Origin of the sequence: Corynebacterium sp. HMSC06G04, from assembly GCF_001807365.1 — a bacterium.
Lineage (GTDB): Bacteria > Actinomycetota > Actinomycetes > Mycobacteriales > Mycobacteriaceae > Corynebacterium > Corynebacterium simulans.
The window spans coordinates 1-54,109 of record NZ_KV788611.1 but is presented as its reverse complement, the minus strand read 5'-3'; the positions used below and the strand labels follow the sequence as shown (position 1 = coordinate 54,109).

The following is a 54,109-nucleotide window of genomic DNA, read 5'->3' as shown; positions in this document are numbered from 1 at the left end:
CGTCGGACATGGAGCTTTCCTTTACCCCTGCAGCCGATATCGTAGCGCTCATCCCGGAGATTTTGGGCTCTGAAATAGCGCAGGCGGCCTAGCGCGGGCGCGGCCAAAAGCGGACAAAGCTAGCGGCTAGGGTAGTAGGCATGGCAACCCCTGAATACATCCTCAACCTCCGTGAGAAGGTGGGCCACCAGCAGCTATTCCTGCCGGCGTGCACCGCAGTTATTGTCCGCGATGTTCCCATGAACGCGGCGCTATGGGAAGTCCCATCGGTGCTGCTGGTGCAACGCGCCGACAATGAGACCTGGGCGCCCGTCGAGGGCATCTGCGAGCCTGGCGAGGAAATCACCACCACAGCCATCCGTGAGGTCAAGGAAGAAGTCGGACTCGATGCCACCGCGGAAGCGCTGCTTGGCGTGGGGCAGGTAGGCCCTGTCACCTACGACAATGGCGACGAGTGCATGTTCATGTCCACCGCACTGCGGCTTTCGGTTCCAGAAGGCGCGGAGCCGGTGGTCTCTGACGAGGAAAACCTCGCGGCGCAGTGGTTCTCCGTGGCCCAAATGCCGGCTTCGGTAAGCGCCCGTAACCGTATGCTGATCGGTGATGCCGTGGCACAAATGAAGCACCCGAAGGGCTTTCGCCCCCGCATGGGATTTGTAAAACGCAACTAGCAATCGCGTATGCCTAAAACCACCGCCAACCTGGATTTCTGTCAGCTCATTGTTTCTATTTGATGGCTGGTGATAGTCTGAAGATCCGTAGGTCGCCGCGCGAGGCGTCCCGCGGATTTTTTGATCTTCAAGGGGTGTCTCGTTGCGCTGAGCTTGCCGCATCAGCAATCAAATTCCTCGAAAGGTGCATGCCATGCCACCTCGTTCCAACCAGAACACCAAATTCATTTTCGTCACCGGAGGAGTTGTCTCCTCCCTGGGCAAAGGCTTAACAGCGGCATCGCTGGGGCAGCTGCTTTCTGCCCGCGGACTCTCGGTGACCATGCAGAAGCTCGACCCATATCTCAACGTCGACCCAGGCACCATGAACCCGTTCGAGCACGGCGAGGTCTTTGTCACCGAAGACGGTGCCGAGACCGACCTCGACCTGGGCCACTACGAGCGCTTCTTGGACCGCAACCTCACGAAGAACGCGAATGTGACCACGGGCAAGGTGTACTCCTCGGTCATCGCGAAGGAGCGCCGTGGCGAGTACTTGGGCAAGACCGTGCAGGTCATCCCGCACATCACCGATGAGATCAAGGATCGCGTGCTCGCGATGGCCGCGCCCGATGCCTCCGGCAATGTGCCGGACGTGGTCATCTCCGAAATCGGCGGCACCGTGGGCGATATCGAATCGCAGCCCTTCCTGGAGGCCGCACGGCAGGTACGTCATGCCGTCGGCCGCGAGAATATCTTCTTCATCCACTGCTCGTTGGTGCCATACCTCGGCACTTCGGGGGAGCTGAAGACGAAGCCGACCCAGCACTCCGTGGCGGAGCTGCGCTCCATCGGCATCGTGCCGGACGCAGTGGTGCTGCGGTGTGACCGCGACGTTCCGGATGGCTTAAAACACAAGATTGCGCTGATGACCGACGTCGAGGAAGAAGGCGTGGTGTCCTGCCCTGATTCGCCGTCCATCTATGACATCCCGGAGGTGCTCTACCGCGAGCACCTGGACACCTTCGTCATCCGCAAACTAGGCCTGCCTTTCCGCGATGTGGATTGGACCCAATGGGGCGAGCTACTGGATCGCGTCCGCAACCCGCGTCATGAGGTCACCGTGGGCATCGTGGGCAAGTACATCGACCTCCAGGATGCGTACCTTTCCGTGGCAGAGGCAATCCGGCATGCGGCCTTTGCTCACCACGCGAAGGCGAAAATCAAGTGGATCACCTCGGATGACTGCGAAGCAGACTCAGCCACTCCGCTGGGCGATCTCGACGCCATCGTGGTGCCAGGCGGCTTCGGAGTGCGCGGCATCGAGGGCAAGATCGCCGCGGTGAGCTACGCCCGAGAGAACAAGATTCCTTTCCTGGGCCTGTGCCTGGGTCTGCAGTGCACCGTGCTGGAGGCGGCCCGCCAGGCAGGCATTGCCGACGCCTCCTCGACAGAGTTTGACCCCGAGACCTCTGCGCCAGTCATCGCCACGATGGAGGAGCAGCAGGCGGCCGTCTCCGGCGAGGCGGATCTCGGCGGCACCATGCGCCTGGGCGCTTATCCAGCTGTGCTCGCTGAAGACTCCGTCGTGGCGAAGGCATACGGCACCACTGAGGTCTCTGAGCGCCACCGCCACCGCTACGAGGTCAACAACGCCTACCGTGCGCAGATCGAGCAAGGCTCCGGCCTGGTCTTCTCCGGCACCTCGCCCGACGGCAACCTGGTCGAATTCGTGGAGTACCCCGAGCACCCATTCATGGTGGCCACCCAAGCCCACCCCGAGTACAAGTCGCGCCCGACTAACCCGCACCCGCTCTTTGACGGGCTGATTGCAGCGGCGCTGAGCTAAGGGCCGCTGGCCGCTAAGCAAGCGGCCTAAAACGCGTAAAATCCCTGCGGAGAGCTTGTGCTTCCGCAGGGATTTTCTTTGCTCCCTAATTAGCAGTCCTAATTAGCAGTCGTAGTACACCCCAAACCTCACACTAACCCGCACTACCAGCACAAACCTCGTCAGAAGACCCCTCACCATCGTCAGAAATCCCGCAGAAATCCCGCACTTGAGGCACCATCCCGCGCAGCCCCTCACCAGCACCAGGAAACAGGTGCGAATACACATCCAACGTCATCGACGCCGACGCGTGCCCTAACGCCCGTTGCACCATCACCACCGACGCCCCAGCCCCAATCAGCGACGACGCATAAAAGTGCCGCAGACCATGAAACGTCGTCCCCACCCCAGCAGCACGCGCCAACTTACGAAACTGCGCCGACACACTCGACGACGACAGGGCCTTACCCGCCTTGGTGCAAAACACCGTCTCCTCCGGGCCACGCGGCACTCGCTGTAGCTGCTCCTCAATCACCGCCACCGTGGCAGGCCCAATCGGCACCACACGCCTCGATGCCTCCGTCTTAAGCGGCGCAAAATCCCCCGTGCGCTGATTAATCTGCTCCACCACATGCACCTCACCACGCAGAAAATTCACGTTCCGCACCCGCAGCCCACACAACTCCCCGGCACGCAGGCCAGTTTCCGCCGCGACCTGCACCATCGCCGCCAACGTCAGGTTAGGGGCACGCCCCACACCTGTGCCCCGCGCTGCACGAATCAGCGCCTGAACATCCTCGACCGTGGGGATGTCCGCACGCTCAGCCCCAACCTCCTTGCGTGGAATCTTCACCCCACGCATCGGATGCCTACCCACCACATCATCAAGAACCGCCTGAGAAAACACCCCGTGAAGAATCGCCGCCAGCATGTTGATAGTTGAGGTGGCCAGCGGCCTATCATCAGCCCACGGCCTGCCCTTCTCCAACACGCTCATCCACTCCCGCACGTGCGACGGCTTCACCGACAGTACTGGCATGTCTTCCAAATCTCCCAAGTTGGCCAGCAGCATACGGCGCCCGTTCCGAGTGGACTTATTCACCGCCTGCTGCATCCGCTCCTGCACTAGTTCCTTGACGGTCACACCAGTGTCCGCGATGTACTCACCGCGACGCACCGCACGCTCCATATCCTGTAAATGCGCTTTCGCCTGTCGTGCGCGAGGAAAACTCTTCGACCGTTCCTTACCGGACGGGTCACGCCACCGGGCAATAAAAACCTCTTTACCCGCCTTATTGAGGCGCTTCTGAACAGCCATTAGAATGACTCCTTGTCAGCTACTTTGTTGGTCTGATGTCACCGGTCCTTGGTGCTCGCGACTTCCACATGTTGAGCGCCAGGGGCCGGATTGCTTTATGCTGAGGTTGGCCCACATCCCCCCGGTTGGGCCTAGGGTGCCTTCGCGTATTGAGCTCAGCTCCGCGAAGGCATACCTACGTTTACAGGCCTAGCGCCTTAGCCTTTGCCGCCGCAAACTCCTCATCGGTGAGCACGCCGGCCGCATGCAGCTCGGCCAACTTAGTTAACTGGTCAAGATTGTCAGAGGTCGCCGGTGAAGCGTTCACAGGCTCAGGGGCAGAATCGAGCCGGGCACGCAATTCACGAACAAACCCGTCAGCCTCATTGTTAGCGACTTTCTCCACCTTGATTTCCTCATTAGAAGTCGTTAGCACAATCGAAGCAAAAGCCAGGCCCCGAGACGTGGAGACCGAAGAAATTCTCTCCAGCGATATTGACCTATCGCCGGAGTCAAATCCAAAAGTATCAGCCTTCACAAGTAGAACCCGGCGATCAGTCGCGGCGATAATACTCGTCTTACTTAGAGCAAGTCCTTGAGTAGCGGCGATGACCGTCTCATCGGGGTGGAGGAGAGCCAGGATACGGTCACGCGTAGCAGGAGACTTCACTGAGTTTGCGCCCGTCTTCCTAATCGCCTCATTCCAACCTTGATCGTCAAGGAGGGAGTCGATGGCCTGGATGACTTTGACCGAGCGCCCCATAGCCTCGATGGTATTGTGCGAGGCCGTGAGTACGCCATTTTCCACCACAATGGACGTATCTTGGCTTTGCCAAAGGAATTTGTTGTGGATGGTGAGTTCGTTTCCAGTGAGGTTGACACTGGATTTCTTGAATTTTGCCAGGGCGAATTGGTGGGCGGCGTTAAGCACTTCTTGCTCGTTAGCGATAACGCTCCGGGTGATTGAATCCATTAGGCTACGTTCCTTTCGTAGAGAGTTTGCCAAGTTTTGAGGACTTTGACCGTCACGCCTAGTTCGTGGGCGATGAGTGAGGGCTGTGGTCCAAAGATGGTTTCTGCTGCGGCGTATTCGGTGGGGCTGACGAGGATGCGGGCGGCGAATCGGTCGGCGCGTAGCTCGTGTGCCCCGTGGTGGCCGGGCGGGTCACCGTAGTGTGCGTGGCCTAGCTCGTGGGCGAGGGAGCACAGTGTGGTGGCGTCATCCATTCCTACGCGCAGGGTGATGGCGTGTTTGTGGGGGAGCCATGCGGCTTTTGGCCCGCCGCGGTGCCACCGGATGCGGTAGCCCCGGGCCTGCGCCACATCAATCAGGGCGTCAACGTTAATCAATCAAGTCTTCACCTCGTTTCTCGCGCTCTGCCTGCTCATCGGGGGAGGAGTCAGCAGCGTGCGGGATGCTGTCATCCCACTCCATGACGGTGCCGTCATCCTCATCCGGTAGTGAAGCATGCGCATCGGACACGGGGGTAAGACGCGGGGTGGCTTCACGTTCGAGAAGGGCGCGTGCTGCTGCACCGAGTTCGATTTTGTCGAGGTTGCTGAGGGTGTCTTCGGCTAGTCGGTAGACGAGTTCTTCGATGCTGGCGGTGGCGAGAAGTTTGGCTCCGCCTTCGATGAAGTCGAATACTTCGGCGCGGCTTAGCTTCTTGAGTTCGACGAGGGCATCGACGGGGTTGATGTGGAGGCCACGTGCGGTGGCGATGATGTCTTCGGAGTCGAGGCCGTTCTTTAATCGCAGGTTCACGGTGTTGCGTGAGGTTTCGAGTATGTCAGCGATGTCTTGGGCGGTTACGCGTCGCCCGGCGAGGCTGGCGAATACGTCTTTGATGTCTGCTGGGGTTGTCATGCACCTAACCTTAGTGCACAAAAAAGTTGTCAGCAAGTGGGGGTTATGCAGCAGAAAGACATTTTGGGTACCCCCATGTGAATTACATGCTTGTCAATTTTGGATAGGTAGACATAGAATGTTGTCAGTCCCGTTAATCGAGAGAAGGAAAAGACAATGTTTCTTATCAGTCTTGACGAACTCGACCGGGTAAAGCGACTTAATCATCTGTCTACGGCGGTAGACCTAGCAAACCGAACGGGGCTATCCCGAAACACCTGGAATGCCGCAATCAAGAAACGCCGCCCAACCCCACAGGTGCTTGACGCTTTATCCGAGTTGGGAGCGCAACCAGACCGAATCCTCATCAAGCACGACCCCAATCAAGTCGTCGCATAAGAAAAGCCCCGCTAGGCGGGGATTGAGCAAGAAGGAGTTGAAAGCATGACCCGCAACGAAAAGGAAACCTCCGGCGCTGCAACGCCAGAGGCGACCGTGCACCTTAGTGAAGGCCCAATCTTCAACAAGGAAGAAGTGCTAGGTCTCGTGGCCGGATTCAAGGTCGATGATTCGCTTCTCCAAAAGCGACATCTTCAACGCGACCGAAGCAATAGCCCGCTTCGCAAACTGCGTGTACTCCGTGACCGCTTCCTCAATGGGGACTTCACCAGTCGGAAGATTATCGGAAAGAGCCGCAAGTTCCGCCATTAAGTCAGGGGTTATGGAAAGACCCACTTCGCGGAGTCTCCATTCCACATCCTCATACCCGAACCATTGACTCGAAGAATCTGAATTTTCCATTACTTTCACCTCACTTTCCAGGGCAGACCGCCCTGAACCAAGTGAAGCACATAGAAAAACCCCGCCGAAGCGGGGGTCATAGAACTACTTAAGGAGTTTACATCATGGGTGAACTAATTCCCATTCAAGACCAAGACGGCATTCAGGCAGTCATGGGCCGAGACCTCTATGACTTCCTCGAAGTTGAGACGGAGTACCGGCACTGGTTCCCGCGCATGGTCGAATACGGCTTTGAAAAGGGTAAAGACTACGTGGTCAAAAATGACCGGGTACAAGATTCCCTCGGACGCAGCCGGGAGCGAACCAACCATGCCGTGACTCTGGACATGGCGAAAGAGATTTCCATGATTCAGCGCACGGACAAAGGTAAGCAGGCCCGCCAGTACTTCATCGAATGCGAACGCAGGGCTAAGGAACCAGCGCAGCTGTCACCAGAAGAGCTTATGGCCCGCGCTATCAAGGTCGCAGACAGCACCATCAAGGAGCTTGAAGCAAAGACCGCAGACCAAGCCCTTGCACTCGAAGCTGCAAAGCCAAAAGTGGAGTACTACGACCACTGCGTGTCCATCGAGTCTGACGTCATGACTGTCAAGGACTGGGGTGCGCACTTCGGGCTTACGGAGCCGCAAGCTCGCCAGAAGCTCCTGGACGCGAAGATGATTTACCGCAAGGTACAGACTCGCGAATGGTCATCCCGCAAGGGTGACGTGGTTGACCGTAATGAGTACCGCGCCTATTCCCCGTATCGCAACCTGTTTGACCTGCGCGCCCAGCACAATGCCCCGCGCTACCACAACGGGCAGGTGCGTCAAACGCTGTACGTGCGGGCTGGGTGGGCAATCACCGTAGCCAAGAATGCCGGTATTGAGGTGGACCGCTCTATTTATGACATCTTGCCGGAGTCTGTCTGACGGGCATACCAGGTAGACGCTACCGGATAGCCCGACTTAGCAGGCGGGGGAGTGCAAGCCTCCCCACGGGCACGGGGGCTAGTGTGCCCTAATTATTCGTCACAGTGACATAAACCCCAAGGGGTAAAGCAAGGGCGAAAACGCTGTATAGAGAACTGAATAGTGAAGAGCGCCGGAGGATACCGGCCCCGTGAGCATGGTTCTTAGATTGCGATGACCGGGGCACGCAGTAATGCAGGCACCCCAACGTGGTTGGGAGGGAACGAGCGGCGCTGATATAAATACTTTGCTTCGCTGGCGGAATCGGCAGACGCACCGCACTCAAAATGCGGCACCCACACGGGTATCCGGGTTCGACCCCCGGGCGAAGCACAGCGGCCACACAACGCCGCAAGAATGGAGAAATCATGGCAAACAAGTACGTTCCTGAAGACCTCAGTCTCATGGAATCAGCCTGCGTCAACTGGGTACTTTCGGTCATTAAAGCCGATATTCTCTCCGGCACGCCGAGCGGCAAAGCCATAGACCAGGCGCTGGAAGAAACTATTCCTAACTATTACAACCCATCTACCGCAGACTGACCGATTTCGAGGGCTCTTTGGCCACCCGCCTTTAGTGCACGCACTGTGACCTGAGTGAGCTGGTTCATAGCCTCGTCATAGACAGCTGAACCGAAATTCTTGGCCTTAGTTGCGACAAAAGTAGCCGCAGCGTGTCTGCCCCAATCACCGGGATTGGTAACGAAGTTTCCATTAGCCATCATGAAAACTGCTGCACGATAATGCTCAGCAGCTTCTTGGAGGTCGAAACTATTCGTTACTTCGTAATTATCAATGCAGTACTTCAGATGAAGCTTCACTCTAGTGAAGTAGTCGTAAAGCTCTTTAGGGAAAACACCGGGAGGAACAACTAAACTCGGTTCATTTTCAAGAAGCTCACGTAGCTCGTGAACAACATTATTTGAGAGCTCCGGGACAAATCTTCTAGCTGAATTTCGGAACATACCTAGCGTCTGAAACGCTTCATCGCTTACTTCACTACCGCTTACTTCGAAGCCTCTCGGGTAGGCGTAAACCGCATCGCGCCATCTTCCGAAGTATTGCTTTTCGCTCGTGACGTCGTCGCCGGCTTGCTCCATTTCGCTGATAATTCGGGCTATAGCTTCCAGACAGCGTGCCGCGCGCCTTTGTTCGGGCCATCCGCCCATTGAGACTCCGTCCCGACTTCCAAGTCGGCGACTCTCATACACCGATTTAGTTTGCTGGCCGTTTGATTTTTCGGCGCTTTCTTCTCGCCACTTCTTAAAGATTTCGTAAAGGTCGTCTGCTGGGTTTGCCATGAGTTCTATTTAACCAGCATGCGCAAATGTTTCTTGGTGGGGTGCGCACACCACAAAACCACGCACACTCCTCACATAACAAAGACCCCCGCGTAGTTAGCAGCAGTCGCGGGGGTTTGTCGTCTGGAAAGGACAACACAATGCAGTCTACAAGGACTTACACAGCGCAGGAGGTGGCGGACATGCTCGGCGTCGCGCTGAGCACCCTGCTGCGCCATACCCGCGCCGGGAAACTTCAGGAACTCCACCCGATACAGGTCGGGAACCGAATCGTGTTCCCCCGAACCATCGTTGACCAACGTTTAGGAGACGCAGCATGAAACGCCTGTTAACCCACTTTTTCCACCGTCGGCACCGCGCCTATACTCCGCGCTTCTACATGATGCGGAGGGGCTAATGCCGAAGTTTGAAATCCCACTCGACCAGGCGGCGAAAGAATTCGCCGAGATTGAAGGCCGCTACCGCGCCATCTACCAACTCGCACGCCTCCCCGGCCCCACCCGCCGCCGCGTCAAAGACGCCGCCGCACAAGCCCATCACCTTGCGCTCATCGCACAGAAGGAAGCAGAAAAACATGGATACTAAACGACCACCCCGCACGTCGCCGGATGCCCGCCGCATTGCCTATTGGCAGGACATCGCCGCAAAGCGCACAAGGCTTGCTTGGGCTACCGGAATCCTCGGAATGCTCATCGGCTTCATCCTCCACGCTTTCCTGTCAATGCCGCCAGTGTGGATGTGAACGATGCCCCTATTCGGATACGACGCTACACGCCCATCCCGCGAAGCCCGCAAAGTCGCACTCGCCCGACTGGAAGGCGAAATCATCGACATGGAGCGCGCCGCACTATGAGAGAAGACCCGTTACCGAAACCAGAATTTGCCCACAAACGCTGGTGGGCAGCAATCCCAACACCTAAGGCGTTCAGGACACGGAAAGAAGCCTGCGCAGCCCTGTTGAAATTCCGACAGGAAAAAGGCTGCTTGTACGCCGGGTGCTGGGCCGAAGGCACCGACGACCTCGGATGGGGCACAGGGTTTCGTTTCTGCCCCCGGCACGCCTACCACGCCCGCCAAACACTTCAAAGGACAGCATGAACACCCCAAACAAAATGCCACCACATTTGACCAGCATCACCCCACACTTCCTCTACCTCGAACCGTTGATTGAAGAAGCCGACGACGTAATGAACGCCTTCATGGATAGGGGCTATGACCCTGACGTGGCGTGCTCCCTGACGGATATGACCCTGGCCCGCTATGACGAGAGGCGGGCCAAGTGAGACGCTACGAACCCGCTGATAATGAGGACTGGGCCAAGTTTCGTCAAGGAAAGCTGACATCGACGGATCTAGCCCGCCTGCATTGTAGTAGGAATGCGGCGACGTGGCATGAGGTACGCGACGCCAAAGAACACGGCTCGAAGTTCCACGGCAACCAGTACACAGAGTGGGGCAGCGCCCGCGAACCGCTGCTAGCCCAGGTGCTGATAGACGAAGTGGATTCACGCCTCGTCTACAACGCCGAACCCCAAACCATCTTCCTCCCCGATGATGAACGCCTATCCTGCACCCCAGACCTCTACAGCCATGACCTAGAAGTCATTGGGGAGATTAAGACCAGCACTGAGCCGTTTCAAGGTGGCCGCTGGCATGACTGGTGCCCTAATCAGTACTACGCGCAGATTCAGGCGAACATGCACTACACCGGGGCCGAAGCATGCGCCCTGTTGGTGGAGGTGCACGACGATTTTGTGCCGGTCGCGCTAGACCATCGCACCATCACCTATGACCCGAAGTTCGCCGCTGAGCTCATGGACACCGCCGCTGAGTGGTTCGCCTGGCTGGACGGCGAAACACCCGACTGGATGGGAGAAATCACCAGCCTCGACCAGGTGGACAACGTCACCGATCTCGTCGCCCAATACGCCATGCTCACCGCTGAGGTAGACGACCTCAAGAAGCGCATCAACGCGTTGAAGGCAGAAATCCTAGAACTAACCGGTGATTCCCACACCGGTGATTACGGCGGCTACCACGTGACTGTGTCCACCACACAACCCTCCAAGGTGTTTGATTCTGCCGCGTTCCGCAAGGCACACGCAGACCTCTACACCAAGTTCAAGACCAAGACCCGCGCAGGGTCAACCCGACTCACAATCAAGGAGAAGTAATGCCCATCTGGGGAAAGCAACTACCAGAAGCAGACAGCGACACCCGACAAATGGCCGGAAACATGGCCTCCATGGTCTCCGCCTACATCGACGCCGGATTCACCCGCGAAGAAGCAATCCAAATCGTCACCACCATCGTGACCGCACACATCAAAAAGGAGCAGTAACTATGAGCAACGAACTCGCAACCATCAACACCTCTGAGGACGGCCTCGACCTCCTCACCCGCCAAGCCGAAGCCATGGGCGCAGCCCACAAACTCGCCACCGTCCTCTGCAACACCCAGATGGTTCCGCAAACCTTCCGTGGCAAGCCCGATGATGGTGCCGCCGCCATCCTCTACGGCGCAGAACTTGGGCTGAAGCCCCAGCAGGCATTGCAGCAGGTATTCGTGGTGCATGGCCAGCCCGCTATCTACGCCCGCACCATGGTCGCGTTGTTGAAGGCGAAGGGCTATAAGTTCCAGACCGTAGAGACCAGTGACGAGAAGGTCACTGTGCGCGGCACCTCACCCGCAGGTGAGACTGAGGAATCCACCTGGACTATTGAGCGCGCCAAGAAGGCGGGCTATGTGAGCAACAAGAAGTATCAGACCGACCCGCAGGCCATGTTGTACGCCAAGGCCGCATCTGAGGTATCTCGCAAGCTCGCCCCGGATGTGCTGCTGGGTATCAAGTACGCCGCCGAAGACCTGGAACTGGAACCGGTCAAGATGACTGCCACTCGTGAGGATGTGCGTGCGAAGGCTGAGGCTGCGCCGGTGCCGGCGTTGACGAAGAAGGAGCCGGTGCCGGAGGTTGTTGATGATGACCTCATCGCAGATGTGAAGGAAACCCTGGAGAGTTTCACCACCTCGGAGCAGGTCAATGACTTCGCCGCGAATCTGAAGCAATCAGGTGAAGTGCCAGACGCTGTGCTCGACCTGTGCCGCACCCGATGGCAAGAGCTGGAAGGGGAAAAGTAAATGGTCAACCACATCACTATTAGCGGCAACCTGACGAAGGAGCCAGTGCAGCGCTTCACGCCTAACGGTAAGTCTGTTGTGGAGTTCACGGTGGCGCACAACACGAGGCAGTACAACCAGCAATCCCAGCAGTGGGAGGACGGCGAACCAACATTCATCGACGTTGTCTTTTGGGGCAAGAAGGGAGAGAACTTCCTCGCTGACTACACCCAAAACGGTAAACGCCCCATCATCGTCCTTGGCTCCCTGAAGCAGGACAGGTGGCAGGACAAGGACACCGGCGACAAGCGCAGCAAGCACAAGATTAACGCCGATGACGTCACCTTCATCCCACGCGGCCAGGGTGGCGGACAGCAGAATCAGGCCGCACAGTCCGGGGCGTGGGGTGACCCCGCACCCGTAGGCCAACAAGGCGAACCGCCGTTCTAGGTGACTGGTATGGATGCCTCCTACTACGAGGAGAAACTGAAACAGCTCGAAGACAGGCTTCTCGCCTACGCCTACGACATCGACCACCTCAAGCACTACAGCAACGATGATCCAACCCCCGCAGAATTGCAAGACCTCGGGGCAGCAGACCTAGCCAAAGCCGCCGCACACGTCATAACCCTCATCAGACGAGGCGAATACTAATGCCTTACCAGCAGATGACAGCGGCAGACCTCCCGAATTACAAGGTTTGCCGCGTCGTCCTCAACCCCGATTCTTATGACCCGCGCCTTGTGCCCGACCGCCTGGTGTACGCCACCCAAGAAGGTGCCCGAGTGTACGGCGCAACCCGTGACGGGCGCTTCACCCTCCCCGCAGACGCACCAGTCCTTATTGACCCCGAATCCTAAAAACCATGAACGTTAACTATTCACTCGACCATGACGCTTACCCGCCTCGCCGCGCCTACACCGACGACGCTGGCACTGACCTGGCGCTGAATCATCCGGCGATTATCCCAGCCGGGCAGCACCGCGTATGCCACACAGGTGTGCACGTAGCAATCCCTCGTGGCCATGTCGGCATGGTGTTTGTTCGCAGCTCAACGGGGATTAAGAAGAACCTCGTTCTGAGCAATGGCACCGGCATCATCGACAGCGGCTACACGGGGGAAGTCATGTTGTCCCTGCACAACACCGGACGCCACATGCAAACCATCCCCGAAGGGTATTACATCGCCCAGTTGGTCATCCTCCCCACACCAGAAATCAGACTCAACCAAGTGGACGTCCTCGACGACACAGAACGAGGCACCAACGGTATCGGGAGCACAGGGCAATGACCACCCACCAGCAGCGTGAGGACATGCAAGCGTGGCTGGAATCCCAAGACGTGTACTGCGCACAGCCCGCATTCCTCGACGCGCTAATCAAGTTGTTCCAAAGCATAGAGAAAGGAGGAAAAGACGATGGTAACCAAAGCACTCCGCTTTGAAATCCTGCGCCGTGACCAATTCACATGCCGCTACTGCGGCTCCAAAGCCCCCGACGTACAACTCCACGTTGACCACGTAGTCCCCACATCACTCGGAGGTACCGACCAGCCCGAAAACCTGGTTACCGCCTGCGCTGAATGCAATTCTGGTAAAGCGAACCGCAGCCTCGACGACGACACCGTGACCGAAATCGTGGAAGACGCTGAGCAATGGCGAGACAACATCGAACGAGCAGCCCAAAAGCGCTACAACACCATCCAAAACATTGAGGCAGTAGGCGACTTCTTCCTATCAGTATGGCCGCAGCACCTGGACTACAGCCTCCCCTTCAACTACGCGAAAATTGTCTACAACTACATCGCGAAGGGGATAAGCCAAGACGAGATTGAACACCTCGTACAAGTCGCCCTGAACTCGCCCGCCACCGCTGGGAGGAAGTTCCAGTACTTCTGTGGCTGTTGCCGGAACGTCATCCGCGAGATTGAGGAATCGGCCCGCGAACTAGAAGGAGGCGACGATGAGGGATTTTGCTCAGATTAAGTTGTCTATCTGGAATGATGACGCTTTCCTCGACCTGAGTAACAATGCTCAACTGCTGTATTTTGTGCTCATCTCGCACCCCACGATGAACCGCGCCGGCGTGGGAACGTGGCATGCGGGCCGCTTGTCTGGGATGTGCTCAACCTGGACTCGGCAGGATGTTGAGCGTGCCGCGTGTGAGCTTATTGACGGTCGTTTCATCGTGGTTGATGAGGACACTGATGAGTTCCTGGTGCGTACTTTTGTGCGGCATGACGGGTTGATGAAGCAGCGGAATTTGGCGACGACTATGGCGCGTGAGTTTGCTGCTGTGGGGTCGCGGGCGATTAAGGGTGTTGTGGTTTGGGAGCTTCGGAGGCTGCATGAGGAGCATCCGGAGTTTAAGGGTTGGGGGTCTGATGAGGCGTTGGCGTTGTTGAAGAAACGGGCGATTGACCCTTCCAGTGACCCCTCGGTTGACCCTTCCATTGACCCTAGCGTTGACCCCTCGGTTTACCCTTCCATTCACCCCTCCATTGACCCTAGGGTTAAGGGTGCCGTTGACCCCTGGGTTGACCCTTCCATTGACCCTAGCGTTGACCCCTCGGTTGACCCTAGGGTTAAGGGTGAACCGAAGGGTTCGGTTGACCCTAGCGTTGACCCTAGCCCTACAACCGCAACCACAACCACAACCTTTTCTAGACGTTCGCAGAGGGTGGAAACGTGGGATGGGGTTGAGGGGGTTCGGGGGAGAAGGGGAAACCAAACCACCGCCAACGACACCACAGGGTCGGACGCATCGAACCCCCCTCCTGAAAGTCTCGACGAGTTAGCGGCGGCTTACGCCGCACGCACTCGTTGCCCGAAGCATCGACACATCCCGGATGGGGAGTGGGTGGATGAGCCGTGCCGTGAATGCCAAAAGTTGCGTGAGGGCTCTGAGGCGGAGGATGCCCGGGCCGCTGAGGCTGAGAAGGAAGCTCGCCGCGCCGCGATTGATGCTTGCGACCTGTGTGACGGGAATGGGATGCGCTACGAGGGTGGGGAAGCGTGGCGCTGCGACCACAACCTTGAAACACACTCAATTCATGGCCCAGCAGCCCCGCAGAGCGACAAACAGCACGCCGATGGGCAATCACCCCAAACCGACACCCCAACCCCGCAGAAACGAAAGCAGGCACCATTTTGAGCAGAACACGAAAAACCGCCAAACAAGCCGGAGCACGCTTTGAACGAATCATCGCCGACTACCTCGCCGCCAACCTTGATGACCGCATAGACCGCCGCGTCAAAACCGGGGCGAAAGATTGCGGCGACATTGCCAACGTCAGAGACAGCCACGGCGCACGCATCGTCATCGAATGCAAAGACTACGGCGGACGTCTCCAACCAGCCCAATGGCTACGCGAAGCCCACCAAGAAGCGCTGAATGACAACGCCTACGCCGGAATCGTCATCGCCAAACGCAAAGGCACCACCAACCCCGCCGACCAATACGTACTCACCGACCTAGCCACACTCATCCGACTACTCAAAGGACCAGGACAATGACCGCTGATGACTACAACGAATTGCGCCGCGACATGCGCAAAGATGACGCCATCCTGCACACCCCGAACCCCGGCAGGCCCATCACGCTTACCCCACAAGACCAGCACATGATTGTCGGCGCAATGCGGAACGCCCAAGGCCGCAGCGACTACGTTGTGCGGCGCACCACACGCTTCGTCATCGACCACTGGGAAGAGTTGAGCGAACACACCCGCTACATCCTCACCCGCGACGCGGGCCTCGACCTCCACATGCGCCAAGAAGAAACCCCAGACCAGGCCGCCCACTACCCGAAAGGATGGACACAAGCATGACCCCTGAGACGGCACGCTACTGGCTAGGGGACGGTACACGCCCGCCACTCATCCCGCCCTATGTGGCGCAGCAAGCCCTGGAGACCATCGCCGCAATGCACTGGCAAGAGGCGGATTACCGCCCGCCGCGCTTCTACACCGTGGACGAACCCATAGAAAAAGGCCCAGATTTGGGAGACCACGCGACCCGCGCACGCAGACTAGTAGGCGAATGGGAGAAGGCATGAGCATCAGCTATAGCGGCGGCACGATAGACGAATTCAAAGCCACCGACTCCGATATCCACATCGAAATGCTGCAAGACCAGCTGTATCACGTCAGCATCACCGGCTACCACGAAGCCGAATTCATCATCCACGGCACCATCCAGGAGACAGACGTATGACCACCCTCGCAGACCTCACACCCGAAGAACGCGCCGATTGCCGAGGAATGTGGTGCCAAGACGGACTCGGCAATTTATGTATCTACATGGGGGAGTACACAGGCCGCGACTGGCTAGCCGTATGCGCCTACCCCGAATCCGAATGCACACTCACCGAACATATAGAAGACCTAACCCCGCTCTATGACCTCCCCAGCGCCTGGACACCAGACGGACAACCACCAGCAGGACAGTGGGAGCACATCAGTGAGCCACGTTTCCAGAATCATAAGCGCCGCTGGGTAGGTGGCTGGGAGCAAGCATGAGCCGCTATCGAATCTTCAAAGCGTACTGCGCATGGCACGTGTACGAACACGGGATGAAGCGCTATGAATCCTTCCCCACCTGGGGGCAGGCTATGGCATACGCAGACCGTAAATCTCGACTAGCCCCGGACATCACCATTGAAGACCCAAGCGGCCAATTCTGTGACCTCACCGCCACCAACAAGCGAGAGTATATTCACCTCAAATCAGGCGGCGACACCTTCAACATCGCACCGCATGAATGGAAACCGCTAGCGCTCTTCCTACTCGACGTAGACAACCAGGAGGGGGAAGCATGAGCCGGTGGAAAGTCTACAAAGACCATGAAGATAGATGGCTGCGCTGGATAGCCCAGCCTATAAACGCACGCTGGTGGGAAGAAGCCCAAGGGCGCCGCTTCCCACAATGGGACATGGCACTACGCTACGCAGCCCGCATGGCCCACCACCCACTACCCAGACCCGCCTGGAACGGCAAAGCAGTAGCGGAGGCGCTGCAAGCCCTCGGCTTTACGCAGGAGGAACAAGCATGAGTGTTGATGAGCAGCAGTTCCGTGACACAGCACGACGCCTAGGAAGACTCTATGAGCAGTTGCACGAGCTGAAACACGCCCGCCCTAAACCACCAGAAGTACGGGTGATGAAACCCGCGCCTGGCCCACAGTCCCCGGGTAACTGGTTATTCGTCGCAACGTACATCGACCAAGAACAAAAGCTAAGGGAAGTCGCGTTCAACGCCCTTGGTGACATTGGTGTACGCATCCACGACAACGATGCAGCAGCCCCACGACTCTGCCAACTCTTGGCGTTCCACGCACAAGCAGCCAGCGAACTCAACTGGGCCAACGACCTACACGACGAACTCCTAAACCAAGTTCGCATCATCGACAGGAGATGCAACCCACCACAACCCAACATCATCGCCAAACAACCCGAACCACGACACGGCGCAGAACACACCGCACGCCAACTCAGAGCACGCGGCATCCCCACAACCGCCGACACAATCCGAGGATGGGCACGCTCCGGACACATCACCCGAGCAACCATGCCCAACGGACGCAGCGGCTACCTACTCACCGAAGCCCTCAACCACGCCAAGAAAGGACAATCATGACGCAGAGAAAGACATTCTCAGATCACTTCAAAACCATCGACTTCATACCTCTCCCAGGCGCATTCTGGCTTGAATACCTAGAGAAAGACGGAACCACTGTTCGCAGCGAGATGCCGGGGCTACTCAAGGAAGAATTCCTAGGTATCAACATCACATATTGGGGAGAGGACGGAAAGCCGCTCCGAGCGGAGTTCCAAGAAGGGACAAAGGATATCGAATTCCACGCGGCAGACATTGTCGATGGCGAAGTGGTCCGAGCTGATATAGCTGACAACTTCCTAGGCTGCACCCCGATGCGGCAAGACCGAATTTAGCTTCTACGCTGACAATTCCCCACTTCCGGTGTACAATCGACGCGACGACTTCTTATGCCCCGGAAACCCCGGGGTTTTCGTCGTTTTACGCCCCTGGCACACCCTGTACCCCAACAGTTATTTTGAGTCTAACCGCCAGGGGCACCAAGCCCTACCGCCTACCTCTCATCCGTCCATGCTGCGTGGGTTTTCGAAGTCAGCACACCAGAGAGGTGAGGCTGTCAGTTCGCGACTGAAGTAGGGCACAAGCATGAGGGAGGTGGCCGTGTCGCTCATCGTTGTGACCGGCCCGCCAGCGGCAGGAAAGACCACCTACATCCGAGAGCATGCGAAGCCTGGCGACATTCGCATCGACCTCGACCACCTGGCCAACACACTCGCCGGCGAGGACGTAGGCAACCATGAGCACGCGGCGCACATCCTCACCGTCGCCAAGGCAGCACGACAAGCCGCCATTGACACCGCCATCACCCAGGACTGCACAGTGTGGCTTATTCACACCAAGCCCACGCCTAAGCAACTCAACGAGTACCAAGCCCTGGGAGCGACCATCCACGAGATTGATCCAGGCAAAGACGTCGTGATGAAACGCTGCAAAGCAGAGCGGCCCAAAGAGTCACTGTTTGCAGCCGCTAAGTGGTACGACAACAAACCAACAGCGAAGAAAAGCACGCATGAGCGCGGCTACGGCACCCAACACCAAAGACAACGCCGCATACTCCTCGCACGGCACACCGACGGCGCACCATGCCCAGAATGCGGCAAACCAATGTTTAAGACCGCTTCCAAGAATTTCGACGGAGCTGCCCTGGAGGCCGACCACGGACCAGGTAGCGCCTTGAAATACGCGCAGGACAAACAGCGAACGAAAGCCACGCGGCTCCTGCACCGCACCTGTAACCGCAGCGGCGGAGCATGGGACCGGCCAAAGAAGGAGAGGCCAGCCGGTGGAGAACCCCCAGGTCAAGGCTTCATCTGGGCATGACCAACTTAATGAAACCCGCCACCAATAATCTTAGGCGGGTTGGTCGCCTGACTCCGCCCCGTCTGCCCTTGAGTCAGCCCGTCTCTCTCCCCACGTAACGCCGGATTTTTCGGGCCTGTGCGCGTGTCTGACGACCTAACAGAGAGTGAGGTAAGGAATGACCCTTGAGGATTTAGAGAAGGGCTTAGCGGACGGCAGGGAACTGTCGGAGTTCGACGCTCGTGCGGTCGCCGTTGTGGCCCAGTTGATTGGCCGTGTACGCGAGGCCCGTGAGATTATCGCTGCTGAGGGGCCTTTAGCAGCGAAGGAGTCAGGGGAGCCCATCGAGCACCCGGCGGTGAAGGTGGAGCGCATGGCCTCAGCTGAGATTCGGGGTTGGGTGAAGGAGCGCCCTGACCTGTTTGGGCAGCGCTCTGGTTCGTCGGCGGCTGATTCAGCCTCGAAGGTGGATAAGTTCGGTGGTTTCAAGCTCGTGAAGTAGTTAGTGGAGGTGTCTGGTGGCTAAGCCTGCGTGGTTGATTGGGTGTCAGACGCCGACTCGTCAGCATGTGCCGGTTGGTGATGCTGAGTTTGCCGATAAGGCTTGCGAGTTTGTCCGCTGGGCGGGATTGAGCTTGTACCCGTGGCAGGAAGACCTACTCCGTGATGCTTTGCTCCAGACTGACGAGGGGATGTGGGCTTCGCGTGAGGTCGTGGTGTCCCTAGCCCGCCAGAATGGCAAAGGCGAGGTGCTTGTAGCCCTAGAGCTGGTGGCTATCTACCTATGCGGTGCGGAGCGCATCATGCACTCGGCGCACTTTTTGGACACTGCGATGGATGCGCGTGACCGCCTGTGGGATGTCATCGAAGCAAACCCTGTGCTCATGGAGTGGTGGGAGGATGAGCACCCGGGCGAATATCCGAAGCCGGTGCTTGGTAATGGTAAGGACGCTATCAAGTTCCCGAATAAGGCGAAGATTTATTATCGCACGCGTACTAAGAAGACCGGTCGTGGTTTGTCGTTTGACTGGCTGATTTTTGATGAGTGCTTTGACCTCCCGAATGAGGTTTATGCGGCGATGAATAACACGACGAAGGCGCGCCCTAATGCTCAGAAGGTGTTTATTTCGTCGCCGGTGAATACTCGCGAGCACTTTCATGGGGCTATCTTCTCTGCGAAGCGTTGGGCCGCGTTGGATGGTGTGGACGGCATGCTGTTTAAGGAGTGGTGCCGTGAGGAGGGGGACGATCCGTTTGAGCAGTCGACGTGGGTGAAGGCTAATCCGTCGTTGGTGGATGAGCCACGCCCTGGTGTGCAGTTGGATGAGGTTCGTGCCGAGGCTGCTTCAGCACGGTCGTCGGAGGCGCTTCTTGAGCCGTTCCTGGTGGAGACCTTGGGGCAGGGCGAGTGGGTTCCACGTGATGGTGATGTGGTCGATGACTTTGTTCCGGTGGTTGATTTTGAGGATTGGTCTGCTGCGTCGGCGTTGATGCCGTCGTCTTTGGGGGAGTCGTGTTTGGCGGTGGATGTGACGCCGGATGGTGAGTCTGTGGGTGTTGTGTCTGCCGCGCAGTGGGGCGAGCGGGTGTTTCTGTCGCTTGCTCCGTATGAGGAGTTTGACCGCGCCCTGGTGGTTGAGAAGGTCGCTAGCACGGTGAAGCTGAATGACCCGTCGGCGGTGGTGTTGGACCCGTCGGGGCAGTGCTCAACGCTTGTGGAGCCTTTGCGGGGTATCGGGGTTGCCCCGGAGACGTTGAGTGGTTCGCAGGTGTCGAAGGCCTACGAGCTGTTTCTCCGCATGTGGGCGGAGAAGCGGATTGCGCATGATGGTTCGCAGCGGTGGTTGGATGCGTTGGGGGTGGCGCAGGAGCGTTCTAAGAATGGCCGGTACCGAAGCCTTGACCGCTACTCGGGGGACGTGACGGTACTCGTGGCCGCGTCGCTTGCGGTGTGGGGGCTGCAAGAGTTTGGTATCGGCAATGCCGAGGTTGAAGTGAAGCGAACCCGTCATTATGTGAGTTCGGCGCGGGCTGTGAAGAAGCAGCGTCGTGTGTCTGAGATGAGTTTCTAAGGAGGTGGCCCGTGTGGCTGGTTTGAATGTGCGCGAGGTGGGCCATGCGAGGGCCACCCGTAACCATGCTTTGGCGGAAGATAATTGGGGGCTGCGGTTCCCGCATTCCGCGAAGGTGTTCGCGAAGATGGGTCGTGAGGATGCTCAGGTTACGTCGGTGCTGCGTGCGGTGACGTTGCCGATTCGGCGCGCTACCTGGTTCGTGGAGCCTAATGGTGCGCCGGATGAGATTGTCGCTGCCGTTTGTGAAGACCTGCGGCTGCGTGCGAAGGGTGAGGACCCCAATAAGCCGTTCGCCCCGCGTACCGGCAGGGTGTCGTGGGAGAAGCACCTGGAGCAGGCATTGAAGGCTTTGCAGTTTGGGCACATGTTCTTTGAGCAGGTGTACGAGCCTGGTTTGGATGGGCGTGAGCGCTTGGTGAAGCTGGCTCCTCGGTGGCCGGGCACGATTGACCAGATCAATGTTGATGATGATGGTGGCCTGGCCTCGATTCGTCAGACCCCGCTGGCATCTCGTTCCCGGGCGGATGAGGCGCGGGTCATTCCAGTGGACCGACTCGTGGCCTATGTCTTTGATGATGAGGGGTCGCAGTGGACGGGTAAGTCGGTGCTGCGCCCCGCGTACAAGCACTGGAAGCTGCGGGACTCGCTGCTACGTCTTGAGCTGAACACCCTAGACCGTAACGGCATGGGCGTTCCCGTGTATACGGGTTCGGATGTGGCGATTGACCCTGATAAAGACCTTGAGGATGGTCAGGCCATTGTTGAGGGGTTTCGTGCTGGTGAGCATTCTGGGGCGTCGATTCCGATGGGTGCGAAGCTGCAGCTTTTGGGCACCTCGGGGCAGTTGGTTAGCCCGCGTGAGGCGATTAACTACCACGATTCGATGATTGCCAAGTCGGTTCTTGCACACTTCCTCAACTTAGAGGGAAAGGGCGGCAGTTACGCCCTGGCGGAAACCCAGTCAGACCTGTTTATCCAATCGTTGCAGACCACCGCCGAGTGGCTCGCGGATGTTGCCACGCAGCACGTGGTGGAGGATTTGGTTCGGGTGGCGTTCCCTGAGCACACCGGCCTAGTGCCGCGTATCGCATTCGACCCGATTGCCTCGAAGAAGGAAATCAGCGCCGCTGACCTCGCCGGGCTGAAGAATGCCGGCCTGATTCTAGGCGACAAGGACCTAGAGGAGGACCTGCGTCGCCGGTACACGCTGCCGCCGAAGCAGAAGCTAACCGATGCACTTGAGTCGAAGAAGCAGAGGCAGCAGTTGGAAGAGCAGATAGGCGTCACGTTGAGTTCCCAGGATGAGATTCCTACTGATACGCCTACGAGTAGTGGGGAAGGAGGCACAGTATGAACGAGATTCTTTTGTATGGGCCGATTGGGCCGGATTTTTGGGAGCCTGAGAATGCGATTACTGCGAAGTCGGTGATGGCTCAACTCTCCGAAATCTCCGGTGACGTGACGGTACGCATCTCATCTGGTGGTGGTGATGTGTACACGGGCATTGACATCATGAACGCGTTGAAGAACCACGATGGTGAGGTCACTGTGATTGTGGAATCACTGGCCGCGTCTGCCGCGTCGTTCATTGCGGTTGGTGGTGCTGACCGCGTACTCATGAGAAAGTCGTCGGAGTTGATGATCCATCGTGCGTGGACTTTGGCTGAGGGTAATGCGGATGATGTGCGCAAGACCTTGGCTGACCTTGAGCGCCAGGACAACAAGCTTGCCGCTATCTACGCCGGTAAGGCCGGGGGCGAGGTGCAGGACTGGTTGGACGCGATGAGCGCGGAGACGTGGTACACCGCCGAGGAAGCTGTGGCCGCTGGTTTGGCGGATGGGATTGTGGCTGAGAAGTCGTCCGCGCCGGAGCCGTCGGCGTCGTTGGCGAAGCGTCGTTTCAAGTTCGCTAACCGGGCTGCGGCACCACCGCCGCCGCCTGTTTCCCGGTCGGTATCGGGGGACGCAACTACTACGCCCAGTGATGGGCAGGAAGGGGATACTGTGAGTATCTTGAATCAGCTTGCCCAGGAGTTGGGCAAGAAGCCGGAGGACGTGCAGCGCGCACTCTCCGGCTTTTTTAATGAGGAGGTTACTGTGACCGCCACTGTTGACCTTGCCTACCCGGAGGATGCGACTGTCGTCCCGACCGGCGCGGTTGAGGTTGCTCCGGCCGGTGAGGTGCCCGCTGGTGTGGTGTTTGAGCTGACCGGTACCCCGGACGGTTGGACGGGTGAGGTCGCTGAGGACACTGGTGTTCTCAAGGTGACTGCGCCGTCCAGCGTGGAGCCGGACACCACCGTGGAGTTCACTGTCACCGCCAACGGTGGGGATGCACCGGTGGAGTTGACCGTACCGGTCACGGTGAAGGCTGCGGCCAACACCGAGGAGGACACCCCAGCTGAGCTCACCCCGGCCCCGGCTGCGCCAGCGGATGACACCGTCACCCTCGACGCCGAGACCTACGCCGAGCTCAAGGCAGCAGCTCAGCACGGATGGAAGGCCATGGAGCAGCAGAAGGAAGTCGACCTCGTCGCCGAGGTCGACGGCTGGATTAAGGAAGGCCGCATCTCCGCCGCCCGCCGAACCAAGGCGATTGCCGCGATGAAGCGCGACCCCGAAGCCGCCCGCGACATCTACGGCTCGAACCCTGCTGGCACCATCCCGCGTGCGGAGATTGGCTACGGCAAGGACGTGGAGACGGAGCCGTCAAAGAACCTGTCCGCGAAGGCCGACAAGGTCGGCTTTCTTTCCCGCAAGAACTTTCACTAAGGAGAAGTCATGTCGAATCCCACTTTCCGCTCCGGCCCGATTAGCTACAAGGCCGAAAAAGACGTAACCAAGTTCCGCCTCGTGCAGGTAGGCGAGAACGGTGTTAAGCACGCTGCGGCTGCTGGCCCCGTGTTTGGTGCCGTCACTGAGAACGCGTTCGCCCCGAAGGATGAGCAGCCGGTCAACACTCTCGCTCTGGATGCGCCGGGCATCGTTGCCGTCCATATTGGCCCCGCCACCGTCCCGCTTGAGGTAGATGGTGATGCCACCGCGATTAAGCAGGGCGCGCCGGTGTACGCCGCGGCTGACGGCAAGGTGTCTGCCACTGGCTCCCTGCTTGTTGGTGTTGCTGCCCGCCCTGGCGCTGGCAAGACCGTCAAGACCACCCTTGTCACCCCGGTTGTTGCCCCGGCAGCAGCGGGCTAACCCAACTTTTTGAAAAGGAGAAAGAATAATGGGAGATCTCATTACTAGCGCCTACGATGGCCCAAAGCTGACCGTATCCGAGATGATGGAGGACCCGACCTTCATCCCACAGCGCGTGGTTGATGGACTGCAGGGCCAGTTCCTGGAAGACCTATTCTTCCGTCAGGCAGAGGACAACAAGGGCGTTGTGGCTTTCCGTGAGGCTGCCGCCCAGTATCTTGCAGACGACGCGGAGGAAATCGCCGAGTTTGGCGAGATTCCTGTTTCCGCCCCGGAGCTTGGCCCGCTGCGCGCCGCCTACGGTATCAAGACCGGTGAAGCTATCCGCATCTCTTACGAGATGAAGAATGAGAATAAGGTTGACCAGGTTAACCGTCATATTCAGGCCCTGGAAAAGACCGTCATTCGTCACGGCATCAACGCTGTGCTTGGCGTGTTCGAGGCAGCAAAGGTTCCTGAATTGCAGGCGTCCGCGCCATGGACCGGTGGCGACCCCGTCAAGGATGTCTTCGACGCAGTAGAGCTGGTTCAGTCCGCGCATGAAGACGAGGACATTAACCGCCAGTTCGACTATGAGCCGAACACCATCCTGCTGCACCCTGCTTCCTACACGAAGCTGATTCGTAATGAGCAGATGCAGAAGTATTACATTGGTGCCGCTGCTCTGGATAACCCAATCTTCCTGGACCAGAATGGTGACTCCATCTTCGGTGGCCTGCGCGATACGGAGCTGTTTGGCACCCTCCGCGTGGCGACCTCCCGTCTTATTGCCCCAGGCACAGGGTATGTCTTTGAAGCACAGGGCGCCGGCTTCAAGTCCGACACCATGCCGCTGACTGCGACACCGCTGTACTCTGAGGGTGGTCAGTCTGAGCTTGGTGGACCTACCATGTCTTGGCGCTCCGACCTGGTGCGTAAGCGTGCTATTGCGGTGGATAATCCGAAGGCTGTCGTTAAGCTGACCGGTATCGCCTAATGGTTAAGGTCACGTTAGCGAAGCATTGGAGCCCGGAGGATGTTGTGTATCCCCCGGGTTCTGTCGTTGAGGTAGATGAGGAGACTGCGCACTGGCTTGAGGCTTGTGGTGCTTTGGTTGACCCGTCTGCGAAGACGGCGGTGAAGAAGCCTGTGGAGAAGCCTAAGACGGAGCCAGCGCCCGAGCCGGAGGCGGAGCCTAAGGCGGCTGCTGGTTCGGTGGAGCGCCCGGCTCGCGCCGCGTCGATTGATGATTGGCGCAAGTACGCCGAGTCCCTGGGGATTGTCACTAAGGGCCTGTCGAAGAAGGACATCATCGCCGCAACCCAATAGTGAGGGAGGTGCAGCATGCTTGAGATTAGTGCCGAGTATGTAGCTGAGCGTCTTCCACAGTCGTTGACTGGTGAGGAGATGAAGCGCCTTGGCGTGTTCATCGAGGATGCCATTGATCTCATTGAGGTTGAGTTCATGCGCTGTGGTCGGGACTTTGACCAGGAACTGGAAACGGTGCCGTGGTTGGGGTCTGTGGCGCGGCGCGTGATTCGTGAAATGGCGTCTGCGGCGATTCTCGTCGGTCCTAATGCTGGCGTGCGGTCGGTGTCTTCCACCACGGGGCAGGAGTCGGACAGCATCACCTATGCCGATGTGGACAGCGTGAGTTTCGGCGGTGTGCGCCTGACTGATGCGCAGCGTGCCCAGCTTGGCCTGTGTATGCCGGGTGGTGCTCGTGGGCATTTCCCGCCGCCGCGTTGTTGGCCGGAGGTGTACTCGTGGCCGAAACGATAATCGTTCATGGTGCCGCTGGTGGTGTGGATGATGATGGTTACCCGGTTGCCGGCGGGCCTGACCGTAAGGTCATGGTGAAGTCGGTTCAGCCGTTGTCGTTGTCTGAGATGTCGGATGAGGATAAGCAGGGCACGAAGGACATTCTGCGTGTGTGGGCACCGGCTGGTACTGAGGTCGCTGATGGTGATGAGGTCACTGTGAGGGGCAAGCGGTATCAGGTGCGTATTACTGCGTGGGATTGGTCTAAGCATCGTCGCCCCGTGTACCGGCGGCATCGCCCATCAATGGTTTTCGATTGTGTGAGGGGTGAGGGCTAGTGGCGAAAGTTGGTAAACCTCAGCTGAATATCCCGGATGAGTGGTACAAGAAGAATCTTTCTGCTTTGGCCCCTCAGCTTGCGTCGAAGGCGCAGGCGGTTGCTGGCGCGGTTGAGGGTGATGTGCCGGTGACGGTGACGATGAAGACGGACCGTAATGGCCGGCCTGTCGCGCTGGTGACGTTGGCGCATGCGAAGGGCCTGGCGATGCAGGCTAAGCATGGCACGTTGACTCGTGCTGCTGCGTCGCAGGGCCTGGATGTGCACCGCTACAGTCCGAGGTGAGCGGAGTGGATTTCTTCATTCAGCGGAATGCCCCGGAGGTCATTCGTCGCGCTCTGCGTGGCGTGGTGGCGAAGCCGATGAGGGTTGTCGCGACTATCCCGCAGGGGTGGTCGGTTGATGATGGCCCGGTGGTGACGGTGTCGAGTGATGGTTCGCCTCGCTCGGGTCGTGCTACATCGACTGAGAATGTTCGTGTGAACGTGTACGGCAAGTATGAGCCAGAGGTTCGGCGGGTTGCCGCTGAGATTGATGCCTGGCTTCTTAACCCCCACTCTGTTGGGGGTTTTCGCATATCTCCCGGCCCTTTCCTCGTCGTGAAGGATGAGGACGTTAAGGGCTGGGTTGCTGCGGTCACGGTGGTGGCCGCGTCTACTAAGAAAGGATTTAGAGGATGACTTCCCCTACTACTGGCCAGGGCACTCAGACCCTGGAAACGGATCGCGCCCGGATGATTGATGTCTGGAAGGACGCCGAGGTGTACTGGTCCACTGAAAAGGACCCGAAGATCGGCTTTGACGGGTCGTTCGACCCGAAGGTCTGGTCTTTTGTTGGCCTTCTGAATGATGGTTCCGCCATTACCCAGGAGCCGGAGGTGGACCGCACTGAAATCAACTCGTTCGGTGGTGTCCTTCAGCTGCTGAACAACAAGTTCAAGAAGGACGTTCGCGGCTTCGACGCCCTTGAGATGAACGACGTGACGTTCCCGCTGCTGTGGCCTGGCTCCGAGTTCAAGGAGGGTAAGCCGGGCGTGCTGCTCGCTCCGGAGAACCCTGCCGAGGGGTTCATCGCGTTCAAGACCACCAACAGCTTTGGTGATGTCTACATTGACGTGTCTCGTCGTAAGGCGCTCGTCTACTCCGAGAACGGCAATGAGCGCAACGATGATGGTGCTTCGGTTATCAGCTTCAAGGCTGAGATTCGTAAGGACCAGTACGGCGCACTGTACGACTACCTGCGCCTGAAGGGTGGCGATACCCCGGATGAGCTGCCGGAGGTCATTCGCTTCTCCGCGAAGAAGAACGCCACTGGCGACGCTGCTGAGGAGGCTCCTTCTCGCGGCGACTCTGGCGCTTCGCAGTAGTGCGATGGGGTAGGGGAGATTTTTGGCAGACCGCCCCTACCCCTCAACCCAATTGGTCTGCCCATTTTTCTTATTCAACAATTTCAATGTGAAAGGGTCTGCCATGACTACTCGCAAGAAGAAAACCGACGACGCTATTGACCCGAAGGACGCCACCGGGGCGCAGGCTGAGGTCATCGAAGAAACTACCACTGATACCAACGATGAGGTGGTGGAGTACCCCACGTTCACTATCGAGGTCAACGGGGAAGACATCGAGATTGAAGACCGCTGGACTCGTGAAGCCGCGCCCGCTGGAATGATGTTCGTGTTCCATGAGCGCTACGCCCAGAAGTACATTCCGAGTGTGTTGGAGCAGCTCATTGGTGAGGACCAGGTGTTTAAGCTGATGGACCTTGGCCTGTCCGTGGATGAATTCCGTGATGTATTTGCGGCGTGGGGTGAGCGCCGCCAGGGAAAATAGAGCTCCTGTACCTCATTGCCCAGCATGAGGAATTGGTAGAGGTCGATTTTCAACGCTTCTACCACCTGGACTACCGGGATTTCTACCGTGAGGATGGGGGAGCTTCACGCATGACTCTGCGGCGGTTGTTGATTCTTGCGGAGAATTTGCCGCCGGAGTCGCTGTTTCATTCCATGATTTCTGACCGCCCTCCGGTGAGTGAAGTGTCCTCGGTCCTGATGGATATTTGGTCAAGTTTGAATGGCCAGAAGCATCCGCGTTGGGAGCAGTTGAAGCGTGAGCGTCGCGCCAAGGAGCGTGAGCTTGCGATGGAGCGGGCGCGTGAGAAGGCCCGAAAGCTTAACGCCGCCAGGTTGTAGCCTGTGCGGCCTTTTTGATGGAGGTACCTAGATGTCTGGTGCAGCAGGCTATGCCGTATTGCCTACTACGATTTCGCTGTCGGGCATTAGTAAGGAGCTTCAAGATAAGCTTCTGGCCCCGGCGTCGAAGGCGGCGAAGCAGGCCGGCGACTCCATCGAGAAGGGCATTCAGGCCGGTGCCGATGATGCGGCAAAGCAGGTCGAGAAGGCCAACTATCGTGTAAAGAAGTCCTCCGAGGAGCTGGCGGCTGCTGAGTCGAAGCGTAATTCTGAGGTGTTGAAGTCTCAGGCGGCGGCGAAGCAGTTGGAGGCTGCTGAGTCGAAGCTGTCTGAGATGAAGAAGTCGGGTAAGGCGTCGTCTGAGCAGTTGGCCCGTGCTGAGGCTGATGTGCTGAATAAGCGTGCCCGTGTGGAGACCGCTGCGCAGAATGTGGAGAAGGCGGAGCAGGGTGTCGAGCGGGCGATGACGGAGTCTGTGAGGGCTGCGGAGTCGTTGGAGAAGGCGGAGCGTGACCTTGCTTCGGCTTCTGATGATGCTTCGGATAAGTCGCGTCAGTTGTCGAAGGCTGTCGATGATGCGGATGATTCTTTTGGCCGCATGGAGGTTGGCGTCGGTGCGGTCGCTGGTGCCGTCGGCGGTATTTTCGCTGGTGTCGTCCAGGCCGCTATTGGCTCCATGGGTGACCTCGTGCGCGGCGCGATGGATGCCTCTGATGCGACTGACAAGTTCAAGCAGACGATGGACTTCGCCGGGTTGGATTCGTCGGCGATTGAGAAGGCCACTGCCGCCGCCCAGGAGTACGCGGATCGTACCGTGTATGAGCTGGGTGATATTCAGTCGATGACGGCGCAGCTCGCGGCGAACGGCATTCAGGACTACACGGGCCTGGCAGAGGCGGCTGGCAACCTGAACGCGGTCGCTGGCGGCAACGTTGACACGTTCAAGTCTGTGGGCATGGTGATGACACAGACCGCTGGCGCGGGCAAGCTGACGACTGAGAACTGGAATCAGCTCGCTGATGCTATCCCTGGCGCGTCTGGCAAGCTGCAGGAAGCCCTGCTCGATGCTGGTGCGTACACGGGCAATTTCCGCGACGCCATGGCAGACGGTGAGATTACCGCTGAGGAATTCAACGACGCGGTAATGAAGCTGGGCAATGAGCCAATTGCTCAGGAGGCGGCGCAGTCGACTGCCACGTTTGAGGGCATGCTTGGTAACTTGCAGGCAGCTGTTGAGGGTGGTTTGGCTCAGGCGTTTAATGAGGCGAAGCCGCAGATTGAGGCTGTGGTGAACTTCTTCTCGTCAGCAGCTGAGTCGGTAATTCCTGCCTTTGTGGGGGCCGTGGCTGGTGTCGTTGATGCGCTGAAGTTGATTGGCGAGTACAAGGGCCCAGTGCTGGGTGTTGTGGGTGCCTTGGGGTCGTTGACTGCTGGAATTGCAGCGTATAACGCGGTGGCGAAGATTCAGGCCGCTGGCGGATTCGTCGGCGTAATGAAGTCGATGAAGACCGCGATTATGGAGACCACTGTCGCACAGAATCTTCTGAACACGGCCATGTGGAAGTCTCCGATTACGTGGATTACGGCTGCGATTGTAGCTGTCGGCGTGGCACTGTGGGCGTTCTTCACGAAGACTGAAACGGGCCGCAAGATGTGGGAGTCCTTTACGGAATCCCTTGCTGCTGGCTGGGATTGGGTAGTCGAAAAGCTTAAGGCTGGTCTGGATTGGGCGCAGTCTACTTTCGGCCCAGTGCTCTCCCAGATTAGTGAGACTATCTCCGATGCGTGGGATGCCACGGTGGAAAAGGTTACCGGGGCTATCGACAAGGTGAAGGAGATTGTTTCCGGGGCACTGGACTTTTGGAAGTCTGGTGACACCACTGACTACGCCGAAGCTCTGGGCATGAACCCGGATTCCCCAATCTTCACGTTCCTGCAGCTCTTCCGCGACAAACTCATCGCGTTGAAGGACTTCGCCATCGAGGCGTGGGGCTTCATGTCGGAGAAGTGGGGCGAGTTCACGGTGGGCTTCGGGCAGTTCTATGAGACGTGGATTGCCCCGATTGTGTCTTTCATGGGTGATGCGTTCCAGGTGATGGGCACGATTGTGGTTGGGGCGTTGAAGGGGATTTGGACGGCGATTGAGTTCGTTGGCAGTGTCATCTCCACGGTGTGGTCCTCGGTGATTCAGCCAACCCTGTCTGTATTCATGTCAGTGGTGCAATCTGTGGCGTCGTTTGTCGCCCCAATCTTCACCGCCATGATTGGTGGTGCTTTCCGCACCATGGGCACCCTGATTTCTGATATTTGGAATGGGATCATTAAGCCCACGTGGGATTTCTTCCGCAACGCGACTGGTCTTCTGGCGGACGTGTTGACGGGCAATTTCTCAAATATCGGGAACCGTTTCTCGTCGATGGGTGACGCCATTTCCAACGTGGTGCGCGGCGCTATCAATGCGGCGATGAATCTCTTCAAGTCGATTTTCGACAATGCGAAGGGGGTTGTGTCCGCGTTTGCTGACTCTGTCGGCAACATGGTGGGCGCGGTGCGCGGCAAGATTGGCGAAATGCTCAGTGTTGTCGGGGAGATTCCCGGCAAGATTAAGAACGTTTTCGCTAATGCTGGCCAGTGGTTGGTGAATGCCGGTAAGAACATCATTTCTGGTCTCATCAACGGCATTAAGTCCATGTTTGGGCAGGTGGGCAACGCTATCGGGTCGATTATGCCGGACAAGATTCGCGGCATGATGGGCTTCGCCAGTGGTGGCCTCGTCCTCGTGGAAGGTGGTATCACCCGCGCCTATGTGGATGGTGGCATCGACAAACTTGAGCGCTACGCCAATGGTGGCACCAGGGAGGACCACCGGGCGCAAATCGCCAAGGGTGGCGAGTGGCGTGTGTGGGCGGAGCCGGAAACCGGCGGCGAGTCCTACATCCCACTCGCTAAGTCGAAGCGCAAGCGATCCACTGAGATTCTGGCTAAGACTGCCGATATTTTTGGGCTGACTGTGCTGGATAAGGACGGTGAGCGGATTACCCCGGCACCGTACTCAGCTGTCGCTCCGATGCGCGCTCACTATTTCGCTAATGGTGGCGTCGTGTCCTCCAAGGAGCTTTTGGCGTTTGCTTCTGGGCAGAATGTGAAAGGCAAGCAGGCCCCCGCTTCGCTTGAGGGCTCGCCCTACGTGTGGGGAGGTGGCCTGCTTGGCAACTGGGGTGACTGCTCCGGTGCCATGTCCGGGCTGGCGGCGTTCGCTATCGGCATGGACCTTGCAGGCCGCAAGTTTGCCACCGGTAATGAGGGCCAGGTTCTGTCTCAGATGGGCTTCTCGCCGGGCACGTCGCCTGGTAAGTCCGCGTTTGAGGTTGGGTTCTTCAATGGTGGCCCCTACGGTGGTCACACGTCCGGCACTATCTATGACGCTAATGGTCATGCGACGAATGCGGAGATGGGTGGTGGTCGCGGTAACGGCCAGATTGGTGGCGCTGCTGCTGGTGCTCGTCACTCTCAGTACACGGATCGTTATTGGATTGGGCTGAAGGATAAGCCTCCGGTGCCGCCGAAGATGAATGAGATTCTTCCGATGGCGGAGACCGGGGAGATTGATACTTCTCTGGTGACTGGTGAGTCCACATCATCCGGTTCTGCTTCGCAGACGGTGAAGCTGTCTCCTGAGGAGGCGGCTATCGCCACCGCCGCGAACGAGCTTGGGGATAAGTCCGTTGTGGAGCATTTCACTGAGGGCTTGTTGGATATGGCGGGTCTTGGTGGTGGCCTGTTGGCGAAGATTCTTCTGGGTAAGCCGGGGGATTGGTTGCCGTCGGGTGATTCCATCATCACTGAGAAGCAGGTTCAGGTTCCGACTTCTGCGAAGAAGGAGGAGCCGAAGGTTGAGGTGGATAAGTCGGTTGCTCCGGCTGTTGTGACTCCGGATGAGGCCAAGAAGGCTAAGACTGCGGAGTGGGGCCAGGAATTCTTTGCGAGTGAGATTGCTGAGGCGGCTAAGCGTCTTGGTGTTGGTGCTAAGGGCGCGAAGATTGGTGTGGCTACGGCGCTTGTTGAGTCGGGTAATCCGATGAAGATGTGGGCCAACAAGGCTGTGCCCGAGTCCTTGAAGTATCGTCACGATGCTGTTGGCTCTGACTACGATTCAGTTGGGCTGTTCCAGCAGCGCAATAACGGCGCTTGGGGCGAGGTATGGCAGCGCATGGACCCGTACGAGAGCGCTGCGATGTTCTTCCGCCAGCTGCACACCTTCAAGTGGGAGGACATGGAGCCTGGTGCTGCCGCGCAGAAGGTTCAGGTGTCCGCATTCCCTGGCCGGTATGCACAGCAGATGGGCCTTGCCGAGAAGCTGGTTAATGAGACCGGTGTTTTCGGCGGCGGTGGTTCTGCTGCTAAGCCGGAGGTTCAGCTTAAGGGCGCGTTCACTGAGTTCTCTTCCGCGTGGGATGGTGCAGACGCCGGCATGGTGGACACCTCTCTACTTTTGCGTAGTGAGGATGCCGCTAAGGCGATTCTCAACCTGGTTGAGGAGCGCGGTAAGGCAAAGACCGGTGTGGCAGCTAAGGACGCCTCGCCGGTGGCCTCCTACAAGCACCTGATGACGACCGGTGACTACGACGGGCGCATGGCCCAGATCGGCATCCATGAGGATGATGACCTCGTCGGGGCCGTCATTGATGCCCGCCGCGCTGGCGCGGTGTACGACCAGGGCGGCTGGCTCAAGCCGGGCGGCATTGCGTTCAACCTGTCGAACGAGCCGGAGCCTGTGTTCAACGGTGACCAGTGGCGTGAGATTAAGCGCGGTGGCCTGAATGGTGACCAGGGGATGACCCTAGTGGTCAATCTTGAAGGCCAAGAAGTGCTGCGAAAGCGCGTCGACAAGGTAGAAGGCGAGGTCACCATCAACACTGAGGAAATTAGCAAGCTGCGCCGTCGCACGAGCGTGGCTGTGGCTGCGACTACTAGGGGAGGCGCGATGTAATGGTTCATCCCGTGAGGTTTGGTTCCGGTTTTTCGGGATACGAGTTGCCGGACCCGCCTGGCTACAAGGTGGTGTATACCGCGCCGCACCATCCCGGTGAGCAGTTCATCCTTCACTCCATGCTTGACGCGGAGGCTGATGAGCAGCGCGTCGTCCTGAAGGAGGGCGGTTTCGGTGATGGTGTTGGCGGTGTGGATTTCGCTTCGGCGGAGTCCGTCACCCGTTACGGTTCCCGAGTGCTGGGGATGAAGGTTCCGGCGTTTACTGGCTCTCTGGATGTGGTTGTGCGTCCTGGTCCTGATGAGTCTGTGGTGGAGACGCTGCGTGATTGGCGTAATGCGTGGTCCTATTTTGAGGATGGCAAGTTGAAGGTCATTGCTCGTGATGGTGGGGAGCGTGAGGCGCGTGTCAGGCTGGTGGAGTTTGGTGAGGTTGAGGTCGATCCGTCCGGCGTGACCCTTATTGAGGATAGTGTTCAATATCGTTGCCTTGATGGGTATTGGACGGGTGGTGTTGTCACATACACGGGTAACGTCACTGTGACGACTCCTGGCGACTTGCCCCCGAAACTTCGCCTGCGCTGGGATGGGCAAACCACCGCCTTCTCCCTACCCAGTGGTTTAAGCCTGAGTCTGGCTACCGGGCCGGGTGTGCGGTGGATTGACTTAGAGCGCGGCATGCAAGGCCAGGTGACGGATGAGGACGGCAACGTCGATACCGGAACCTGGTCCTCGCTGCGTGGTGTCCTCGTGGGGGAGACTCTGCAGCCGCATACGAAGAATGATTTCCAGTTGGGTGCGGGTCTGACCCTTGAGGTGACCCCGCGCTACCTGAGCCCGTGGAGGTGACCCGTGGTTGATTGGCAGCAGCACAAAGGGACCCGTGAGGCCGTCATGCGGGCGCACGGCCAGTACGTCGGCCTGTACGACAAGAACTGGGAACCAGTGCTCGACATTGAGGACTGGGTAGACGCTGAGTGGGGCGGCACTTTCGCCGACGTGGGCAATATGTCCATGACGATTCCGGGCGAGATTTCGCCGGGCGTGGTCAACCCCGTGGTGGACTATCTTCTGCGCGATGACCTTCGCCGCTTAGACGAGGGTGGCCGCCTCGATGCTCTTATCCATGGTGCTGTGCATGTCGTGGTGGAGCGCCCGGGTCTGCGCCGCCGCTGCTACCGAATCCTAGAAATTAGCCCGCATGGTGGCGACCCTGAAGGCAACCCCGCCGAGGTGGAACTCACGGGGGTGGACTCGATGGAACACTTGAAGCATCTTCCGTTGTGGGCTGACCCGTCGAACAGGTCTAAAGTTGTTCAGCTGCAGTGGGAGGACCGCCAGGACGGTAGTGCTGAGAAGGTCAGCCGGAAGTTGATTGGCCGTAACTTGATTGGCTATCAGCAGCCGTCGCTGCTGAGCACGATGTTCTCGTGGACGGATAAGTACACCAGCCCGGAGCAGTGGCGGGGCTTCAACCCTTCTATGCATCCGGTGATTTGCTCCCCGGTCATGTCGGGTAACCGCTCTGAGTGGTGTGTCGTCTCTGCGCGGTGGGATAACGCCTGGGACTTGCTAAAAGCTACGTGGGCGGCGGCTGGTGTGCAGCCTTTCGCGTGGCTCTGGCTACCAGGCGACCCCCAACCCTTCCCTGACTACACCACTTTGTCGTTACCGACGACGATTATTGACTTCGCCCCCAGGGCCACAGTCACCGGCGCTGCTGGCATCGTCGGGCAGGCTTTCCGCCAGTTGAAGCGCACGATTAGCAGTGATGACTTCATCACGTCTGTGACTGAGTTTGCGGACGTGGATGTCCGCAATGCGGACGGGCGCAAGCCCTGGGTTGTGTACACGTTGATGGATGCGCCGAGCGTGCAGATACGAAAATCCACCGACCACAGGTTCCTCGTGGGCGGTAAATCACCGGACATAGTGAACAAGGTCGTCAACATTGGTATCAAGTCGGCGGTGGCTGCGTTGGTGGCGGGTATCCCTGGTATTGGTCCGGCGATTGCTGAGGTGATTAAGGGCGCGGGTGAGCTGGCGGCGGAGATGTCCGCCGACCGCCTGTTTGTCCTCAACGAGTACGTGGACAGAAACAGGCAATTCCACTACGGGCGCTCGCGTTTCACCGCGGTGTCCAAGCCTGGTGAGGCCAACACTGTTGATTCGCTTCAGAAGGCTTGGCAGGCGAAGCAGGAGACGGAGGGCGGTATTTCCGCTGAGTTCTCTATTGATTCGCCTGACCCGTATTTGCCGGGGCGTGATTTCGACCTGGGCGACACTATCGGTGTCACCGCGTGGGGCGTCGTCTGGGCCGCTTACGTCAGTGGGTTGACGTGGACCTCGAAACCAGGGCAGGAAGTTGGCTGGACATTGCGTATCGGTGACTACGCCTCGCTCGCATCACCTGGCGAGCTGTACCAGGCCAACAAAGAAAACATTCGTGCTGTCATTGGTCGTCTGGCTGTGACTAAGGGAGGATAATCATGGATTACCGCTACATTGTGCCCACAGAGGTACCAGAGTCGGAGCACCCGTACGCTGGATTGTTCCTCGGCATCGTTCCAGAAGGCTACGAAACACGGGCCGCACGCCACATCTTCGATGAGCTTGGTGCTCGCTTCGAGGTGGGGGAGCCGGATACCATCACCCTTAGCTGGGCGGTGGATTTCGATACCGATAGTGACCGCACCCGCGCCAACGTTGGGGACATCATGGACATGGTGGTTCCTGGTGCTGATAGGCGTGGTGTGCGCATCGTGGAGGGCGCCCTCCCGCCTGGTATCCGGCTGGAGCGCCACACCGGCAAACTCGTCGGAGTGTTCTCCCGCCCTGGCTTGTATGACGTGACCCTCACGCTTGGCCCGGCGGTGAAGCTTGACCCGCTCGGCGGGTCTGGCACACCGGGTGAGCAGGTGGCGTGGATACCCATAGGGCAGCAGCGTGCGCGGGCTGAGTCATCGACCCCCGCGCCTAAGACTCTGGCTGACCTTACCGCCCTTGAGCTTTCCCAGCTCGCTGCTGAGGCGATGCGTCTAGAGCGCTTGAAGGCGATGGAGGAGCTAGACAATGGGTATTAGGCCAAAGTCTGGAAGCCCGACTGAGGGCAAATACCGCATCGACGGCTCCCACATCGCTAACGGTCTTGTAGAAGACTCACGGCACACCGGCGAGCAAGCAGGGCAAGCCATCGTGGAGATTTCAGCGCAAGCAGATTCCGCGAACAAAGGAACTGCTGAGCTTGCCAAGCGAGTGACTGCCCTTGAGAATCGGAGCACCGTCACCAAAGACCCCAAAGGCAGGATACAAACCGCCGACCCCGCCGCCGACGGAGACGCCGCCACCAAACGATACGTAGACGAAACAGCCAAAAAGCAATCAAACAGCGCCGTCCTCACCACCGGAGACAAGACGGGCTCATGGGCGCCCTGGAATAAAACCACCTGCCCGCCATGGCTCACCATCGGCGCAAGCTCACTCACCATCCCGGAAGGCCGCTGGCGAATCGAAGTACTTAAAGGCCAAGTCATCATCTACGAAAACGGGGCACTAAAAGACCGAGCACCCGCCGGGTGGGACGGGGTGATTCTTGGCTCGTCCCAGGTCTATGACGGAACCGGAAACGCCACCCTCATCGTGACCAAGCTGTACTAACCCCAACAAGGAGAAAGCAATATGGCCGTGAAACTCAAAGGCAAACTCACCGACATCACCACTAAACCGGTGGAAGATGTCACTTCGGTGTACGTAAAATCGCCTGTTATTCGTGCAGGTGATGATGGTGCATTAACTACAAGCCAACCCCAAAAAGTATCAGTGAGCGCTTCTGGCGATTTCACACTCACCACTGTGGCCGGTAAAGGCTGGCTTTATGTTGAAGGCCCTGGCTGGTCTGACTCTATCCCGTTCGTCGCCGCCGACGGCATGAAATTGTTCATTGAGGCTTGGGCGAATGCGTCTAGCTCGGGTGGCGTGTACGCCATCATTAAGGAGCTCATCGCTGCGATGGGCGGCGCGACTGAGCAGGAGCTCCAGGACTTGGTGCAGCAGGCGAAGATGTATGCGGATGCTGCTTCTCGTGCTTCTGCTGCGGAGTCCGTGTGGGATAAGGGGATGATTTCCGCAAAGACGGATATTCTATCTCTTGCGCCGGGCCGCTATGGGCTTATGTCTGCTTCTGTGGCTTCTGAAATGGGGCTGCCGGGTGATTCTGCCGGTGTGCTCATTGTGGATTATTTGGATGGGCCGAATGGGCGGTTGTCTGGCCGTTTCTGGTGGGAGTACCAAGACAGAACCTATGGGCGCATCTGCTATTCGGCGACATCCTATAACGGCGATTTCCGTGGTTGGCGGTCAGATACGTGGCACAAGATGCCGCTGACTAAGGCGGATAAAATTGTGGAATTGCCGCCAGGGCGTTATCCGGTCACGTCGGAGGATGTGGCTAAGGCGCTGGGGTTGCCGTGGGCTGGCATGGGCTACTTGGAGATGGAGTGGCTGGGCACGAGCGCCTACCAGCGTGTGGACTGGTGGACTGGTGTTAACCCAACTCACCATTGGCGGATCTCTATCTATAGCAAGATCTGGGAGGAAGCTGTGTGGGAGCACTTGCACGGTGCGGACGCCGAAGAGGGGGAAAGTAGCTACCAGCAGGCTGGTGCGGACGCGGCGATTTCGTCGCTCCTAGCAATAAACGACCCCACCACCTCCTACGTGGCTGACCATGCTGCCCTCGTGGGTGACTTGAAGCGCAGGGTTGGCCCCGTCAACGTAGGTAACGCCGGAGCACTCGCTTTGGTCTTTGACCACGGCACTACTGCTTTTCGTGAGTGGATTTGGCCGGAGTTGAAAAAGCGTAACTTGGTGGGCACGATGGCCCTATGCCCAGAAGTCCACCTGGACGATAAGGGCGATTCCCGCCACCGCGCCACCAACGACGAGATTAAATCGTGGGTGAAAGACGGCCTGGTCATTGCGTCACACTCCGGCGACCACGAGGGCGCAAAGACCACAACGGACATTTACCGCCAGATTGTGGTGTCCAAGCAAGCACTCGAAACCAAGCTGGAAACTCGCGTGGATTGTTGGGTACAACCCGGTTACTCACTTGAAGGCGGAAACTACAAGGGCTTCGGCACGGGGCAGAACGCCACCGACTACACCAACACCATGGCAGGCCGACTCCTGCAACAAACCTACCCAGTCATCACCGGCTACGTGGGCGATGATTACCTCTACCCAATGCAGGAACTCCCGGTAGGTGTGCAGCGCTCCCTCATGGAGAAAAAGGAATCCGTAGCCGAGGTGCGTAACTACGTGCAGCAGGCAGCAGACCAAGGGCTAAAGCACATCAACTTCATCCACCCCTACGCCCTAGCTGACTCGTCGGATACCTACGCCACCAAGCAGGACTACATTGACTTCCTCGACCTTGTAGCGCAGCTACGCGACGCCGGGAAGCTGAAAGTCCTCACGTTGCCGCAGCTAGCAATCGCAGAGAAATAATAGGCAGCCCCGTTGACCGCGCTGGTCACGGGGCTTTAATTATGCCCGAAAGGAGGGCGAAACATGGTTACTCACCCGTTGAAGCAGGGCACCTATCAGGTGTCTAGTGGGTATGGGCCACGCTGGGGCACATTCCATGCTGGCCTAGATTTCGCGGCACCTATCGGCACGCCGATTTACGCGGCGGCGGATGGTGTCGTGGTCGAGGGCCGGGAGCGCTACAACGTTTCTGGCTTCGGCAGCTGGATTTGGCTCGACTGCCAGGACAGCGTAGGCAAGGACTTCATCTATGGCCACGTCAAGCATGACGGCATCCTGGTCAAAGCTGGCGACCGTGTACGCGCAGGGCAGCAGATAGGTGTGGTGGGGAACGAGGGGCAGTCCACGGGGCCGCACCTGCATTTCGAGGTATGGGGGCATCCCGGACGTCTTGGTAGCGCTCACCAAGACCCAGCGCCGTACCTCGCAAACGCTGCGCAGCCCGGCCAGTCTGCGGCTCGTCCTGTAGGTAAGCAGGGCGGCACCATCTACGGCATCGACATCAGCGAGCACAACGACGGACTCAGCTGCGTCAGGGCCAAGCAGGAGGGCATCGAGTTCGCCATCATTCGCCTATGCGACGGAACCCACGTCGATAGAGTATTTCACTCGCACCTGGAGGACGCGGAGCAAGCCGGAATGCTCGTCTCCACCTACTGGTACCTGCGCGCCCCATCCGAGGGTACCAGCATCGCCCAGCAGGTTGATGTAATCGACCAGCAAATGGGAGGGCGCCGCGACCTGCCTGTGTGGATAGACGTGGAATCCGTCGATATGAATTATCCCGCTGGTGACCCGCGCCGCTATCTGCTCGTGGAGAAAGACGTTTGGGATGCGAAACGCGAACTGGAGCGGCGCGGCTACCACGTGCCCGGTATCTACACGGGCCGCTGGTACTGGGAGAACATGCGCGGCGGAGAACCGTCCATGGGCGGCCTCGGCTACCTATGGGTGTCTAATTACGGGCTGCACAACGGGGCTGGTGACCCGCGCAGCCTATACGCCAGCGAGGGCGGCGACCGTCACCCCGGCTGGGACTACCCCCTAGGTGACCGCAAACCAGACATTTTGCAGTACGGGTCTCGTGGCACCGTCGCCGGTCGCCCAAACGTGGACATCAACGCCTACCGGGGCACACGCGCCGAGCTAGAAGCACTATTCACAGGACACACCACAGGAGGCAACGTCGGCATGAACATCGTCGACCAAGTAAACGCCCACACTAAGGCATTCATCTCGGGCTACCTAGGCCCCCAGATTGACGCGATTCAGGAAATATGGCGACAACTTCGAGGACCATCGGGTAACGGCTGGCCTCAATTAGGGCAGGACAGTCAAGGCCGCAACCTAACCCTTGTCGATGCCGTGGCCAGCATTCGCCACCAGCTCGCCCAAATCCAGGCCGACCTAGACGAACTCAAGGAAAAGAGGAAGTAATGGCACGCCACTACAACCAAGCAGTGATCAACAGCGTCTCAGAGCACATCGCCGAAGCAGTCGCCACAGAGCTACAGGAGCAGCCATGGTGGCTACGCTACAAAGGCAGCATCATGCTCGCCCTGCAGGCCCTCGCCTGGGTAGCCGGCGCGCTGCCCGTCATGCTTGCAGATGCCCCGGCGTGGACTATTTTTGCGGCTGGCGCAATCGGTTATTTCATCACCGCGCTAGTTAACCGGCTCACGGTGGATGGTGTCACCCCGTCTATGGCGCCGCGTCTTGCAGCGCAGGCAGAATACCGGGAGCAACAAGCAGCACCACAAACCCCCACTCTGCCCGTCTACAACGGCCCCACAACAAACGAGGCATGATGAAGCACAAGCTAGCATCGTGGTTTAAAACGGACGAAGCCGGGCTGACTATTCTTGCGCTGCTGACGATCATTCGTGGGCTTTCCTACGTGCCGCCCCTGATTAATCCAGACCGCACGCCTGCCCACTATTTGGAGGGATGGGCAAGCCCCACCGTATGGGCGGGCATTTGGGTCACTGTGGGCGTGTTTTGCCTCGCCGCGACATTCATCCCCAAGCTTCTACCGGCAGCGGTGGGGCTCGCGGTGGGGCTTCATGCGGCATGGGCGATGAGCTTTCTCATGGGCACAATCTTGGGTGACGCACCGCGTGCATGGGTTAGCGCCCTGAATTATCTCGGCGTTATTTTTCTGGCCTTGTACGCCTATGGCAGGGAGCGAATTCAGATACCAGAGATGAGGTGACGCATGTCTCTAGCTTCACTTCTCAGCGCTGCTCTCGTCGCTCTCATTACGACCATCGGCACGGTCTACGGTCAAAAGGTCGCAGGCCGCTCACAAAAAGAAACGAAGCAGATTGAGCAATCCGGGCCTGACTGGAAAGCTTTCACGGAGGAAATGCGCACCAACCTGGATAAGCAGGATAAAAAGATTAGCTCGCTTGAATCCCAGGTGGAAACTCTAAGGGAGCGCATCGACCAGCTCAAAAGTCGCTACTGGGTGGCAGTGAACCACATTAGGCAGCTGCATTTACACTACCCAGACTCGCGGGAGACCGTACCCGCCCCAGAAGAAATTGCGCACGACATCTAAAACTGACCCTCACCATTAGGTGGGGGTCTTTTCTGCGTTTTAATCCCTGTAGAGAACCTCAGCCAGGGCGTGTGCGCGGCGTTCGGCGGGGTCATCATCAAGATTGAAAGCAATGCTGTCACTGGCGGCCAGGTGCTTAGCACGGTCGATAACCTGGTGTGCGGCCCGGCGCATCTCCCCCTCAACACGCGGCGGGGCAACCATCTGCCCGGATAGCCACCGCTGATAGGTACGCTTCGAAACATCCAGTGACTCGGCGGCATCATCCAGCGACCAGCCGATAAATTCATGGATAGCCTGCAGTGTGGCGGGGGTTGGTGGCTCGCCCTGGATGAGGCGAGCACTTGGGGTATCGAAAACCCAAGCGGCGAATGCTTCCAAATTCTCCTGTGTGAGTTCACGCGGCACCGGCGGCTCGTAGCCCTCGCCCACCTCGGAGGTATCGGCGGGGTAGACCGCTTCGATCCAATCCTCCCACCGGCTGCAATCCTCGCGGCCAGTATTAAAAAGCTCATCGAGGAGTGCGGCGCGCAGGCCCTCAAAATCAGTAGCAGTAACGCGATTATTTTTAGCGATGATGGTGAACATGGTGGCGTGGCTTCTTTTTCTCGTATATGGTTAGGGGCGTGACTTTCTCCGCATCTGCGGAGGTACTTCGTATTTCATTGACTTGGAGTCACCTTCTCCGCTTACGTGGAGGTACGCCCCGCCCAGTGCGGGGCTTTTTGCTTAGTTGGCCGGCTCCCACTTCACAAGATGCTCCACAACCGCGGCATGGATAGCCCGTTTGGTTTCAAAGCGCTTGTTGTCGCCGCGCTCCGAGGCCTCGGAATCCCCCAAGGTCCAGTCGAAATCGAAAGCGTTGAAATCGAAATCCTGCAGTGCTCGCGGGGTGAAGCTAGCGGCTAGCCCCTGGCATTCTGCCATGAATTCTTCCTGCGTTTCGGGCTCCGCGTCTTCAGGCCATAGGCCCATTTCCTTTTGCTCTTCATCCGTCGCTTGCATGTACTTAGCGGTGGCGCCGAGAATTAGCTCCTGGACTTCTTCGCGGATGTTCGCCATCTGCCATGGCTCAAGGCCCAGGTGCTTGCCCATAGCATTCTCGAAGTCGTGTGCGTTCTTCTGTGGGTTGGTGGCTACTAGCTTGGCGAAAGTTGCGGTGGCGTTCATGGCTCAGTCTCTTTTCTGCGGAAGTGGTGGGTAGCCCCACACCGTGGGGCTGGTGGTTAGGCGAGGGTCCAGAGCTTGGTCTTGGCGCCGCGGTAGGTCTTGCCAAATGCTGGCTTACCGGTCTCTGGGTCGGTGGCCTGGATTACCTCACCATTTTCAATGAGCTTCTTGAGGGCTTCGATGGCCACTTCGCGGGGGAGTGGGCGGATGTTGTGGGCTGGGCCCCATTGCTGTACCTGGTCCCAGGTGGCGGCGCCTAGTTCTTGGAGGGCGTCTTTTACCTGCTGGGTGTTCTTTTCCTCATAGATGCGGGCGTTTTCCTCGGCTTCGCGGAGGTTTTCTTCGCGCATGCGCTTGAGGGCTTCTTCTGGGGTGAGTGGCTGGTTGCTCATTTCGGACTCTCTTTCCGGTTGTGGCTGGGACTGTTTCCTTTGCCTGATATCTTCATTAAACACCCTGGCGTGGTCATGGTCAAGAGCGGGGGTAGCGCGGGGGCGAATGGGGAGACTTGGCGTATTCACCGATCCCGCAGAAATCCCGCAAGAATCCCGCAAACCCCCAAAAACATGCAAACTATGCAAAACATGAAAAGTCCCTGACCAGCGCAAACACAAACACGCAGGCCAGGGACAACCCCCAAAAACTAGCAGTCGTAGTACATCTCAAACTCCTGCGGGGTTGGGCGCAGGCGGGAAGGAGCGATTTCCTTTTCGTTCTTGTACTGCAGGTAGGTCTCGATGAGGTCCTCGGTGAAGACATCGCCTTCGGTCAGGAACTCGTTGTCTTCCTCCAGGGCGCGCAGGGAAGCCTCAAGGCTGGTTGGTGCCTGCGGGATGGAAGCCTGCTCTGCCGGTGGCAGCTCGTAGAGGTCCTTATCTACCGGAGCGTGTGGCTCGATGCGGTTCTTGATGCCATCGAGGCCAGCCATCATCATCGCAGCGAAACCGAAGTACGGGTTACCTGATGGGTCCGGAGCGCGGAACTCGATGCGCTTTGCCTTCGGGTTGGAGCCGGTGATCGGAATGCGGATTGCCGCGGAGCGGTTGCGCTGGGAGTAGACCAGGTTAATCGGGGCCTCAAAGCCCGGAACCAGGCGGTGGTAGGAGTTCAGAGTTGGGTTGGTAAACGCCAGAACTGCCGGTGCGTGGTGGAGGATGCCGCCGATGTAGTAGCGCGCGATATCGGAAAGGCCACCGTAGCCTGCCTCATCGTAGAACAGCGGCTTGCCGTCCTTCCACAGGGACATGTGGGCGTGCATGCCGGAGCCGTTGTCACCCGCGAGCGGCTTTGGCATGAAGGTTGCGGACTTGCCGTACTCAGCGGCGGTGTTCTTGATGATGTACTTGAAGGTCTGAATATCATCAGCCGCGTGCAGCAGGGAGTTGAAGCGGTAGTTGATCTCATTTTGACCCGCGCCCACCTCGTGGTGGAAGCGCTCGATCTGGAAGCCGGCGTTCTGCAGGTTGCGCACCATGGCATCGCGGACTTCGCCATGCTTGTCGACGGGCGCGGTGGGGAAGTAGCCGCCCTTGACGCGGGTCTTGAAACCGGTGTTCGGGGTGCCGTCGAAGTTGGCCTCGTTGCCGCGGTTCCACCAGCCCTCGTCGGTGTCTACCTCGTAGAAACCATGGTCGATGTCGGTGGAGTAGCGCACGGAATCGAAGAGGTAGAACTCGGCCTCGGCGCCGAAGTTGCACACGTCCGCGATGCCGGTGGAAGCAAGGTATTCCTCGGCCTTCATTGCGACGTTGCGTGGGTCGCGGGAGAAAGGCTCCAAGGTGAACGGATCGTTGACGAAGAACTTGATGTTCAGCGTCTTGGAGGAGCGGAAAGGATCCACCATCGCGGTTGCTGGGTCTGGCAGCAGGGTCATGTCAGACTCATCGATGGAGGTAAAGCCACGGATGGAAGAACCGTCGAATGCGAGGCCTTCTTCAGCGGCGGCCTCGGTGAACTCCGAAGCGGGAATTGAAAAGTGGTGCTCGGTGCCGGGAACGTCAGTAAAACGAATATCGACGAACTTTACGTCTTCATCCTCGATGAACTTGACGATTTCCTGGACGGACTCGAAAGACACTGTTTGTCTCCTCAGGGGTTTAGAAAAATGTTCTTCATCGAAGTTTACTAGCTTTATTTGGCCTTCGGACGTTAACCCATCGATCTATAGATATATTTCGTTTTCGTGTCTGCATGCAGGGGGCACTAGATTGGTCAACATGGCTGATAAGCGAACATGGCTCGATGGACCCGCAATCCCGGGCGAAAATGATGACTTCGAAGGCCCCGGCGCATGGCCGGGCGAAAAGCTCGGACTTCCTGAGTCTGGCTCCGGGGCGCTGGCGCCGGTGGCCCGCCGTGCAGGGGCGGTTCTCATCGACTGGATCGTGTGCATGCTGCTGGCCAATCTCATCGTGATGTTCACCCACGCGCTGGGCGGCCCTGCATTCCTGGGCTACATGCTGTGGGTCATCGTCGGCATCCTCTGCGGCTGGCTCTTCGCTCGCACTCCGGGCATGCTTTTGCTGGGCATGGGCGTGGCGCGTCTCGACGCCCCGGGGCAAACGGTGGGCTTCTGGCGCGCGGCAGTGCGCACCATCCTCACCGGCTTCCTCTTCCCAGCCGCAATGGTCGATACCGACGGCCGCGGTATCCACGACCGCGCAACCGGCACCGCAGTGATCATGGTCTAGTTCCTCTATCTTGCGGCGTCGCAGGGCGCTTCCTACAAAACCTAAAAGCGGCCCTTCCTTGGTGGATTCCAAGGAAGGGCCGCTTTTGCACAAGTATTATTTGCCCTTACGCTGCTGTGCGCGGCGCATGCGGCGGTTCATGCCAGCCATGTTCTGCGCCTGGCGCGGCATCGGGCCCTTCGGCAGACCCGGGGTGGTGCCTGGCAGGTCATCCATAGCCTCAATCTTGCGGATGGTTGCGTAGGTCTCATCCTTTTTGAAGTTACGCGGGAACTTCATCACGTGATTGCGCAGCTTGGACACTGGAACCTCGTCCTCGCCGTTGCCCACCCAGACCTCGTAGACCGGAACGCCGCCGGCGAGCTTATCCACGCGCTTTTTCAGGGTGTTGAGAACCGGAGTCAGGCGCTTGCGGTTACCTTCGCAGACGAAGATGACGCCGGCATTGCCGATGACGCGGTGGATGAGGTCCTGATGGCGGGTAACGCCGACCGCGGTCTTGACCTTCCAGACGATGCCCACGGTGTTGCGCAGCTGCTGCTCCAGCGCCCACCCCGCAACGCCCGGCTGATCCTCGACCTTTTTGTACATGTCGCGCTCAAGGCGGCGGGTAAACAGCCACATCGCCAGCAAAGCGCCGATGCCGAGACCCAGGATGAGCATGAACCACTCGCCGTTGAAGAGCAGGCCGATAAGGAAGAACAACAGGCCCATGCCGAGGAAAGCGGCGAGCATGATAGGAATCAATGCCTTGTCATGCTTGCGCTGCATATTGAACGCTTGCCACATCTGGGAACGGGTTTGCTTGCGCTGCTCGCGTTTTGCGGCGCGCTCTTGCTTCTTTGCAGCCTTCAGGCTTGCCTTATCGTCTTGTGCCATGGTTCCTACTTTAAAGGTCAGCGCTGCAAATTAACGAATTGCAGCGGCAGCGGAGTCAGCGTTTGCCGGGGTCTTTACCATGCGGGTCGTTACCGGGGTTTCCTGGGAAGGGCCGTACTTCTCGAGCAGCGTCGAAGCCTCTTGGGCGGTAGCGCCCTTCGAGGTCTCAGCCAGGTGCTGCAAATTTTCTGGCAATTCGAAGCCGCGGGCCTCCATAGCCTGCACGTACAGGCGGCCAGCGCGGTAAGAAGAACGCACCAGTGGGCCAGACATGACGCCGCCGAAGCCGAGCTCCTTGGCCAGCTTGGAGTGTTCGACGAACTCCTCCGGGCGGACCCAACGCTCGATCGGGTGGAAGCGCGGGCCTGGGCGCAGGTACTGGGTAATGGTGATGATGTCGCAGCCAGCAGAGCGCAGGTCGCGCAGAGCTTCCTCGATCTCATCCTTGGTCTCGCCCATGCCCAGGATCAGGTTGGACTTGGTGATGAGACCAAAGTCGTGAGCCTGGCGAATTACGTCGAGGGAGCGCTCGTAGCGGAAGGCCGGGCGGATGCGCTTGAAGATGCGCGGCACGGTCTCCAGGTTGTGAGCGAAGACCTCAGGGCGAGCCTCGAAGACCTCCTGCAGAAGGTCCGGCTTGCCGGAGAAGTCAGGGGTCAGGTTTTCCACACCGGTGTGCGGGTTGAGCTCGTGAATCTTGCGCACGACCTCGGCGTAGAGCCACGCGCCTTCATCCGGCAGATCGTCGCGGGTAACACCGGTGATGGTGGTGTAGTTCAGGTCCATCTCCTGGATGTTTTCTGCAACGCGGCGCGGCTCGTCGCGGTCCAACTCCGCCGGCTTACCGGTGGTAATGTCGCAGAAATCGCAGCGGCGGGTGCACTTATCGCCACCGATGAGGAAGGTGGCCTCACGAGATTCCCAGCACTCGTGGATATTCGGGCAACCAGCCTCCTGGCACACGGTGTGCAGGGAAGCGCCGGACACGCGGGACTTCATATCCTCGTAGCCCGGGCCGGTGCGGACCTGGTTGCGGATCCAGCGCGGCTTTTGTTCGATGGGGGATTCCGCATTCTTCTTCTCAATGCGGAGCATCTTGCGTCCTTCAGGCTTAACAGTCACAAAAACTCACTCTACGGGGTTGGGATTGTCTCTTACTAATACAAGGCCGGTGTGTGGAGGTTTATTCCGCACTCTGGGCACGCTTTTGGCGGGCCTTCTCGTTGGCGACCTTAATCGGGTCTGGCGCTGAACCAAATGTGTGGTCCGCGACGGTGAGTTCACCAGAAAGCGCGCGCTGCAGGGCGTCGAGAAGCGGTGTCGCAGCCTCCTCCATAGTGACATCGCGGCCAAGCTCGAGGCTCAGCGTGGTCACGTCGGCGTCGTCAATGCCGCAGGCCACGATGTGCTCGTAATACTCCAGCGTGTTGGTGCAATTAAGCGCAAGACCATGCATGGTCACGCCGCGAGTGATGCGGATTCCCAGCGCCGCAATTTTGCGATCGCGCTTGGGGGCCTGCGGGTCCGTGGCCTGGGTGGTGGAGGGCACCCACACACCAGACCGGCCGTCGATGCGGCCGGCGGTACGAACGCCAAGCTCGCGCACCGTCTGGATGATTGCCTCTTCGAGCCGGCGGACATAGTCCACGACGTCGACAGGCTCCGCGAGCTTCAAGATGGGGTAGACCACCAGCTGCCCCTCACCATGCCAAGTAATCCGCCCGCCGCGATCCACCGTGATGACCGGCAGACCATTGTCCGGCATATCCTCCGGCTGCGTGCGTTTGCCAGCGGTGTAGATGTTGGGGTGCTCGACCACGAGGATGATGTCCCCGCGCTCGCCTTTTGCGCGCTGGGCGGCAAGCTCGGCCTGGAGATCCCACGCCTGTTGGTAATCCATGCGGCCGAGGTGGCGGATTTCCAGCGCTTCCTGTGACGCGCGAATACTGCGATCAGCGGGGAAGAAGGGCTCACGAGGAGCTGTCATGTGTGATGCTTCCTTAATCTAATAAAACGCGGGGGTCGATACTGATAGTGCCACCCAGGCCAATGCCGGCCCAACACCGGGGTGAGGGGGCAGGTGGAGGCGTAGTCGGAGGCAAAAGAAAAAGCGGGAGGAAACCTCCCGCTTTAGCAGTAAGTGGCTTAAACGCCGTTTGCCGCAGCGTACTCTTCTGCGGTCATCAGCTCGCCGGTCTCAGAAACCTCGACCTCGAAGAGCCATCCTTCACCGAATGGGTCGTTGTTGATGACTGCGTAGTCATCGTGAACAGCCTCGTTAACAGCGGTGACGGTGCCGGTAATTGGGGCGTAGAGATCGGATACGGACTTGGTGGATTCGACCTCACCGCAGGTATCGCCAGCGGTAACAGTGTCACCGACTGCCGGCAGCTCAGCGAAGACGACCTCGCCCAGACGGTCAGCAGCAACGGAGGTGATGCCAACGCGGACGGTTGCGCCCCGTGCGGCGTCAGCAGAAGAATTGATCCACTCGTGGTCCTCGGAGTAGGAGAAATCTGCAGGAAGGTTAGCCATTGTGATGGGAGTCCTTTCGGAAGATGGTATGTGCTTTTATCTTAACGGTTGTCACGCGTCCGCGAACTACTTTTCGCGCTTGTAGAACGGAAGGGCCGCGACGCTAAACGGGTAGCGCTTGCCGCGGATGTCTACCTCGACGGCGTCGCCAGGCTGCAGGTTTGCAGAGGTATCCAGCAGCGCGATGGCAACCGGGTGGCCCAGGGTCGGGGAAGGCTGACCGGAGGTGACAGAACCGACCTTGGTTTCGCCAACGAAGACCTCAGCACCGGCGCGGGCGGCGCGGCGCTGATCGGAGACCAAGCCGGTGATGGCGACCTGCGGGCCTTCCTCTGCACGAGCGCGGATGACCTCAGCGCCAACGAAGTCGGCTTCCTTCTTAGCAAAAGCACGCGCCATGCCGGCCTCAACCGGGGTGATGTCGCGGGAGAGCTCGTTGCCGTAGAGCGGCATGCCCGCTTCCAAGCGCAGGGAGTCACGCGCTGCGAGGCCACATGGCAGGATGTCGTACTCGGCACCGGCCTTGAGCAGCTCCTCCCATAGCTCCGGGGCATCGGAGTTGTAGACGATGAGCTCGAAGCCATCTTCGCCGGTGTAGCCGGTGCGGCAGATGAAGGCGTACTTGCGCGCTACCTTGCCGGTCATCGCTGCGTAGTAAGGCAGTTCCATGACGGCTTCCTGCTTGTTGTCCTCGACCAGCGGGATGAGGATTTCTGCTGCCTTCGGGCCCTGGATGGCAATCATTGCTACGTCGCGGGACTCGTTGTTGAGGTCCACATCGAAGCCCTCAGCGCGCTCGTTGAGTTCCTCCCAGACCACGTCAGCGTTGCCGGCGTTTGGCACGACCAAGAACTTGGTCTCGCCCAGGCGGTAGGTGATGAGGTCATCGATGATGCCGCCATCTGCGGCGCAGATCATCGAGTACTTTGCCTTGCCCACCTTGAGGGTGGTCATATCGGAGATTAGGCAGTAGGACAGGAACTTTGCGGCATCCTCGCCGTTGACCCAAACTTCGCCCATGTGGGACAGGTCGAAAAGGCCAGCGGAGTTGCGAACCGCGCGGTGCTCTTCGAGCTCGTTGTTGTACTTCAGGGGCATGTTCCACGGGCCGAAAGCCGTAAAGGATGCGCCAAGCTTTTCATGCTCTGCATGCAGCGGGGAGTTGAGCAGTTCAGACATTTTTCTCCTTTAGAGTTCTTCTCTGCTAGTTCGATTCTGTTAGTTGGTCTCCGCGTCAGCGGAGAGCTCGAATGCTTCTGGCGGCGGGCAAGCGCAAACCAGGTTGCGGTCACCGTAAGCCTCGTCGATGCGGCGGACTGGTGGGAAGTACTTGTTAGCGCGCAGGGAGGCAACCGGGTAGGCGGCTTCCTGGCGGGTGAAGGAGTACTCCCAGTTATCGGAGGTCACTGCCGCTGCGGTGTACGGAGCGTTGTGGATGACGGATGCCTCGTACTCAACCTTGCCGTCGATGATGTCCTGGATTTCGGCGCGGATTGCGCGCATAGCCTCGATGAAGCGGTCCAGCTCGGCGAGGTCTTCGGACTCGGTCGGTTCCACCATGAGGGTGCCGGCCACCGGGAAGGATAGGGTCGGTGCGTGGAAGCCGTAGTCCACGAGGCGCTTTGCGACGTCCGCCGCAGTAACGCCGGAGGCATCGGTCAGCTCGCGCAGATCGAAGATGCACTCGTGCGCGACCAGGCCAGCGTTGCCGGTGTAGAGAACCGGGAAGGAATCCTGCAGGAACTTTGCCAGGTAGTTTGCGCCCAGGATGGCGTGGCTGGTGGCCTGTGCAACGCCCTCGGTGCCGACCATGGCCAGGTAGGCCCAGGAGATAGGCAGCACGCCGGCGGAGCCAAACTTGCTGGCGGTAGAAGGAACGCCCTTTTCAATCGAGGTAGCCTGCTGCGGGTCGATGGAGGAATCGTTCGCATCGGTGGGCAGGAATGGCACCAGGTGCTTGGCGACGCCTACCGGGCCAACGCCCGGGCCACCGCCGCCGTGCGGGATGGTGAAGGTCTTGTGCAAGTTCAGGTGGCTGACGTCGCCGCCGAACTCGCCCGGGCGTGCCCAGCCGGTTAGTGCGTTCATGTTCGCGCCGTCGATGTAGACCTGGCCGCCTGCCGCGTGGACCTTGTCGCACACGTCGCGGACCTCAGGGTCGAAGACGCCGTGGGTGGATGGGTAGGTGATCATGATGCCGGCGATGTGCTCACCGTGTTGCTCGATCTTGGCATCCAGGTCCGCCAAGTCGATGGAGCCATCGTCCGCGGTAGCAACGACGACCACGCGCAGGTTGGCCAGGGTAGCAGAGGCCGCGTTGGTGCCGTGCGCGGAAGATGGAATGAGGATGACGTCGCGGCCAGCGTCGCCGTTGGCAACGTGGTAGCGGCGGATGGCCAGCAGGCCTGCGAGCTCACCCTGGGAGCCAGCGTTGGGCTGGATGGAGACCTTGGCATAGCCGGTCAGCTCGGCCAACCAGCCCTCGAGCTCCTCGATGAGCGCGCGCCAGCCGGCGGTGGTCTCTTCCGGTGCATATGGGTGAATGCCCGCGAACTCTGGCCAGGAGATCGGCTCCATGGCGGCAGTGGGGTTCAGCTTCATGGTGCAAGAACCCAGCGGAATCATGGTGCGGTCCAGCGCCAAGTCCTTGTCTGCCAGAGTGCGCAGGTAGCGCAGCATCTGGGTCTCGGAGTGGATGGAGTTGAAGATTGCGTGATCCAGCGGAGCTTCCTCGCGAACGAGCGCGGAAGGCAGGGCATTAACGGCGGACTCGGCGTTGTCCTTGTCTGCGGACTCTGCGCCGAATGCGGCGGCGAGCTTGGCGACGTCATCAAGCGTTGCGGACTCACCAAAGGAGACGGAGATTTTCTCGGAGCCGATAGCGCGCACGAGGTAACCCTGTTCCTGAAGGGATGCCTTGATGGCTGCAGCGTCGACGTCGGTGACAGTGACGGTGTCGAAGAACTCGTCAGCGACCAGGGTCTTGCCTGCGCCCTTTACAGCAGCGGCGAAGGAAGCGGCGAGCCCGTGAACGTGCTCAGCGATCTTCTTCAGGCCCTCTGGGCCGTGGTAGACAGCGTACATGGACGCTACGTTGGCCAGCAGTGCCTGCGCGGTACAGATGTTGGAGGTAGCGCGTTCACGGCGGATGTGCTGCTCGCGGGTCTGCAGAGCCAGGCGGTATGCCGGGCGGCCGTCTGCATCCTTGGAAACACCGACAATGCGGCCCGGCATCTGGCGCTTAAGCTTGTCAGTAACGGCCATGTATGCCGCGTGCGGGCCACCGAAGAACATTGGGACGCCGAAGCGCTGTGCGGAGCCCAGCACGATGTCCGCGCCCAGCTTGCCCGGTGCTTCCAACAGGAGGAGGGAGAGTGGGTCGGCGACGACGGAGACAACCGCACCGCGGGTGTGCAGCTCCTCGATGATGCCGCGTGGGTCAAAGACGTCGCCCTCGGTGCCGGTGTACGCGATGACGGCGCCGATGAGGTCTTCGCCCACGAGGCCCTCGCGGATATCGAGGATTTCCACCTCGAGCTCGATGGCGCGAGCGCGCTCCGCCGCCACAGCGAGCACCTGTGGATGCAGGCGGGAGTCCAGGATGACGCGGCGGCCCTTCTTGACCGCGCGGGACATCAGGCCGACTGCCTCAGCGGTAGCGGAAGCCTCGTCGAGCAGGGAAGCGTTTGCAATCGGCAGACCAGTCAGGGATTCGATCATGGTCTGGAAGTTCAGCAGTGCTTCCAGACGGCCCTGGGAGATCTCCGGCTGGTACGGGGTATAAGCGGTGTACCAACCAGCATCCTCCAGCAGGCCGCGGCGGATGACGGCCGGGGTGAGCGTGTCGGAGTAGCCCTGGCCATAGAAGGACTTCAACACGATGTTCTGGCTGGCGTATTCGCGCAGCTTGTCCTGCGCTTCATTCTCGCTCAAGGCATCTGGCAATTGCGGTGCCGATGCGGCGCGGATGGTTGTGGGAAGTGCTGCGTCGACAAGCGCGTCCACGCTGTTGTATCCCAGTGCGTTGAGCATCGTCGCTTGCTCGGAAGAATTTGGTCCGAGGTGGCGCGAGATGAAATCCATAAGTTCAATCTCCTTTGAAAGAAGCTCCGTGAAGGACGTCATGGTGAATGCCTAAAACATGGCCTAAACCGACCCCAAGTATAAAGCCTATGGCTGTGACCTAAATCGGTTTATAGAAGTCTTTTCGTGCACCACACAGCAACGGCGTGGCCCATGGACGCGTAGGGAGCCTAAAAGTGCCGAATAGAATCCCTACGCAGCCCGTGGGCGAGGAACAGGGCTGAGAAATCGCCGGACAGATTCGGGCAGGCCTAACACCCCCGTTTGAGGGGGAGATATGTGAAAACCCCGCAGGCTCCCGAGTATCCACAGCAGTGGAAACAGGGGAGCCTGCGGGGCGGAAACCCTAAACTACTAAGGGCTTAACTCCTTAGACCTCGAGGTCAGCCTCGAAGTCGGCGGTCTCAAGGCGGTCCTTGATGGTGGTGATGAAGCGACCTGCGTCTGCACCATCGACAACCTGGTGGTCATAGGTGAACGGCAGGTAGCACATCTGGCGGATAGCGATTGCGTCCTGGCCATTCTCGTTGACAACAACTGCGCGCTTGGTGATAGCGGCGGTGCCCAGGATGCCGGCCTGTGGCGGAACCAGAATCGGGGTATCGAGGAGTGCGCCCTCGGAGCCGATGTTGGTGACGGTGAAGGTGGCACCGGTGAGGTCGTTCGGCTTCAGCTTGTTGTTGCGGGCCTTGTCAGCCAGCTCAGCAATAGCCTTTGCGATCTCTGGCAGGGACATGTCCTGTGCTTTGTGGATGACCGGCGTCAGCAGGCCACGTGGGGTATCGACGGCGATAGCCACGTTGACGTCTGCGTGGTAGGTCATCTCCTTGGTCTCAGGGTTGTAAGAAGCGTTGACGTTCGGGTGGGAAACCAGAGCCTCAACGGTTGCCTTAACGATGAACGGCAGGAAGGACAGGTTAGCGCCGTGCTTGTCGATGAAGGCCTGCTTGGACTTCTTGCGCATATCCCAGATGGCAGTCATGTCGACTTCCTGGACGTGGGTCAGCTGTGCGGAAATCTGCAGAGCCTCAACCATCTTTGCAGCGGTGATCTCGCGGATACGGTTGACCTTCTGGGTGGTGCCGATGAGCTCCTGCTTTTCCGGATCCACGGACTTGGTGGACCAGCGTGCGCGTGGGTTGGAGGAGCCGGCTGCCGACGCCGCCGGTGCCTCGCCCTCGCCTGCAGCTGCCAGGACATCCTGCTTGCGGATGCGGCCGCCAACGCCGGTGCCGGAAACGGTGGAAAGGTCAACGCCGTGCTTTTCCGCCAGCTTGCGTACCAGCGGGGTGACGTAAGGAACGTTATCGCCGTTGTTGATCTTGGAAGAGCCCTCGGAAGCAGCCGGGGTGGAGGAAGCGTCTGCAGACTTCTCAGCCTTTGGCTCTTCCTTCTTCTCTTCAGCCTTCGGCTCTGCC

General features: G+C 58.9%; 70 protein-coding genes and 1 tRNA gene (1 of these 71 cut by a window edge). 55 read left to right on the top strand and 16 right to left on the bottom strand.

The window, feature by feature from the left end:
- The 3 genes from HMPREF3158_RS05635 to HMPREF3158_RS05625 all read left to right on the top strand — a co-directional run.
- Positions 1-92, top strand: partial view of a trypsin-like serine protease gene (locus HMPREF3158_RS05635; protein WP_235591260.1) — the end only. 808 nt of this gene lie to the left of the window's left edge; the window shows 92 of its 900 coding nt (coding positions 809-900); its start codon lies off the left edge, out of view; the stop codon is at positions 90-92.
- A 48-nt stretch (positions 93-140) separates the two neighbouring features.
- Entirely contained in the window at positions 141-671 is a 531-nt protein-coding gene (locus HMPREF3158_RS05630) for an NUDIX hydrolase (RefSeq protein WP_061923922.1), read from the top strand.
- Between the two features lie 193 nt (positions 672-864).
- Positions 865-2,499: a CTP synthase gene (locus HMPREF3158_RS05625; protein WP_062038136.1), complete on the top strand. Its 1,635-nt coding sequence runs from the start codon at positions 865-867 to the stop codon at positions 2,497-2,499.
- A gap of 133 nt (positions 2,500-2,632) precedes the next feature.
- On the opposite strand, the gene HMPREF3158_RS05620 is transcribed toward HMPREF3158_RS05625, so the two are convergent.
- The 4 genes from HMPREF3158_RS05620 to HMPREF3158_RS05605 all read right to left on the bottom strand — a co-directional run bounded on the left by HMPREF3158_RS05620 (position 2,633) and on the right by HMPREF3158_RS05605 (position 5,642).
- Entirely contained in the window at positions 2,633-3,796 is a 1,164-nt protein-coding gene (locus HMPREF3158_RS05620; RefSeq protein WP_070497692.1) for a tyrosine-type recombinase/integrase, read from the bottom strand.
- 181 nt (positions 3,797-3,977) lie between these two features.
- Entirely contained in the window at positions 3,978-4,748 is a 771-nt protein-coding gene (locus HMPREF3158_RS13135; protein WP_070497690.1) for a PH domain-containing protein, read from the bottom strand.
- Entirely contained in the window at positions 4,748-5,125 is a 378-nt protein-coding gene (locus HMPREF3158_RS05610; protein WP_246816186.1) for an ImmA/IrrE family metallo-endopeptidase, read from the bottom strand. The genes HMPREF3158_RS13135 and HMPREF3158_RS05610 overlap by 1 nt, the downstream gene beginning before the upstream one ends.
- Positions 5,118-5,642: a hypothetical protein gene (locus tag HMPREF3158_RS05605; protein WP_070497688.1), complete on the bottom strand. Its 525-nt coding sequence runs from the start codon at positions 5,640-5,642 to the stop codon at positions 5,118-5,120. The genes HMPREF3158_RS05610 and HMPREF3158_RS05605 overlap by 8 nt, the downstream gene beginning before the upstream one ends.
- 156 nt (positions 5,643-5,798) lie before the next feature.
- Here HMPREF3158_RS05605 and HMPREF3158_RS05600 point away from each other — a divergent pair, with 156 nt between their 5' ends.
- The 5 genes from HMPREF3158_RS05600 (at position 5,799) to HMPREF3158_RS12930 (ending at position 7,914) form a co-directional block, all read left to right on the top strand.
- Positions 5,799-6,020, top strand: coding sequence for a transcriptional regulator (locus tag HMPREF3158_RS05600; RefSeq protein ID WP_070497686.1), 222 nt, complete (start codon positions 5,799-5,801; stop codon positions 6,018-6,020).
- A 45-nt stretch (positions 6,021-6,065) separates the two neighbouring features.
- Positions 6,066-6,332, top strand: a complete 267-nt coding sequence (locus HMPREF3158_RS05595; RefSeq protein WP_070497685.1) for a hypothetical protein — start codon at positions 6,066-6,068, stop codon at positions 6,330-6,332.
- A 194-nt stretch (positions 6,333-6,526) separates the two neighbouring features.
- Positions 6,527-7,333 carry an antA/AntB antirepressor family protein gene (locus tag HMPREF3158_RS05590; RefSeq protein WP_070497683.1) on the top strand — a complete coding sequence of 269 codons (807 nt, stop codon included), beginning with the start codon at positions 6,527-6,529 and terminating at the stop codon, positions 7,331-7,333.
- A gap of 288 nt (positions 7,334-7,621) precedes the next feature.
- Positions 7,622-7,705, top strand: a tRNA-Leu gene (locus tag HMPREF3158_RS05585).
- A gap of 35 nt (positions 7,706-7,740) precedes the next feature.
- Positions 7,741-7,914 (top strand): hypothetical protein, encoded by a 174-nt coding sequence (locus tag HMPREF3158_RS12930; protein ID WP_168161753.1) that lies wholly within the window; start codon positions 7,741-7,743, stop codon positions 7,912-7,914.
- Here the strand turns inward: HMPREF3158_RS12930 and HMPREF3158_RS05580 are convergent.
- Positions 7,890-8,672: a hypothetical protein gene (locus tag HMPREF3158_RS05580; protein WP_070497681.1), complete on the bottom strand. Its 783-nt coding sequence runs from the start codon at positions 8,670-8,672 to the stop codon at positions 7,890-7,892. The two genes, HMPREF3158_RS12930 and HMPREF3158_RS05580, sit on opposite strands and share 25 nt — an antisense overlap.
- 26 nt (positions 8,673-8,698) lie before the next feature.
- Between HMPREF3158_RS05580 and HMPREF3158_RS13380 the strand changes: the two genes are divergently transcribed.
- The 46 genes from HMPREF3158_RS13380 (at position 8,699) to HMPREF3158_RS05360 (ending at position 41,334) form a co-directional block, all read left to right on the top strand.
- On the top strand, positions 8,699-8,992 hold the full coding sequence (locus HMPREF3158_RS13380; RefSeq protein WP_141741009.1) for a helix-turn-helix domain-containing protein: 294 nt from the start codon (positions 8,699-8,701) through the stop codon (positions 8,990-8,992).
- 76 nt (positions 8,993-9,068) lie between these two features.
- A complete protein-coding gene (locus tag HMPREF3158_RS05570; protein ID WP_070497677.1) occupies positions 9,069-9,257 on the top strand; it encodes a hypothetical protein in 189 nt (62 codons plus the stop codon).
- Positions 9,247-9,414 carry a hypothetical protein gene (locus HMPREF3158_RS12920; RefSeq protein ID WP_168161751.1) on the top strand — a complete coding sequence of 56 codons (168 nt, stop codon included), beginning with the start codon at positions 9,247-9,249 and terminating at the stop codon, positions 9,412-9,414. The genes HMPREF3158_RS05570 and HMPREF3158_RS12920 overlap by 11 nt, the downstream gene beginning before the upstream one ends.
- Before the next feature lie 370 nt (positions 9,415-9,784).
- Entirely contained in the window at positions 9,785-9,955 is a 171-nt protein-coding gene (locus HMPREF3158_RS12915; RefSeq protein ID WP_168161750.1) for a hypothetical protein, read from the top strand.
- Positions 9,952-10,845: a YqaJ viral recombinase family protein gene (locus tag HMPREF3158_RS05560; protein ID WP_070497673.1), complete on the top strand. Its 894-nt coding sequence runs from the start codon at positions 9,952-9,954 to the stop codon at positions 10,843-10,845. The genes HMPREF3158_RS12915 and HMPREF3158_RS05560 overlap by 4 nt, the downstream gene beginning before the upstream one ends.
- Entirely contained in the window at positions 10,845-11,012 is a 168-nt protein-coding gene (locus HMPREF3158_RS12910) for a hypothetical protein (protein ID WP_168161749.1), read from the top strand. The genes HMPREF3158_RS05560 and HMPREF3158_RS12910 overlap by 1 nt, the downstream gene beginning before the upstream one ends.
- 2 nt (positions 11,013-11,014) lie before the next feature.
- Entirely contained in the window at positions 11,015-11,809 is a 795-nt protein-coding gene (locus HMPREF3158_RS13025; RefSeq protein WP_070497671.1) for a hypothetical protein, read from the top strand.
- Entirely contained in the window at positions 11,810-12,238 is a 429-nt protein-coding gene (locus HMPREF3158_RS05550; protein WP_070497670.1) for a single-stranded DNA-binding protein, read from the top strand.
- A 9-nt stretch (positions 12,239-12,247) separates the two neighbouring features.
- Complete coding sequence (locus HMPREF3158_RS05545) at positions 12,248-12,442, top strand: hypothetical protein (RefSeq protein ID WP_141741008.1); 195 nt, start codon at positions 12,248-12,250, stop codon at positions 12,440-12,442.
- Positions 12,442-12,648, top strand: coding sequence for a hypothetical protein (locus tag HMPREF3158_RS05540; RefSeq protein WP_070497666.1), 207 nt, complete (start codon positions 12,442-12,444; stop codon positions 12,646-12,648). The genes HMPREF3158_RS05545 and HMPREF3158_RS05540 overlap by 1 nt, the downstream gene beginning before the upstream one ends.
- Before the next feature lie 5 nt (positions 12,649-12,653).
- Complete coding sequence (gene dut / locus HMPREF3158_RS05535; protein ID WP_070497665.1) at positions 12,654-13,079, top strand: dUTP diphosphatase; 426 nt, start codon at positions 12,654-12,656, stop codon at positions 13,077-13,079.
- Between the two features lie 126 nt (positions 13,080-13,205).
- Positions 13,206-13,772: an HNH endonuclease gene (locus HMPREF3158_RS05530; RefSeq protein ID WP_070497663.1), complete on the top strand. Its 567-nt coding sequence runs from the start codon at positions 13,206-13,208 to the stop codon at positions 13,770-13,772.
- Positions 13,773-14,936: 1,164 nt separating this feature from the next.
- The gene (locus tag HMPREF3158_RS05520; protein WP_070497660.1) at positions 14,937-15,302 is read left to right on the top strand and encodes a restriction endonuclease; all 366 of its coding nucleotides are present in this window, start codon (positions 14,937-14,939) and stop codon (positions 15,300-15,302) included.
- Positions 15,299-15,616 (top strand): hypothetical protein, encoded by a 318-nt coding sequence (locus HMPREF3158_RS05515; RefSeq protein WP_070497658.1) that lies wholly within the window; start codon positions 15,299-15,301, stop codon positions 15,614-15,616. The genes HMPREF3158_RS05520 and HMPREF3158_RS05515 overlap by 4 nt, the downstream gene beginning before the upstream one ends.
- Complete coding sequence (locus HMPREF3158_RS05510; protein WP_070497657.1) at positions 15,613-15,843, top strand: hypothetical protein; 231 nt, start codon at positions 15,613-15,615, stop codon at positions 15,841-15,843. The genes HMPREF3158_RS05515 and HMPREF3158_RS05510 overlap by 4 nt, the downstream gene beginning before the upstream one ends.
- Positions 15,840-16,001, top strand: a complete 162-nt coding sequence (locus HMPREF3158_RS12905; protein ID WP_168161748.1) for a hypothetical protein — start codon at positions 15,840-15,842, stop codon at positions 15,999-16,001. The genes HMPREF3158_RS05510 and HMPREF3158_RS12905 overlap by 4 nt, the downstream gene beginning before the upstream one ends.
- Positions 15,998-16,306 (top strand): hypothetical protein, encoded by a 309-nt coding sequence (locus HMPREF3158_RS05505; RefSeq protein ID WP_070497655.1) that lies wholly within the window; start codon positions 15,998-16,000, stop codon positions 16,304-16,306. The genes HMPREF3158_RS12905 and HMPREF3158_RS05505 overlap by 4 nt, the downstream gene beginning before the upstream one ends.
- Positions 16,303-16,605, top strand: a complete 303-nt coding sequence (locus HMPREF3158_RS05500) for a hypothetical protein (protein WP_070497653.1) — start codon at positions 16,303-16,305, stop codon at positions 16,603-16,605. Before HMPREF3158_RS05505 ends, HMPREF3158_RS05500 begins: the two co-directional genes overlap by 4 nt.
- Positions 16,602-16,838 carry a hypothetical protein gene (locus HMPREF3158_RS05495; protein ID WP_070497652.1) on the top strand — a complete coding sequence of 79 codons (237 nt, stop codon included), beginning with the start codon at positions 16,602-16,604 and terminating at the stop codon, positions 16,836-16,838. Before HMPREF3158_RS05500 ends, HMPREF3158_RS05495 begins: the two co-directional genes overlap by 4 nt.
- On the top strand, positions 16,835-17,422 hold the full coding sequence (locus tag HMPREF3158_RS05490) for a hypothetical protein (protein WP_070497650.1): 588 nt from the start codon (positions 16,835-16,837) through the stop codon (positions 17,420-17,422). Before HMPREF3158_RS05495 ends, HMPREF3158_RS05490 begins: the two co-directional genes overlap by 4 nt.
- A complete protein-coding gene (locus HMPREF3158_RS05485; RefSeq protein ID WP_070497648.1) occupies positions 17,419-17,736 on the top strand; it encodes a hypothetical protein in 318 nt (105 codons plus the stop codon). The genes HMPREF3158_RS05490 and HMPREF3158_RS05485 overlap by 4 nt, the downstream gene beginning before the upstream one ends.
- A gap of 265 nt (positions 17,737-18,001) precedes the next feature.
- Positions 18,002-18,721: an AAA family ATPase gene (locus HMPREF3158_RS12740; RefSeq protein ID WP_168161747.1), complete on the top strand. Its 720-nt coding sequence runs from the start codon at positions 18,002-18,004 to the stop codon at positions 18,719-18,721.
- A gap of 157 nt (positions 18,722-18,878) precedes the next feature.
- Positions 18,879-19,202 carry a P27 family phage terminase small subunit gene (locus HMPREF3158_RS05475; protein WP_070497644.1) on the top strand — a complete coding sequence of 108 codons (324 nt, stop codon included), beginning with the start codon at positions 18,879-18,881 and terminating at the stop codon, positions 19,200-19,202.
- A gap of 16 nt (positions 19,203-19,218) precedes the next feature.
- Entirely contained in the window at positions 19,219-20,772 is a 1,554-nt protein-coding gene (locus HMPREF3158_RS05470; RefSeq protein ID WP_141741006.1) for a hypothetical protein, read from the top strand.
- A gap of 13 nt (positions 20,773-20,785) precedes the next feature.
- Positions 20,786-22,129, top strand: coding sequence for a phage portal protein family protein (locus HMPREF3158_RS05465; protein ID WP_070497640.1), 1,344 nt, complete (start codon positions 20,786-20,788; stop codon positions 22,127-22,129).
- A complete protein-coding gene (locus tag HMPREF3158_RS05460; protein WP_070497639.1) occupies positions 22,126-23,547 on the top strand; it encodes a head maturation protease, ClpP-related in 1,422 nt (473 codons plus the stop codon). The genes HMPREF3158_RS05465 and HMPREF3158_RS05460 overlap by 4 nt, the downstream gene beginning before the upstream one ends.
- A 9-nt stretch (positions 23,548-23,556) precedes the next feature.
- Positions 23,557-23,973: a hypothetical protein gene (locus HMPREF3158_RS05455; protein WP_070497637.1), complete on the top strand. Its 417-nt coding sequence runs from the start codon at positions 23,557-23,559 to the stop codon at positions 23,971-23,973.
- 28 nt (positions 23,974-24,001) lie between these two features.
- Positions 24,002-24,949: a phage major capsid protein gene (locus HMPREF3158_RS05450; RefSeq protein ID WP_070497635.1), complete on the top strand. Its 948-nt coding sequence runs from the start codon at positions 24,002-24,004 to the stop codon at positions 24,947-24,949.
- Positions 24,949-25,281 carry a hypothetical protein gene (locus HMPREF3158_RS05445; RefSeq protein WP_070497634.1) on the top strand — a complete coding sequence of 111 codons (333 nt, stop codon included), beginning with the start codon at positions 24,949-24,951 and terminating at the stop codon, positions 25,279-25,281. Before HMPREF3158_RS05450 ends, HMPREF3158_RS05445 begins: the two co-directional genes overlap by 1 nt.
- Before the next feature lie 15 nt (positions 25,282-25,296).
- Positions 25,297-25,734 (top strand): Gp19/Gp15/Gp42 family protein, encoded by a 438-nt coding sequence (locus HMPREF3158_RS05440; protein ID WP_070497632.1) that lies wholly within the window; start codon positions 25,297-25,299, stop codon positions 25,732-25,734.
- Positions 25,719-26,051: a hypothetical protein gene (locus HMPREF3158_RS05435; protein WP_070497630.1), complete on the top strand. Its 333-nt coding sequence runs from the start codon at positions 25,719-25,721 to the stop codon at positions 26,049-26,051. Before HMPREF3158_RS05440 ends, HMPREF3158_RS05435 begins: the two co-directional genes overlap by 16 nt.
- Complete coding sequence (locus tag HMPREF3158_RS05430; protein WP_070497628.1) at positions 26,051-26,335, top strand: hypothetical protein; 285 nt, start codon at positions 26,051-26,053, stop codon at positions 26,333-26,335. The genes HMPREF3158_RS05435 and HMPREF3158_RS05430 overlap by 1 nt, the downstream gene beginning before the upstream one ends.
- 5 nt (positions 26,336-26,340) lie before the next feature.
- Positions 26,341-26,730, top strand: a complete 390-nt coding sequence (locus tag HMPREF3158_RS05425; protein WP_070497626.1) for a hypothetical protein — start codon at positions 26,341-26,343, stop codon at positions 26,728-26,730.
- Positions 26,727-27,416 (top strand): hypothetical protein, encoded by a 690-nt coding sequence (locus HMPREF3158_RS05420; RefSeq protein ID WP_070497624.1) that lies wholly within the window; start codon positions 26,727-26,729, stop codon positions 27,414-27,416. Before HMPREF3158_RS05425 ends, HMPREF3158_RS05420 begins: the two co-directional genes overlap by 4 nt.
- Positions 27,417-27,519: 103 nt before the next feature.
- The gene (locus HMPREF3158_RS05415) at positions 27,520-27,879 is read left to right on the top strand and encodes a hypothetical protein (protein ID WP_070497622.1); all 360 of its coding nucleotides are present in this window, start codon (positions 27,520-27,522) and stop codon (positions 27,877-27,879) included.
- Between the two features lie 32 nt (positions 27,880-27,911).
- Positions 27,912-28,238, top strand: a complete 327-nt coding sequence (locus HMPREF3158_RS05410; RefSeq protein WP_070497618.1) for a hypothetical protein — start codon at positions 27,912-27,914, stop codon at positions 28,236-28,238.
- A gap of 31 nt (positions 28,239-28,269) precedes the next feature.
- On the top strand, positions 28,270-33,228 hold the full coding sequence (locus tag HMPREF3158_RS13020; RefSeq protein ID WP_070497616.1) for a tape measure protein: 4,959 nt from the start codon (positions 28,270-28,272) through the stop codon (positions 33,226-33,228).
- Complete coding sequence (locus HMPREF3158_RS05400; protein ID WP_070497614.1) at positions 33,228-34,076, top strand: hypothetical protein; 849 nt, start codon at positions 33,228-33,230, stop codon at positions 34,074-34,076. Before HMPREF3158_RS13020 ends, HMPREF3158_RS05400 begins: the two co-directional genes overlap by 1 nt.
- Before the next feature lie 3 nt (positions 34,077-34,079).
- Entirely contained in the window at positions 34,080-35,714 is a 1,635-nt protein-coding gene (locus HMPREF3158_RS05395) for a Gp37-like protein (protein WP_070497612.1), read from the top strand.
- Between the two features lie 2 nt (positions 35,715-35,716).
- Positions 35,717-36,310 (top strand): hypothetical protein, encoded by a 594-nt coding sequence (locus HMPREF3158_RS05390; RefSeq protein ID WP_070497610.1) that lies wholly within the window; start codon positions 35,717-35,719, stop codon positions 36,308-36,310.
- Positions 36,300-36,884: a hypothetical protein gene (locus HMPREF3158_RS05385; protein WP_070497609.1), complete on the top strand. Its 585-nt coding sequence runs from the start codon at positions 36,300-36,302 to the stop codon at positions 36,882-36,884. Before HMPREF3158_RS05390 ends, HMPREF3158_RS05385 begins: the two co-directional genes overlap by 11 nt.
- A 21-nt stretch (positions 36,885-36,905) precedes the next feature.
- Positions 36,906-38,735: a polysaccharide deacetylase family protein gene (locus tag HMPREF3158_RS05380; protein WP_070497608.1), complete on the top strand. Its 1,830-nt coding sequence runs from the start codon at positions 36,906-36,908 to the stop codon at positions 38,733-38,735.
- Between the two features lie 63 nt (positions 38,736-38,798).
- Entirely contained in the window at positions 38,799-40,211 is a 1,413-nt protein-coding gene (locus tag HMPREF3158_RS05375; protein WP_070497606.1) for a peptidoglycan DD-metalloendopeptidase family protein, read from the top strand.
- On the top strand, positions 40,211-40,582 hold the full coding sequence (locus HMPREF3158_RS05370; protein WP_070497605.1) for a hypothetical protein: 372 nt from the start codon (positions 40,211-40,213) through the stop codon (positions 40,580-40,582). Before HMPREF3158_RS05375 ends, HMPREF3158_RS05370 begins: the two co-directional genes overlap by 1 nt.
- Positions 40,579-40,986 (top strand): hypothetical protein, encoded by a 408-nt coding sequence (locus HMPREF3158_RS05365; RefSeq protein ID WP_141741005.1) that lies wholly within the window; start codon positions 40,579-40,581, stop codon positions 40,984-40,986. Before HMPREF3158_RS05370 ends, HMPREF3158_RS05365 begins: the two co-directional genes overlap by 4 nt.
- Positions 40,987-40,989: 3 nt before the next feature.
- Entirely contained in the window at positions 40,990-41,334 is a 345-nt protein-coding gene (locus HMPREF3158_RS05360) for a hypothetical protein (RefSeq protein ID WP_061921527.1), read from the top strand.
- 39 nt (positions 41,335-41,373) lie between these two features.
- On the opposite strand, the gene HMPREF3158_RS05355 is transcribed toward HMPREF3158_RS05360, so the two are convergent.
- The 4 genes from HMPREF3158_RS05355 to glnA all read right to left on the bottom strand — a co-directional run bounded on the left by HMPREF3158_RS05355 (position 41,374) and on the right by glnA (position 44,581).
- Entirely contained in the window at positions 41,374-41,922 is a 549-nt protein-coding gene (locus tag HMPREF3158_RS05355; RefSeq protein ID WP_070497603.1) for a helix-turn-helix domain-containing protein, read from the bottom strand.
- A gap of 141 nt (positions 41,923-42,063) precedes the next feature.
- Positions 42,064-42,504, bottom strand: a complete 441-nt coding sequence (locus tag HMPREF3158_RS05350; RefSeq protein ID WP_070497601.1) for a hypothetical protein — start codon at positions 42,502-42,504, stop codon at positions 42,064-42,066.
- Positions 42,505-42,560: 56 nt separating this feature from the next.
- On the bottom strand, positions 42,561-42,896 hold the full coding sequence (locus HMPREF3158_RS05345; protein WP_070497599.1) for a hypothetical protein: 336 nt from the start codon (positions 42,894-42,896) through the stop codon (positions 42,561-42,563).
- A gap of 251 nt (positions 42,897-43,147) precedes the next feature.
- On the bottom strand, positions 43,148-44,581 hold the full coding sequence (gene glnA / locus HMPREF3158_RS05340; RefSeq protein ID WP_062038139.1) for a type I glutamate--ammonia ligase: 1,434 nt from the start codon (positions 44,579-44,581) through the stop codon (positions 43,148-43,150).
- Positions 44,582-44,720: 139 nt separating this feature from the next.
- Here glnA and HMPREF3158_RS05335 point away from each other — a divergent pair, with 139 nt between their 5' ends.
- Positions 44,721-45,194, top strand: coding sequence for an RDD family protein (locus tag HMPREF3158_RS05335; RefSeq protein WP_061923726.1), 474 nt, complete (start codon positions 44,721-44,723; stop codon positions 45,192-45,194).
- A 96-nt stretch (positions 45,195-45,290) separates the two neighbouring features.
- On the opposite strand, the gene HMPREF3158_RS05330 is transcribed toward HMPREF3158_RS05335, so the two are convergent.
- The 7 genes from HMPREF3158_RS05330 to sucB form a co-directional block, all read right to left on the bottom strand.
- Positions 45,291-46,073, bottom strand: a complete 783-nt coding sequence (locus tag HMPREF3158_RS05330; protein ID WP_062038142.1) for a DUF4191 domain-containing protein — start codon at positions 46,071-46,073, stop codon at positions 45,291-45,293.
- A gap of 30 nt (positions 46,074-46,103) precedes the next feature.
- Positions 46,104-47,168, bottom strand: a complete 1,065-nt coding sequence (gene lipA, locus HMPREF3158_RS05325; protein WP_070497595.1) for a lipoyl synthase — start codon at positions 47,166-47,168, stop codon at positions 46,104-46,106.
- Between the two features lie 88 nt (positions 47,169-47,256).
- Positions 47,257-48,060 (bottom strand): lipoyl(octanoyl) transferase LipB, encoded by an 804-nt coding sequence (gene lipB, locus HMPREF3158_RS05320; protein WP_061923716.1) that lies wholly within the window; start codon positions 48,058-48,060, stop codon positions 47,257-47,259.
- 158 nt (positions 48,061-48,218) lie between these two features.
- Positions 48,219-48,608: a glycine cleavage system protein GcvH gene (gene gcvH, locus HMPREF3158_RS05315; RefSeq protein ID WP_061923713.1), complete on the bottom strand. Its 390-nt coding sequence runs from the start codon at positions 48,606-48,608 to the stop codon at positions 48,219-48,221.
- 66 nt (positions 48,609-48,674) lie between these two features.
- Positions 48,675-49,787: a glycine cleavage system aminomethyltransferase GcvT gene (gene gcvT / locus HMPREF3158_RS05310; protein ID WP_062038145.1), complete on the bottom strand. Its 1,113-nt coding sequence runs from the start codon at positions 49,785-49,787 to the stop codon at positions 48,675-48,677.
- Positions 49,788-49,826: 39 nt separating this feature from the next.
- Positions 49,827-52,691, bottom strand: a complete 2,865-nt coding sequence (gene gcvP, locus HMPREF3158_RS05305; protein WP_062039427.1) for an aminomethyl-transferring glycine dehydrogenase — start codon at positions 52,689-52,691, stop codon at positions 49,827-49,829.
- A gap of 370 nt (positions 52,692-53,061) precedes the next feature.
- Positions 53,062-54,109: 2-oxoglutarate dehydrogenase, E2 component, dihydrolipoamide succinyltransferase (gene sucB, locus HMPREF3158_RS05300; RefSeq protein WP_070432635.1), on the bottom strand; the 1,048-nt coding region annotated here is incomplete at its 5' end.

Coding starts and splice junctions, on each gene's coding strand:
- HMPREF3158_RS05345 (WP_070497599.1), bottom strand. CDS start 42,896: ATGAGCAACCAGCCACTCACCCCAGAAGAAGCCCTCAAGCGCATGCGC.
- HMPREF3158_RS05495 (WP_070497652.1), top strand. CDS start 16,602: ATGAGCCGGTGGAAAGTCTACAAAGACCATGAAGATAGATGGCTGCGC.
- HMPREF3158_RS12915 (WP_168161750.1), top strand. CDS start 9,785: ATGCCACCACATTTGACCAGCATCACCCCACACTTCCTCTACCTCGAA.
- HMPREF3158_RS05500 (WP_070497653.1), top strand. CDS start 16,303: ATGAGCCGCTATCGAATCTTCAAAGCGTACTGCGCATGGCACGTGTAC.
- HMPREF3158_RS05540 (WP_070497666.1), top strand. CDS start 12,442: ATGCCTTACCAGCAGATGACAGCGGCAGACCTCCCGAATTACAAGGTT.
- HMPREF3158_RS05590 (WP_070497683.1), top strand. CDS start 6,527: ATGGGTGAACTAATTCCCATTCAAGACCAAGACGGCATTCAGGCAGTC.
- HMPREF3158_RS05510 (WP_070497657.1), top strand. CDS start 15,613: ATGACCCCTGAGACGGCACGCTACTGGCTAGGGGACGGTACACGCCCG.
- HMPREF3158_RS05455 (WP_070497637.1), top strand. CDS start 23,557: ATGTCGAATCCCACTTTCCGCTCCGGCCCGATTAGCTACAAGGCCGAA.
- HMPREF3158_RS05600 (WP_070497686.1), top strand. CDS start 5,799: ATGTTTCTTATCAGTCTTGACGAACTCGACCGGGTAAAGCGACTTAAT.
- HMPREF3158_RS05570 (WP_070497677.1), top strand. CDS start 9,069: ATGCCGAAGTTTGAAATCCCACTCGACCAGGCGGCGAAAGAATTCGCC.
- HMPREF3158_RS05415 (WP_070497622.1), top strand. CDS start 27,520: ATGACTACTCGCAAGAAGAAAACCGACGACGCTATTGACCCGAAGGAC.
- HMPREF3158_RS05475 (WP_070497644.1), top strand. CDS start 18,879: ATGACCCTTGAGGATTTAGAGAAGGGCTTAGCGGACGGCAGGGAACTG.
- HMPREF3158_RS12910 (WP_168161749.1), top strand. CDS start 10,845: ATGCCCATCTGGGGAAAGCAACTACCAGAAGCAGACAGCGACACCCGA.
- HMPREF3158_RS05550 (WP_070497670.1), top strand. CDS start 11,810: ATGGTCAACCACATCACTATTAGCGGCAACCTGACGAAGGAGCCAGTG.
- gcvP (WP_062039427.1), bottom strand. CDS start 52,691: ATGGATTTCATCTCGCGCCACCTCGGACCAAATTCTTCCGAGCAAGCG.
- HMPREF3158_RS05605 (WP_070497688.1), bottom strand. CDS start 5,642: ATGACAACCCCAGCAGACATCAAAGACGTATTCGCCAGCCTCGCCGGG.
- HMPREF3158_RS12905 (WP_168161748.1), top strand. CDS start 15,840: ATGAGCATCAGCTATAGCGGCGGCACGATAGACGAATTCAAAGCCACC.
- HMPREF3158_RS05620 (WP_070497692.1), bottom strand. CDS start 3,796: ATGGCTGTTCAGAAGCGCCTCAATAAGGCGGGTAAAGAGGTTTTTATT.
- lipB (WP_061923716.1), bottom strand. CDS start 48,060: ATGACAGCTCCTCGTGAGCCCTTCTTCCCCGCTGATCGCAGTATTCGC.
- HMPREF3158_RS12920 (WP_168161751.1), top strand. CDS start 9,247: ATGGATACTAAACGACCACCCCGCACGTCGCCGGATGCCCGCCGCATT.
- lipA (WP_070497595.1), bottom strand. CDS start 47,168: ATGCTCCGCATTGAGAAGAAGAATGCGGAATCCCCCATCGAACAAAAG.
- dut (WP_070497665.1), top strand. CDS start 12,654: ATGAACGTTAACTATTCACTCGACCATGACGCTTACCCGCCTCGCCGC.
- HMPREF3158_RS05375 (WP_070497606.1), top strand. CDS start 38,799: ATGGTTACTCACCCGTTGAAGCAGGGCACCTATCAGGTGTCTAGTGGG.
- HMPREF3158_RS12930 (WP_168161753.1), top strand. CDS start 7,741: ATGGCAAACAAGTACGTTCCTGAAGACCTCAGTCTCATGGAATCAGCC.
- HMPREF3158_RS05385 (WP_070497609.1), top strand. CDS start 36,300: ATGGGTATTAGGCCAAAGTCTGGAAGCCCGACTGAGGGCAAATACCGC.
- HMPREF3158_RS13020 (WP_070497616.1), top strand. CDS start 28,270: ATGTCTGGTGCAGCAGGCTATGCCGTATTGCCTACTACGATTTCGCTG.
- HMPREF3158_RS05490 (WP_070497650.1), top strand. CDS start 16,835: ATGAGTGTTGATGAGCAGCAGTTCCGTGACACAGCACGACGCCTAGGA.
- HMPREF3158_RS05370 (WP_070497605.1), top strand. CDS start 40,211: ATGGCACGCCACTACAACCAAGCAGTGATCAACAGCGTCTCAGAGCAC.
- HMPREF3158_RS05360 (WP_061921527.1), top strand. CDS start 40,990: ATGTCTCTAGCTTCACTTCTCAGCGCTGCTCTCGTCGCTCTCATTACG.
- HMPREF3158_RS05450 (WP_070497635.1), top strand. CDS start 24,002: ATGGGAGATCTCATTACTAGCGCCTACGATGGCCCAAAGCTGACCGTA.
- HMPREF3158_RS05630 (WP_061923922.1), top strand. CDS start 141: ATGGCAACCCCTGAATACATCCTCAACCTCCGTGAGAAGGTGGGCCAC.
- HMPREF3158_RS05545 (WP_141741008.1), top strand. CDS start 12,248: ATGGATGCCTCCTACTACGAGGAGAAACTGAAACAGCTCGAAGACAGG.
- HMPREF3158_RS05460 (WP_070497639.1), top strand. CDS start 22,126: ATGAACGAGATTCTTTTGTATGGGCCGATTGGGCCGGATTTTTGGGAG.
- HMPREF3158_RS05530 (WP_070497663.1), top strand. CDS start 13,206: ATGGTAACCAAAGCACTCCGCTTTGAAATCCTGCGCCGTGACCAATTC.
- HMPREF3158_RS05380 (WP_070497608.1), top strand. CDS start 36,906: ATGGCCGTGAAACTCAAAGGCAAACTCACCGACATCACCACTAAACCG.
- gcvT (WP_062038145.1), bottom strand. CDS start 49,787: ATGTCTGAACTGCTCAACTCCCCGCTGCATGCAGAGCATGAAAAGCTT.
- HMPREF3158_RS05400 (WP_070497614.1), top strand. CDS start 33,228: ATGGTTCATCCCGTGAGGTTTGGTTCCGGTTTTTCGGGATACGAGTTG.
- HMPREF3158_RS05390 (WP_070497610.1), top strand. CDS start 35,717: ATGGATTACCGCTACATTGTGCCCACAGAGGTACCAGAGTCGGAGCAC.
- HMPREF3158_RS05505 (WP_070497655.1), top strand. CDS start 15,998: ATGACCACCCTCGCAGACCTCACACCCGAAGAACGCGCCGATTGCCGA.
- HMPREF3158_RS05335 (WP_061923726.1), top strand. CDS start 44,721: ATGGCTGATAAGCGAACATGGCTCGATGGACCCGCAATCCCGGGCGAA.
- gcvH (WP_061923713.1), bottom strand. CDS start 48,608: ATGGCTAACCTTCCTGCAGATTTCTCCTACTCCGAGGACCACGAGTGG.
- HMPREF3158_RS05330 (WP_062038142.1), bottom strand. CDS start 46,073: ATGGCACAAGACGATAAGGCAAGCCTGAAGGCTGCAAAGAAGCAAGAG.
- HMPREF3158_RS05625 (WP_062038136.1), top strand. CDS start 865: ATGCCACCTCGTTCCAACCAGAACACCAAATTCATTTTCGTCACCGGA.
- HMPREF3158_RS13135 (WP_070497690.1), bottom strand. CDS start 4,748: ATGGATTCAATCACCCGGAGCGTTATCGCTAACGAGCAAGAAGTGCTT.
- HMPREF3158_RS05445 (WP_070497634.1), top strand. CDS start 24,949: ATGGTTAAGGTCACGTTAGCGAAGCATTGGAGCCCGGAGGATGTTGTG.
- HMPREF3158_RS05440 (WP_070497632.1), top strand. CDS start 25,297: ATGCTTGAGATTAGTGCCGAGTATGTAGCTGAGCGTCTTCCACAGTCG.
- HMPREF3158_RS05355 (WP_070497603.1), bottom strand. CDS start 41,922: ATGTTCACCATCATCGCTAAAAATAATCGCGTTACTGCTACTGATTTT.
- HMPREF3158_RS05595 (WP_070497685.1), top strand. CDS start 6,066: ATGACCCGCAACGAAAAGGAAACCTCCGGCGCTGCAACGCCAGAGGCG.
- HMPREF3158_RS05420 (WP_070497624.1), top strand. CDS start 26,727: ATGACTTCCCCTACTACTGGCCAGGGCACTCAGACCCTGGAAACGGAT.
- HMPREF3158_RS05580 (WP_070497681.1), bottom strand. CDS start 8,672: ATGGCAAACCCAGCAGACGACCTTTACGAAATCTTTAAGAAGTGGCGA.
- HMPREF3158_RS13380 (WP_141741009.1), top strand. CDS start 8,699: ATGTTTCTTGGTGGGGTGCGCACACCACAAAACCACGCACACTCCTCA.
- HMPREF3158_RS05485 (WP_070497648.1), top strand. CDS start 17,419: ATGACGCAGAGAAAGACATTCTCAGATCACTTCAAAACCATCGACTTC.
- HMPREF3158_RS05365 (WP_141741005.1), top strand. CDS start 40,579: ATGATGAAGCACAAGCTAGCATCGTGGTTTAAAACGGACGAAGCCGGG.
- HMPREF3158_RS05350 (WP_070497601.1), bottom strand. CDS start 42,504: ATGAACGCCACCGCAACTTTCGCCAAGCTAGTAGCCACCAACCCACAG.
- HMPREF3158_RS05515 (WP_070497658.1), top strand. CDS start 15,299: ATGACCGCTGATGACTACAACGAATTGCGCCGCGACATGCGCAAAGAT.
- HMPREF3158_RS13025 (WP_070497671.1), top strand. CDS start 11,015: ATGAGCAACGAACTCGCAACCATCAACACCTCTGAGGACGGCCTCGAC.